This is a genomic window from Psychrobacter sp. 5A.1 (genome assembly GCF_030407455.1).
GTDB lineage: Bacteria > Pseudomonadota > Gammaproteobacteria > Pseudomonadales > Moraxellaceae > Psychrobacter.
Genome location: NZ_JASDDJ010000022.1, coordinates 1 through 50,913, shown reverse-complemented (window position 1 = coordinate 50,913; position 50,913 = coordinate 1). Strand labels below are relative to the sequence as shown.

Sequence of the window (50,913 nt, the reverse complement as noted above, 5' to 3'; positions counted from 1 at the left end):
TAATTATATTAAGATAGATTATAAGAAAAAAAGTAAAACTAAAGTCAACAATAACTGTCATTTTCTAGATTACAGTAATTAATTTATTTTTATTTAGAAAAATAAGTATGAATTTGATTACAATAGCAACAAGATAGCAAAATTCAACTATGGTGGTACACTCATGAAAATATTAATCACAGGCGGTGCAGGCTTTATCGGTTCAGCCGTTATTCGTCATATTATAGCTAACACCACAGACTCTGTCTTAAATATAGATAAGCTTACTTATGCGGGTAATCTTGAATCATTAGCTAGCGTATCAGACAGCACACGTTACCAGTTTTCCCAAACTGATATTTGCGATCAGCAAGCTATGGAAGTACACTTCGCCAATTTTCAGCCAGATATCGTGATGCACCTAGCAGCAGAATCGCACGTTGACCGCTCTATTACTGGTTCAGCTGCCTTTATGCAAACTAATATTATTGGTACATATACCTTATTGGAAGTGGCTAGACATTACTACGAAACGCTAAGCGACGATACAAGAAGTAACTTCCGTTTTCATCATATCTCAACTGATGAAGTCTACGGAGATTTAGAAGGCACAGATGATTTATTTCTTGAAACAACTCCTTATGCACCAAGCTCTCCCTACTCAGCCAGCAAGGCTAGTTCAGACCATCTCGTACGTGCTTGGAATCGGACTTATGGTCTTCCAGTTGTAATTACTAACTGCTCTAACAACTACGGTCCTTATCATTTCCCAGAAAAGCTAATACCGTTAGTCATTCTAAACGCATTGGCGGGTAAACCTTTACCTGTATACGGCAATGGGCAACAGATTAGAGATTGGTTATATGTTGAAGATCATGCCCGTGCCTTATACTTAGTCGCTACCGAAGGTAAGACAGGTGAAACTTATAATATTGGTGGACACAACGAGCATACCAATATTGAAGTCGTGCAAACGATCTGTGCGTTATTAGAAGAACTGGCACCTAATAAACCTCACGGTGTTACAAGTTATGATGAACTTATTACCTATGTGAAAGATCGTCCTGGACATGACTTGCGTTATGCTATTGACGCCAGTAAAATTCAGAAATCATTGGGATGGGCACCACAAGAAACCTTCAGTTCAGGTTTACGCCAAACCGTTCTATGGTATCTAAACAATTCAGAATGGATTGAACATGTGCAAAGTGGTGAGTATCAACACTGGGTAACTCAACAGTATCAATAATAGATAAAACCAATAAAAATACTGATAAGACGATTATGAAAATTGTATTACTGGGTAAGAACGGTCAAGTTGGCTGGGAGTTGCAGCGTGCTTTGCAGCCATTAGGACACATTATTTCACTAGATCGTCAAATGAATGATAATGGGTTGTGTGGTGATATAACCAACTTTGCCGCTATAGAGCAGCTCTATGCTACCATAGAGCCTGATATAGTTATAAATGCAGCCGCTTATACTGCTGTAGATAACGCTGAAAGTGATTATGAGCAGGCCGATTTAATCAACCATCTAGCTGTTCAGAACTTAGCTATTCTGTCTAAACAGTTTAATAGCTTGCTGGTTAATTACTCTAGCGATTATGTATTTGAAGGCATCCGAGATATGCCTTGGCTAGAAACAGACAGTAGGATGCCTATAAATAACTATGGCCAGACTAAGTATGATGGCGAAATTGCTTTAGAGCAAAGTGGTGCAAGATTTATTAACTTTCGCACCAGTTGGGTATATGGCACCCATGGCAGCAACTTTATCAAAACCATGTTAAAACTTGCTCAAACTAAAGAAGAGCTTAACATCATTGCTGATCAAATTGGCGCGCCAACTGGAGCCGCTTTGATTGCTGATATTACTGCACAAGCACTACGTTACTATTTATTAAAAAAACAATCCAGTAGTCTGCTTGGACATTATAACTTAGCAGCACAAGGTGAATGTTCTTGGTTTGATTATGCTGAGTTTATCTTTGCGACCGCACAAAAAGAAATGAATACAAAGTTACTTGTAAAACGCATAAACCCTATTCCAACATCAGAATACCCTACCCCTGCAAAACGTCCGCTCAACTCGCGTTTAAATACTGAAAAACTACAAATTCACTTCAAACTGCACTTGCCAAATTGGCAGCAAGGTGTTGCTCAAGTACTAGGAGAGCTATTATCATGATTCAAACCAACCGTAAAGGGATTATTCTTGCTGGGGGTTCCGGCTCACGCTTGCATCCTATCACCCTAGGCACATCGAAACAGCTTCTTCCAATATACGATAAGCCTATGATTTACTATCCTTTATCGGTACTGATGCTTGCAGGTATCCGTGAAATTCTAATCATATCCACTCCAGAAGACTTACCAAATTTTGAAAAGCTACTTGGTAATGGCGATGATCTAGGAATAAAACTATCTTATAAAGTTCAGCCTTCACCCGATGGCCTAGCTCAAGCATTCATCTTAGGTGAAGAGTTTATTGGTGGCGATAATGTTTGCTTAGTATTAGGAGATAACATCTTCTACGGCCAAAGCTTTGGCCAACAATTACGCCGAGCGACTGAGCAAGAATCAGGAGCAACAGTATTTGGTTACTATGTGAGTGATCCTGAGCGTTTTGGTGTAGTAGAATTTGATCAAGATGGTAAAGCACTCAGTATTGAAGAGAAACCCACTCAGCCTAAATCTAATTACGCAGTGACCGGTTTATATTTTTATGATAATCAAGTAATAGAAATCGCTAAAAATGTGCAACCATCACATCGGGGTGAGTTAGAGATTACTGACATTAACAATGCTTATTTAGAACAAAAGCAACTTAATGTCGAACTACTAGGACGTGGTTTTGCTTGGCTAGATACTGGTACTCACGATTCATTACTAGAGGCTGGTCAGTTCGTACAAACTATTGAGCATCGTCAGGGTCTTAAAGTAGCCTGCCTTGAAGAAATCTCTTATCACAACGGTTGGATTGATGATTCTCAATTGCTAGAACGTGCCAATTTTTTCAAAAAGACAGGTTATGGGCAATATTTATTAAAATTACATCAAGAGCATCAACACTAACTTCATGACTATAATAGTATATCCATTATGAATATCACTGAAACTAAGATACCAGGGCTATTAATCCTTGAGCCGCGCGTTTTTGAAGATGACCGTGGCTGGTTTAAGGAAAGCTTTAACCAAAAAAGTTTCGCCACTTTGTTAAACGAACGTGGGTTTGAAGCACCGAACTTCGTCCAAGATAATCATTCCAGCTCCCAAAAAGGAGCACTGCGTGGCTTACATTATCAACTAAATCCTTTTGCTCAAGCCAAGCTAGTACGAGTAGTACAAGGGCGGGCTTGGGATGTAGCAGTAGATATTCGTCAGCACTCACCTACTTTTGGACAATGGGTAGGTCTAGAACTGACTGGAGCCAATCATCGTCAATTCTGGATACCTGCAGGTTTTGCACATGGTTTTATCGCACTCGAAGACAATACTCAGTTTTTGTACAAAACCACTAGCTATTATCACAAGAAAAGTGAGCGAACTATGCTATGGAATGATAATAGTTTAGATATTAACTGGCCAGTTGAAGATCTAGAACTCAAATTGACTGAGAAAGACTGTGATGGTGCAAGCTTTGAGCAAGCCATAATAAGCGGTGATATTTTTTAATCTTAATAAATATCAAATTAAGCTATATAAATAAACTTGCCCTAACTAGCTTACTAGGGCGCGTCCTCAATTCAATCGATAGTCATCTAAATGGGTTAAAAATGGCTAAAATGAGGACACGCCCTAATAACACTAAATTTTGGAAAATAGTAGCTATTAAAGTATTGCCTACTTACATTAGCAAACTTCGCCCGATGTTAAAAAACTACGTGGCGATCAGCTGTTAGTATTCTGCAAACAAACCAAGCAATATAAAGATAATTTTCATATTATAATTGAGTAAAACATACTTCTTTCTGTTTCCTAGATTAACACACCAAGTGCAACGCTAAATAATATTATAGAACACCTGGTTTGGCGTTCTAAACCCTAACCGCTTTCTTGGTCGGTTGTTTATTCTATCTTCAATAGCCTGTATTTCATCATCAGATACCTGTCTAAAGTCACACCCTTTAGGCAGGTACTCTCTAATCAAGCCATTGGTATTTTCGTTTGTTCCTCGTTGCCATGAGGCATAAGCATCCGCAAAGTAGAATCTACTGTAAAGGCGTCTTTTTACCTCTTTATGCTCAGCAAACTCCTTGCCATTGTCGGACGTAATCGTCTTAACTTGTAGTCTAACTGGGGTTAGTAGATTTATCATCGCACCCGCTACCAGATGCGCACTCTTTTTAGTGACCCGTTTCATCTTAAGCAGCCCAGTATTTCGCTCTACTACTGTTACGATGGCCTGTTTGTGATGTTGACCGATAACGGTATCTGCTTCCCAGTCACCAACGCGTGATCGGTCTTCTACTATTTGAGGGCGCTCATGAATTGAAACGCTGTCACTGATACGCCCACGAGTCTCAACGGTAAGCCTTTGACGATAAGGTTTGGCTTTGCGTCTTAAATATTGCCATAGCCTGCCGCCTTGTCTCTTATCGACCCATAGGTAACGATAGATACTCATGTGGCTGATGCCACTATGAACGCCTGCTATTTGTTCAGGACTCCACTGTAACTTAAGCTTATCAACAACCCAGTTCCAGACGTTTAAAACAATAGTGAAGGCGTTGTTTGCATGCCTCGCTTTAGCCTTGTCGTCTGCATACTTTGGTCGGTAGCCTCATAGGCTTTTATTGCGTCTAAGCTCTCTTGATATGGCGCTTGGACTTCTGCCTAACGCTTCTGCTATATATTTAATACTATGTTGTGCCCCTTTAAGGGCATAAATCTGATATCGTTCACCTAGGCTTAGATGTGTATAGCTCATGGTTGCAGTCTCACTTTGGCGGTGGATAATGACTTTGATGCTAGCGCATTTAGGTCTTTTTTTCACCTGCTCTTTGGTATTGCACTTCATGTGTTAATCTACGTTTTGATAAAACATAAAAAAGCTAAGACTTATATAGGTCTTAGCTTTTAAAAAATATTTAATCATATTTGTATGATCAATCAATAAAGCTTAACCAGTCCATATATTTTTCATTACGACCGTGGACCACATCAAAGTACAAGGTCTGTAATTTTTCAGTCAACTCACCGCGGCCGCCATTACCAATAGTGCGGTCATCATATTCACGAATAGGTGTGACTTCAGCAGCTGTCCCTGTCATAAATATCTCATCTGCCAAGTAAAACTCATCACGAGTGATACGGCGTTCGATAACATTAATACCCAAGTCAGCAGCGAACTGTAGCATTGTACGACGAGTGATACCGTCTAATGCGCCACCTGATAGGTCTGGCGTATGTAGCTCGCCATTTTTTACCAAGAATAAGTTCTCGCCAGCACCTTGACAGACAAAGCCTTGTGGATCCATTAAAATAGCTTCGTCGTAGCCATTACGAGTGACTTCTTGGTTGGCCATGATAGAGACAGGATAGTTGCTAGAGGCTTTAGCCTTGCACATGGTCACGTTCGGCATGTGATGCGTATAAGACGAAGTTTTTACACGGATACCATTTTTGATGCCTTCTTCACCAAGATAAGCACCCCAATGCCACGCAGCAACCATCGCATTGATGCTGTTGTCGCGTGAAGATAAGCCAAGTTTTTCTGCACCAACCCAAATAAGCGGACGAATATAAGCTTCTGCCAAGTTGTTTTGCTTGACGACATCCTTGTGTGCTTGCTCTAGAGTGGCCGCATCAAAAGGCACATCCATTTGAAAGATTTTTGCAGAGCCTAACAAACGCTCGGTATGCTCTTTTAGACGAAAAATAGCCGTACGATTGTCAGCAGTTTGATAAGCGCGCACGCCTTCAAACACTGCCATACCATAATGCAGGCTATGTGTGAGCACATGCACTTTGGCATCTGGCTGTTCAATCATCGTGCCATTCATCCAAAGCTTACCATCTTGTGTTGCCATATTCATTTTATAGTCCTTATGTTAGCGCTCATGTCTAACTTTTTTAGGTAGGTTTTATTTAACAGTATTGATCAATATCTTACGATAACACCGCAGCGTCAATTTTTATTGCTTAAAGTATCGCTTCATTATGACGAACCACTGACAGCATTATGATGATGTGTGACCGATTGTATCACTGGCCGTATTGGCAAATGAACTCTTTTGATTTGTGCTTACATCGTTTTTACGTATCGTAAAGCATTACAGTTTAAGCGTCTCTTTGACTATCGGCAAGACCTTAATCATACAAGTTTCGATATTATTCATCGTCTGGCTCGACACCCATTAGATGCTGCCATTGTGACTGCACCAAGGTACGCGTTTCTTGCCAAAGCGATTCATCAACGAGTAATGATTGCTCAGACAGCGCCAATTGATGAGTCGCGGCACGTATTCTCAGATAGGCATCCGTTAGATCTTGGCAGACCTGCTCCTCCCAAATACCAAGTAATGCCACCTCTTCAAAAATACGCACGTTGTCGCTCCATTTGGTCAGGCTCAAATGCTCATGTGAGTAGGCCAATACCGCAAACTGTGCCAAAAACTCAATATCGACAATACCGCCTGCATCTTGCTTAAGCTGGAACTTGCCCGCTTGTTGTTGCCATTGGCTCGTCCCTAGGTGCTTTTGCATTTTGATACGCATACTGGTGACTTCATTACGTACTTGATCCAGTGTCCGTGGCAGCGACAACACATCGCGGCGGATATCACAAAAGAGAGCGGTGACTCGTCTGTCTCCACAAATAGCACGTGCGCGTACCAGTGCTTGATGCTCCCATGACCACGCTTTGTCCATCTGATAGGTTTCAAACGCATGGCAAGACACGACCATCATGCCAGCATTTCCTGAAGGTCGCAGGCGCATGTCAATCTCATAAGCGCGGCCATCGCGTGTTTGGGTATTGAGATAATTCATCAGCTTTTGTACAAGACGGGCGGCAAACTTCATACCACTCACTGATTTCTCACCAGTGGTCATGCCTCGCTCTTTTATCTTGTGTAAGAATACCAAGTCCAAATCTGAAGAATAGGACAGCTCTAACCCGCCAAGCTTGCCATAACCGATAATCGCAAAGCCACAGTCGGCTTCAGTGACTGGGTCGCCATCTTGGCCAATAGGATAACCATAACGGTTAACAATCTCTGCAAAAGCACGCTCTAATGCTGCCTCTAGCACCACTTCAGCAATATAAGTCAATGAATCCGACACTTTCATTATCGGACGCTCAGCCAATACATCGCTAGCAGCGACAGCCAATACTTGGTTTTTCTTAAATAGTCGCAAGACGCTTAGCAGCTCTTCTTCATCGTCTGGCTCGACGCGTAGTAGCTGTTGGCGTAGTATATCGCGCAGCTCACGTTTATCTGGTAGATGGCGATAGCGCTGCTGCAAAAAAGTATCCAACAACACAGGATATTGCGCCAGCTCTTTTGCGATCCACGGACTGGCGGATAACATCGGAATCAACTCAATCGTTGCATTGGGATTTTCAGCAATCATGACCAAATAAATAGAACGACGACAAATTGCTTCGAGTAACGAGATAAGACGTGGCAAGGCCGTATTGGCAAGTTGCTGCTGTTCTTGATGTGCCAGTAGTGCATGGACAATCACAGGGTACGCATCGTCCAAACGCTCTCTGGCCTCATCACTCAAGTTGGCCACCATTTTTGATTGCCAAAAATTCTGTAGCAATGCGCGGCTGTCTTCTGCTAATACTTCATTTAAACGGGCAATTTGTTCATCAAGATGCTCTGGATCAAGATCGGTGTCTTCTTGATCTGGCACTTGGCGCTCAGTGACCATACGCTCAAAAGGAACATTGACACGGTCTCGATGTTGATTGAGATGAGTTAGGAGTGCTGCCCAATTGTCAAACCCAAGTGTAATGGCCAAATTATGCTGCCACTGTACATCGTGTGGTAAGCGCTGGGTCTGCTGATCATGAATCGCTTGGATAGCGTGCTCAAGTCGGCGCAAAAACCGATACGCTGCCTGTAACTGCTCGTAGGTTGACGGCTCTAGATATCCAAGCTCGCACAACACTTGCATCGCTTGCAAACAAGGTTTGACTTGCAGCTGTGGATGCCGACCGCCATAGATAAGCTGAAAGGCCTGTACGATAAACTCAATATCTCTGATACCACCCGCACCTAGCTTGATGTTGTCTAAGTCTTCACGCTGCGCAACTTGGTTTTGAATCAGAGACTTCATCTCTCTGAGTGCTGAAAAAGCACTATAGTCCACATAATAGCGAAAGACAAACGGCTTAATCAGTGCCTGTATCTCATCATAAAACGGCTGATCTATCTGTCCAACTACGCGTGCCTTTAGCCAAGCAAAACGCTCCCATGCACGCCCATGCATCGTAAAATACTTTTGCAATGCGGACAGATGAATGGCCAAATCACTCCCATCACCCCATGGACGTAAGCGCATATCCACCCGAAAAACAAAACCGTCAGCGGTTTTATTATCCAGCAGCTTTATGATGCCTTGGCCCAATCTGGTCATAAAACGTTTGTTGTCTATGCTACGTGTGCTATTTATTTTATCGCCATTGGTCTCGCCGCGCGCTTGATGCACAAAGATTAAGTCAATATCACTCGATAGATTCAATTCTTGCGCGCCAAGCTTACCCATGGCCATGATGGCCATGTCATCGATTTGCATATTGCCTTGGGCATTGATAAAGGTCGGCTCACCATACTTGGCAACCAAGTGCTGATAGGTATAATCTTTAGCAAAAGAGATACAGCCATCTGCAAATTCAGACAGCTCATCGGTCAATTGTTCGAGACTGATCATCTGCAAGGCGTCTTGCCAAATCCAGCGCATCATCAACAGCGTACGCAAATGGCGCAAACCGCTCATGACCTTAGTTTCATCAGCGAGCTGGTAATTTTCATCTAACGTATAATCTTGGATCAGATCATCGATCTGCTGACGGGTCAATGTACTGTTCAGTGGATAGCTGCGCAAAAACGTTTGGCATGAAACCGTTCGGCTTTCCCAAATCTGATAAGCAAATTCACTCGCTATTTGCAGTACTTGTCGCTGTTCTGCTGTAGGCTGATACTCTGTACCACTGTTCATACGTGAGGGCATAGTTGGTAACATAGCAGGTAACATAGTAAAAAAAACTCCTTACATAGAATGGTAAGACTACGTGAACCCAGCTCATAAGTTTATTGTTTTTTCTTACGAGGCAGTCACAGCATCAAATAATAATACTCAATTGCCAATGCCAGAGATAAAACCACGTTCAGTAACAGTGGCTCTATTTGATTTTAAGCGCTTTATGTTAGCATAAACATCTTGGATAGCGATGACAGACCTCTTTTTATGGCGACAAGTTATTGCAACGACTAAAACAGCCTCTTGGCATGACAATATTGTGGCATAGCAATATGGTGAAATAACTGTATGAGCCGCTGTATTTTGTATAATTAGGGCATGTTTTCATACAAAAATAAGTGCAAGCGCTATAATAAAAAGATCGAGGCGCATGCTTTATCAAAAGCATTGATAGCAGCTCAATCATACTCTCTAAACTCTTATTTATAACCTGTGATACCGCAACCTATGACGATGACGACCACTACCCCATTACTATTGATTACCGCTGACCCCAGTCACCCATTGGCGAATTTGGCACTACGCTACGCGCGCGCTTATCTGAAGAGCGTAGCGAGTAGCCATGAAATCAATAACAATACAGGCGCCAGTAGTACTGACGTCAAGGATACAAACGCTAGCGACAACCCTATCACTGAAAAACCATTGCTCAATGTATTTTTTTATGGCGACTCAGCACATATCGCAAACGGTTTACGCTGGCAGTCAGCCGATCAAATAGACTTGACCAAAGAATGGCAAAATCTGGCTGAACAGTATCAGCTATCACTGCCCGTTTGTGTCAGTACGGCACTGAGCCGCGGTGTGAGTGATACGGATAACAGCGCGCGCCATCAGCTTGACGGTGCCAATCTTGCGACAGGATTTACTTTAGTGGGACTCAGTGAGCTGGCTATGGTGATGCAAGAGGACTGCCGTTTGATACAGTTTTGATAATGTGTCGTTTGATAGTTTGTCTACTGAGATCACTGGTCGCGATACATATATTTAGGAATACATGATGAAATTATTAATTCAGCTACACACGCCCACTGAGGCAGCCAGTTATGAAGGCTGTGCGCTTGCATTAACCCTAGCGACATTCGGTCATGAAGTACAGCTATATTTGGACGCACCTGTTTTCGGCTTATTGATGCAATCTGATTCGCGATTGCACGGTATGATTCAGTCACTTGAGCTTTACGACATGCCCGCAGCTTGGCTACCCGACGATGTCTTTAGTGGCTGGGTCACTGGTATGTTGCCAACAGATTTGGCCTCACAGCTCACACTAGTACCAGAGGTCATCAACTCACCAGACTTTGAGCAGATATTGACTTTTTAAGTCGTTATATAACGCTTTATATAAAATAATAAAGCACGCAATCGGACACCTTTATGGCAACTTTATATCAATTGCACAGCACGATGGATACCCTTAGACGCAGTACTGAGGAGATGTCTCGCACTTGGCGCAGCGGCGACAGCATCCTTCTGCTCGGCGCCACCCCTGCTTTTATCGACTGGCTCAATGCTTATTTGAATGATAGCGATATAGACGGCATTGCTGGTATCTATGCATTAGCAGATGACGTAGCACAGCTCACAGCAAATACGACTGGCAAGCTAAATTTAGAGACTAAATTGACTGGTATTTTAACGGACGAGGCCTGGGTCAAGCTGACTCAAGACAGTTCGTTTGATAAAGTGGTGACCATTGCCTTATGAATAATGATATGACGACTCACAACGCTACAGTAACAGCGGCTAATATTGAATTAGATCAAGACGGTCATCTGTGTGATCATACGATTTGGACGCCTGCTATCGCACAGCAACTGGCAGACACACTAGAGGTCAATCTGAGCGATGAGCATTTAGAAGTTTTGCAACAAGTGCGCGCGTTTTTTGACAAATTTAATCACGCGCCAGCAACCCGTCCATTGATCAAATGGCTACAAAAGACTTTACCAGAACAAGATATTAGCAATCAAAAGCTACAGCAATTGTTTAATACAGGTTTGGTTGCGCGTCATGTCAACCGCTTGGCAGGCTTACCCAAACCACCAAACTGTCTATAAGAGCTACCTATCAGAGATGTCTATCAGATACGCTCGATATCTTATTAAAGACTCAGCATAGATGAATGAGCAGTATCTCACTGCTCATTTGGTACGCAACCTTTTTTAGATACGTAACGGTCTTTTAAACCTGTCGCTATTTTGGGTCGTAGACTGTCAAAGTTTCGTAACCGACACTACGACCTTCATCGCCTACAAACTCTTGCTGTCGCCATATCTCGTATAAGCATATAGCGACGCTATTTGACAAATTCAAACTGCGTGAATCAGCCAGCATTGGCAATCTCAGCCAGTTATCCGCACCGATGTCTTCACGTATATCATCTGCCAGACCGGCTGTCTCAGAACCAAAAACCAGCCCAATATTGGGTATAACAGGATTGTTAGATGTGTCAAAGGTCGACGGCCCACTAAAGTTATAATCGTAAAATGGTTTGCTCAGTTTGGTTGTCAATGCAGTGACCACATGGCAGTCAGCGGCTTTTAGCGCTTGCCTTGCTGCTGCCCAATCATCATGCACTTGCAAATGCGCGTATTCATGATAGTCGAGGCCTGCTCGGCGTAGCTTTTTATCATCTAGCTCAAATCCTAACGGCCTGACCAAATGCAACTGCGCACCACTATTGGCACACAATCGAATGATATTGCCCGTGTTGCTTGGCATTTTTGGGGCTACTAGCACGATATGGATGGTCATTCTTACTCCACAAATATTCTGCGCTCTCTTATTTACATTTATGAGCGGTAGGTAATTGAAAGTTACAGTTTACTGCCAATACTTACATTTTGATACTGTGCAGCGTTTTTAACTTTCACTATGATGTCTGTAATGGATAACAAGATAATAAGTGCACATTATCTTCTTATCCAGCACTCCCTCAGTGACGCTGACTTAGCGTCACTGTAACGACTTATAACAATCGATTTATCTTGAGGATACTATTATGAAAAAAGTAATCATCGCATCATTAACTGCTATGTTTGTTCTAACTGGTTGCAATACTTTTAAAGGTTTGGGCCAAGACGTATCAAGTGCTGGCGAAGCTGTTTCTGGCGGCGCTCAAGACGTACAAAACAAAATCTAAGGTTTGATTTTTGGATTTTATAAAAGGCTTATCATTCATTTGATAAGCCTTTTTTGTGTTCAAATTGCACCATCGTTAGACAGTTATCCAAACACAATGCTATAAAAATGCGCGTAATATCTGATTGAGATAACGCTGTCCCAATACTGTTGGCTGTAAATGTTCAGTACTGTCTATCAACAGCCCTTGTTGAACCAGCTTATCCACTTGCACGGTAATCTCGTCAAGCGGTAGCCCTGTTCTTTTTTCAAACAATGACCAAGCCACCCCGCCGTGTAAGCGTAGCGCATTTAGCATAAACTCGCTCACCAATTCATCTTTATCAATCGCTTGCCAGCCCACCATTTTTGGTGCATGTTGGATTGTGGTAGGTGGCTCATTGGCATCTAAATGCCCTATATAATCTTTTGGCAAACGCGATTTACTAAAACGGTAGATACCTGATTCTGTTAATAAGTCGTTTTCCATTTTATTCGTTTCTGCTGTTTCGCTAGCTTTGTGATGCATCGTCGCTTTATGACTAATTGTCACTTTGCCATGCGCCCCAGCCCCTATCGCTAGATAATCGCCAAACTGCCAATAGTTGATATTATGACGGCATGGTTTGTCTGACGCACCTGCCCATGCGGACACTTCATAATTGCTATAGCCTAATTGCTGCAATAGCGCTTGACCTGCTTGTTCAATATCAGCCAAATTGTCTTCGTCTGGTAAAATAGGCTGACTACGGTAAAACACGGTATTTGGCTCAATGGTCAGTTGATACCAAGAGATATGCGTTGCGCCAGCATCATGCGCCATTTGAATGTCATCCAGCGCTTCATTCATGGTTTGCTGCGGTAGACCATGCATGAGATCGACATTGACCCGCTGAAATCCAGCAGCTTTGGCAGCACGAATCGCTGACAATGCTTGTGCAGGATCATGGATGCGCCCAAGCGTTTTGAGCTTATCAGCAGCAAAGCTCTGCACACCAATTGACAGACGATTGATACCGACCTCTAGATACTGAGCAAAGGGGGCATGCTCTAGCGTGCCCGGATTGGCTTCCATGGTCACTTCTATATCATCAGCGAATGTAAAGGTATTACGCAAGCTAGTGAATAGTCGTCGATACTGTGCAATAGGTAACAGCGATGGCGTGCCCCCACCGATAAATATCGAACCAATTTTGCGGCCTTGAGTCAACGACCGTTGCATGCTTGCATCTAGCAGTAGCGCATCGACATATTCCTCATACATAGATAGCTCACTGTCTATCGGTAGCTCATGCGAATTAAAATCACAGTAGGGGCATTTTTTGACACACCACGGGATATGAATATAGAGCGACAAGGGAATATCCATCACCTCTACAACGCTAGCATTTGTCGCTTGTTCGATGAGGTTCAACTTAATAGCATCGTTTGGCAGGCTGTCCGCCTTCATTTTTGGCATATATAAACTTATTGTGTAGTGAGCAATAATGATCGTTATCAAAAGTATCGCTAGGATAACGGCTAGAGGATTGAAAGAAAAGCTTATCTATCGTAAAAATATTAACAAAACCACCTATAAACGCCCTATTCACAATGGCAACTGTTAGGCAATATATAAGGGCTCTATACAAAACACATGATAACTTTAAGCATTGGTTAAAGGATAAAATAGATGGCTTACTGGTTGATGAAATCAAACCCCAAGTTTTTTGGTATTGACGATTTACAGCGTTTGGGCACCGACAGTTGGGATGGCGTCCGCAACTACCGCGCACGTAATTTTATGCGCGATGACATGAAAACTGGTGACAAGGTGTTTTTTTATCACTCTAGCGCCAAACCATCAGGCGTGGCTGGTATCATGACGGTTACTACAGCTGGATATCCTGATCCCACCCAGTTTCACCCTGAACATCGTCATTACGACCCTATCGCAACCGAAGACGAGCCGCGCTGGTATATGGTCGACCTTACTTTTGAGCAAGCTTTTACGGCGGTATTGCCATTGTCAGAGCTGAAGTTCTTACCTGCTCTTGAAGATTCATTGTTGCTTAAAAAAGGCTGTCAGCAACTGACCGTGATTCCGTTAGAACCCAAACACTGGAGAGCGATTATGGATATGGCAGAGACACTTGAATTGTTATAAGGCTCGAGTGTGTTAACTCAAGCCCTTATCTATTGGTTATATAAGGCACAAAAATCATAAAATTAATGTTGATGCAGCGTCTCTAAAGCGTTGACATCATAGTCTGGCTTCTTTAACATCTTATATGTACATGACCTGTCAATCCATCGCTTGGATCGACGGGTTATTTTTATTTTAGGGCGTGTCCTCATTTTAAAAATGGTGATAAACATGAGATAAATCGCAGTCAAACAAGGAAAATAGCGCAGATAATATCGAGATATTAGTCAGCTATTTGACGCTGTTTGGCAAGATTTAGCCATTTTTAACCCATTTAGATGACTATCGATTGAATTGAGGACACGCCCTAGTGCCTTTATTTTTATTTTCATACTCTGTCTATCTACTTATGCAACATTATAGGCTTGCTCATATTATTTATCGGAGTATTATCGTCGGTTCTAACCTCTCCTTACTGCTTCAGTCTTAATTGATTGATAGCCGTGTTTGCTTATTAATAGGTGTTCAACACGCCCTAATAACAACTATATTAATAACAATTACCGCAAAGAATAAAAAGTTGCTTACCATGGTTTTTCCATTGTCTTTCAAAGATTTCAAAAGCTATAGCTTACGTTTAGGCGTACTCGCACTCCCTATCTTAATCACCCAGTTTTGCCAAGCAGCGCTTGGTGTGGTCGATGCCATCATGGCAGGTCAAGTCTCGGCACTTGACTTGGCTGCCGTAGCGGTTGGCTCTGGCATTTGGCTACCTTTATTTTTATTGGCCACTGGTATTTTGATTGCTACGACGCCGCTGATTGGTGAAGCCATCGGGCAAAACAATCATAGCCAAGTCCCTCACATCACGCAGCAGTCTTTATGGACTGCAGGCGTCATTGGTATTATTGGCTTTATTGTTGTTAATTTGGCGCCCAATATACTTGGCATGATGGGTGTTCCTGAAAATATTCAACCGATCGCAACGCAGTACTTACACGGCGTTTCATTTGGCTTTCCTGCGTTGGCTGTCTATGCCGTACTGCGTAGCTATTGCGAAGCGCTTGGTCGACCTGAGCCAGTGACCGTCATTAGTATCATTGGCCTACTCGCAGATATTCCTCTGAACTATATTTTTATTCATGGTTTATTCGGCATGCCTGAGATGGGCGGTGCTGGCTGCGGTGTGGCAACGGCATTGGTATTATGGATAAACGTCCTACTATTGGCCGCTTATACCAGCTTCACCAAACGGCAGCAATTTGCCAGTACGCGCTTTTTTTATGGCTTTGCCAGTCCCAATCGCGCACAGATCAAAAAACTTCTCAAGCTTGGCATTCCCATTGGCATCTCTATCTTTTTTGAAGCCAGCTTATTTAGCTTAGGCGCACTCGTCATTAGCCCGTTAGGGGAGCTAGCGACGGCATCGCATCAAGTGGCTCTGTCCGTGACCTCTCAGCTATTTATGATACCGATATCCATTGCCATGGCACTCACCATCATGGTCTCAAATCGATTTGGCCAAAAAAACCTCATGGCGCTCCGTCAGGTCCAAGCCACTGGACTGATTTGGACAGTGTTGATCGCCTTGACCTGTATGCTCGGAATATGGCTGTTTAGACCACAACTGGCAGCAGCATTCACTGACAACCCCGTGGTAAGGGCTCAATCCATGCACTTACTCATCTTTGCGCTTGCTTATCAGTTATTTGATGGCTGGCAGGTCAACGTCGCTGGTATATTGCGCGGTATGCAAGACACCACCATGCCAATGTGGGTGACGCTATTTTGCTATTGGTTAGTTGCATTGCCACTGGGTGTTTATTTGGTACGCTTTACGGATGTTGGTGCGCAAGGGTTTTGGATGGCATTAATTACCGGTCTGTTCTTATCCTCTATTCTGCTCACTTTGCGTCTGCGCTACCAACAAAGGCGCTTGACCACCCTATGGGCGTAAGCGGCTTTGTGTACGTGATAATTTATACCAAATGCCTGTCTCCATTTTTAAAATACAGACAGGCTCTAGCGCTACAGAGTCATATAGACTATGATAAATCGTAGAGATTTTATTGCTAAAAAGATGGCTTACGTCAAAATATGTAAAAATTCTCAGTTAACAACTGTACATTGATTGCTCATTGCCCCGAATCTAGGTATCATTAGCAACTAATTAGACAATATTTAGTTACACTATTTCTCGAATTTAGTACAAGGCCAGATAAAAACTATGGATATTGAAAAAATACGCACCCTCATCGCCCTTATGGAAGAAAGTGAACTGGTGAATTTAGAAATCAGTTCAGACGACGAGCATATTAGCCTCACCCGTCACTATGACACGCCTGTGCCAACTATGATGGCGGCTCCTACTGCGAGCGCAGCGCCTGCTGCTGCGGTTGACGGAAAACCTGCAGAAAAAGCGGGTAGCATTGAGTCGTCACCCATGGTCGGTGTTTTCTATTCAGCGCCAACGCCTAATGACCCACCATTTGTAAAGGTCGGTCAAAAGGTTCAAGCGGGTGACACATTAGGCATTATTGAGGCCATGAAAATCATGAACCCTCTTGAAGCGACTCAAAGTGGTATTGTTGACGAAATCTTGGTAGATAACTCTGAAGTCGTGCAGTTCGGCCAACCTGTCATACGCTACAAAGCGTAACGATATTTGCCATACTTTATTTCATTATGGCTGACTTTTGGTATATATACCGCGTCAAAGTCAAAGAATATGATGCTATATATCGAAACTCAGTCAATGACTGACGCTTCGACAAGGATGAACCCATGATAAAAAAATTGCTCATTGCCAATAGAGGTGAGATTGCCCTGCGCATCGTTCGCGCCTGTAAAGCGCTAGGCATCGAAACAGTAGGTGTCTACTCTACTGCTGATGCCAACCTGATGCACCTGCGCTTTGTTGATGAGGCAATTTGTATTGGCAAACCTAATGCTAACCAAAGCTATCTGGATATCAATACTATCTTAACCGCTGCTGAAATTACTGGCGCGGATGCTATCCATCCAGGTTATGGATTTTTGTCTGAGAATGCCGAATTTGCTGAACAAGTAGAACAAGCAGGATTGACTTTCGTTGGCCCCAATGCAGATCATATTCGCCTCATGGGCAATAAAGTCTCTGCCATTAACGCCATGAAAAAAGCGGGCGTACCAACCGTACCTGGTTCAGTTGGTGCTGTGACGCTACACAATGCCGAAGAACAAGCACGCAATATCGGCTTTCCCTTATTAATTAAAGCAGCTTCTGGTGGCGGTGGTCGCGGTATGCGCGTCGTTGAGCGCTTCGAAGAAGTGATTGGACAAGTACAAGCGGCCAAACAAGAAGCTGAGCTGTGGTTTGGTGATGATACGATCTATATGGAGCGCTATCTACAAAACCCACGCCATGTAGAAGTACAGGTACTTGGTGACGGTAACGGTAATGCCATCCATCTATATGACCGTGATTGCTCATTACAACGTCGCCATCAAAAAGTGCTAGAAGAGGCTCCTGCACCGGATATCCCTGACGACGTACGCGAGCCTATTTTGAGAGCCTGTGTAAAGGCTTGCGAGCTTGTTAAATACCGCGGCGCAGGTACGTTTGAGTTCTTATTTGAAAATAATGAATTTTTCTTTATCGAAATGAACACTCGCGTACAAGTTGAGCATCCCGTGACCGAGATGATTACTGGTATCGATGTGGTCGTCGAACAGCTCAAAATTGCCGCAGGTTATGGCCTATCTTATCGTCAAAGTGAGATTGAGATTCAAGGTCATGCGATTGAATGCCGTATCAATGCTGAAGATCCAGCGACCTTTATGCCTTGCCCTGGTACAGTGAGCCAGTTGTTTGCGCCAAGTGGCGCGGGCGTTCGTTTTGACTCGCATCTGTACCCTGGGTACGAGATACCGACTTACTATGACTCATTAATCGGTAAGCTTATCTGTCATGGTCAAACACGTCAGCAAGCGATATCTAAAACGTTGCATGCACTTGATGAATTAGTGATCGAAGGTATCAAAACCAATATACCGCTACATCGTGATGTGATTTTGGCAGATAATAACTTTGTTCATGAAGCGCAAAATATTCATTATCTCGAAAGAGAGCTTTTGACCGCGAATAAAGAAAAAGCCAAGCCATAAGTTATTCAACTGGCTCAGAACCTAAAAAACCGCTATCCAAGTAGATAGCGGTTTTTTTATGGTCAACAAATTTCAAATCATACGCAAAGTACAACGAACCGTTTTGATTATGGCAATACTCTATTAAAATTCATAAAGCATTCATTGCCATCAGGGTCAGCACACCATTGCATCTGATTGCCGTCATGATTGATAAATGCAATCAACGCTTCATCAGTTTGGTCTACCTGATTGCCTGAGCAATCTACTTCATTATTATCATAAACGGTCTTAATCGCGATAACCGGCAGCCCTTCTTCACGGTGAGTCACTAAATAGCGACCGTATGTCCACTCTTTTCCACTGACAGCCCACATCTCATTGTCCGCACCAAAGTTATATAGCTCACGGCACTGGTTAGATTTTTTCACTGACGCGGTTATGTTTTTGTTCGTGATAGGTTGAATACTCAAAACACGCGCTTCACTTTGAGTCAGTACGCCACCCTCCATGCCAGCCATTACTTTCGGCTCTACACTGCTTGATTGTTGCATACGATTCAATGCCGCTTGCTTAGCCTCCGCCTCTTTGGTCGACGTGGCATGGCTAGAATGAGCGCTGCTGTCCAAGTCTATCTCCCATTGTCCCGCAATAGCTGGACTGATGTGAGTGGTGATGGTCGGCTTGGTAATGGCCTCACCGTTCGCGGGCAACGAAGCCAATATAGATGTCAGTGTCAATGAAGCAAATGAGATAGGTTCCATGGTTAACCTTTTATTTATAATATTTTATATATATACATTAGCGTAAGTCTTAGACACCAAAAACACAAGTAATATTATGCTATTGGTCATAAAGCCATAGCCAAAAATATAGCATGCCATGACATTAGGGTCTGTTGAACAATACCCTATAACCCAGCCTTTTTCTATCCCTACAAAAATAACGCCATCGCTTTGCTTGCTAAACACAAGGAGCGATGGCGTTACGAGGATACAAGATTCTGCAAGGTATCAGTTTGCTGTCGCTTATACTAAGCAGCTGATGTATTTAATGCTTGAGCAAAGGCTGATAATGCGCCTTTGAGCATCGCGGATACGGTACTGCTACAAGTGCCAATGCCAGAGTACACTTCGCCATCTACATTTAGCTGAATGTAAGCCGCCGCATTAGCATTGGTTTTGTTGTCATTATTGGTATCATCGTCGATGCCATCACCGCTATTGTGCTGCGGGTTAATCGCATGCTCAGCATAGTTAATCACATGTATTGATTTACCAGTGTGCTGGGCAAGTCCATCAATAAATGATGACAATGGGCCATTGCCAGTGCCATCAATGTCGATAGTGTCACTGTTCATTTGCACTTGACCACTAAAGTAAACCGCACCGCCTTTATTATTGACGCTATAATCTAGCAGCTCAAACTTGCCTTGCTGTAGATACGTTTGTTCAAAGGTCTGTAATATTTCATCATTCTGCAACTCGCGTGCAGCCGATTCCGCTTGGTTTTGCACCACGCGGCTAAAGTCAATCTGCATCCAACGAGGCAGATTAAAGCCATAGTTACGCTGCAAAATATATGCGACTCCGCCTTTACCAGATTGGCTGTTGATACGTACCACATCCTGATAACTACGACCAATGTGCGCAGGGTCAATGGGCAGATAAGCCACGTCCCAAATATTGTCTGTCTCGCTCTGATGGCTTTCATTGTAGTCGAGAGATTTTTTGATGGCATCTTGATGTGAGCCACTAAAGGCAGTAAAGACCAACTCACCCACATAAGGATGACGCGGGTGCAACGGCAAATTATTACATTCACTCACGACCTGAACGATTTCACTCATATTGCTAAAATCAAGATCAGGATCGATGCCTTGGCTAAACAAGTTCATGGCCATAACCATGATGTCCATGTTACCTGTACGCTCGCCATTACCAAGCAATGTACCTTCAATACGATCCGCGCCCGCAAGCACGCCCAATTCGGCAGCAGCTACCGCACAGCCACGGTCATTATGCGTATGTAAGCTAACAATCACATGCTCGCGCTGAGCCAGATTGCGGCAGAAATACTCTACTTGATCAGCAAAGACATTGGGCATAGACGCTTCGACAGTCGCTGGCAAGTTAAAAATAACTTCTTGGCCATGTTGTGGCTGCCACACGTCACAAACTGCATCACAAACCTCTACGGCATAGTCAGTCTCGGTCTGGCTAAAGCTCTCAGGCGAGTACTGAAACACCCATTCTGTTTCAGGATATTTGGCGGCATATTCTTGCAACAGCTTGGCACCTGCGATAGCAATTTCTTTAATCTCAGCTTTATCTTTGCCATAGACTTTTTCGCGTTGTACACGGCTGGTTGAGTTATAGACATGGACGACCGCACGTTTTGCGCCTTTTAATGATTCAAAAGTACGGGCAATCAAATGCTCGCGCGCTTGTACCAATACTTGTAACGTCACATCCTCAGGTACGTGATTTTCTTCGATAAGCTTACGCGCAAAGTCAAATTCAACCTGCGCCGCTGACGGAAAACCAATCTCGATCTCTTTGAAACCAACCTCTACCAATGTCTTAAAAAAACGCATTTTTTGTTCAATGGTCATCGGATCAATCAGTGCTTGGTTGCCATCACGCAGATCCACGCTTGCCCATATTGGTGATTTCTCAATCGTTTTGCTTGGCCAAGTACGATCTGGCAACGAGGGCGCAAATGCAAACGGACGGTATTTACGGAAGTCAAAATCCGTATTTTTTGGTGTGATCTTTGTAGTCGTAGCAGCGACAGTGCGTTTGGCTTGGTCAGACATAATCAATCCTTAGATAATATGGGCATTTATGTTTTTAGCTGGACGGCTGGTGATTAGGCCAATCTTTATCATACGAGATAACTGGTGGTTATGCCATAATAATATCAAAGTTTAGCAGATAGAAATCTGCTTTCTTTCACTCTATTTGTCATTATTTTAGTGAAAAACTCCAAATTAAGCATTATAATCGAGTTAATTCACTATTAAGTCCATAAACATGCCAAACAATCCTATTGAAAGTACCGCGCCAGCCGACATCGATGAAATCGATAGACAGCTATTACGCTTGTTACAGACGCAGGCACGGATGAGTATTACTGAACTTTCTGAGCGCGTCAATCTCTCCGCCACGCCTTGTGCGCGCCGTATCAAACGCTTAGAAGATGCCAATATTATCACTGGTTACCATACCAAAACGGATGCACAAAAACTTGGCTATCCGCTAGCCGTGTTTATTGCTATTAGTATGGATCGTCATACAGCAGAACGTTTCGAGCAGTTTGAGCGCAAAATTCAGAGCTTTGAGGAAGTCATTAGCTGTAGTATTGTCACAGGACGTTCAGAAGACTATCTTATCAAAGTAAGAGTACGTGATATGGCGCATTACGAGGAATTTTTATTGCACCGCCTCAATCGTATCAAAGGCGTGGCTCAAGTGCATACCAGTTTTGAATTACGAGAAGTATTTAGCCGTAGCGTGGTCTAAAAACGCTAAGCAGTCATTGGTGACTGCCAGCGGAACAATACCAGCAATATCAACCCCACCATCAATCCGATAGCAGCGACAAGCAACCCTGCATTGAAATTGCCATCCTGCCCTGCCAGCGCTACCGTAACCAAAGGCCCCAAAAACTGCCCTAACGCATAAGCCAACGTTGCCAAAGCAATTAGCAAATTAGAATAGGCAGGATTGATATTTTTAAACAACGTCAGCGTCATCGATACCATACCGACGAAGGTCAACCCTAAAATCGCAGCATTGCCATATAATCCCATTGCGCCATCAAACCATATAGGCAAACACATACCAAATGCTTGCAATACTGTCAGACCCATTAAGGTTTTTATCTCACCGATACGTTTGGCAAGCGCGCCCCATAATGGGTTTGACAACATCGCAAAAATACCAACGACTAACCAAATCATCAATCCAGCATAGGTCTGTGTTGTTAGATGCTGCGCTGCCATGACAGGCAAAAAAGTTGCTGAACTGATATAGCCAAACCCTGCCAGTACGTAGCTGACAGAAAGTAGAGCAAGTGCTTTATGATGACCAGCAACTGCCTCATACAAAGAGCGCTTAAAGTTCAAATAGGTTTGTTGCACTGACACGTGCTGTTTCGCATCCGTCTGCTGCGAGTCAGAATCTTGTGGTGGTCTTGGTTTTATGGCGTAGAGTAGCCATACGAGCGGTAAACTGGTAAAGCCTGCTACTAGCCAAATTACATCAAAATGATAGCCTAACTTTAGCAACCACCACGTCACGATGGCAGAGGCACTAATGCCGACACCAATACCTGCATAGTGTACGGCCGACAGTACAGAACGACGCGCTGGGCTAAGGTTTTGAATCACAAATGATGAGCTCAATATCATCGCTACCCCACTTGCAATGCCTGCGATCAATCGAATGACATACCATAGCATGAGCGACATATCAGGTACGACAAGTAGCATCGTTGTCACGATACTTATAATTGCCCACAGCGTCATCGCTTGCCACGTCGAGCGCTGAGGCACAAACATAGCGATAAGAGCGCCGATAAAATAACCGATATAATTGATTGATGCCAGCCAGCCTGCAATCGTCGTCGATAGCGACAATTGCACCATAATATCAGGCAAGGTGGCGGTAAAGAGAAAGCGTCCGTAGCCCATGACGACTGCCATGCAGTACATACCGATACAAGCAATGGCCGCTTCGCTGGCAATCATAGGAACCATACGGCGTTTAAAAGCAGTCATCATGACAGAGCCATTTTGCGGCAAGTAGCACACAATCCTTTGTGTTAGAGTATTCTAAAAAGCATTCAAAAATAGCGACGAGCTAGGGCGTGTTAACAAGGAAACATACCATCAAAAACTACGACACATTTAACGGTGCGGACTCAGCCACCTCTTGTCCCAGCATTTGCACGCGCTGATCGCTAAACATATCCATATCAGGGGCTAGCGTGCGCATAAAGCGGTCAAAATACAGCATTTGCTTGGTCAATAAGGCAAAATCACGGGGAAAGTGAATGCCATGACGCTTACCGACTTCGACAATTTCAAGCATCATTTGATTGAGCTCATCGGCTTGCTCTTTACTGTTAAAGGGCACACCGCTGGTAAAGGCTTTGTCTTCGGCCATGATAGTTTTCATCATACGCTGCAAATCACGACCCAAAGCCGCCACATCGACTTGATTACCGCCATGCGTCATTTCCATATCAATCATATGGCGCGCCATCGCTTGATAATCACTGTCTTGCATGGCTTGCATCATGCCCATGCACGCACGCCAGCTCTCGGCTTTTAATTTACCGACAATACCAAAATCCAAGAATCCAATACGACCATCGGTCAATAGCATCAAATTGCCCGCATGCAAATCCGCATGGAAACTATTACATAGCATAAGACTGGCAAACCATGTATTTAAGGTATCTGCCATGACTTGAGCAGGATCGGCACAGTATTGACGCATGAGCGACTCATCGACCATAGAAACGCCATATAAGCGGCTCATCGTCAGCACACGCTTGGTAGTCAGCTTTTCATAGACAGTTGGTGCAACGACACGAGTATTACCTGATACCGCTAAGAACTGTTGAAAATCGCGAATGTTCTGTGCTTCGGCGATAAAGTCCGTCTCGGCAAGCATACGCAGGCGAATCTCATCAATAATCGGCGCAATACTGGCAAACTTCATCGACGGCATCAGGATTTCAAGCAACTTCGTCACGCCATGCAATACGCCCAAATCCGTCTGCATAATGGTCTCAACGTTAGGCTTTTGAACCTTTAACACCACTTCATCGCCATTATGCAAGCGTGCAGCATGCACTTGGGCAATAGACGCTGAAGCCAATGGCTCTGAGTCGATATGCGCAAACTTGTCATCCAGCGTCATGCCATCAGCCGCCAACTCTTCTTTTAGCACCTGCTCGATATAAGCATAAGACAATGGTGTGGTTTGATCTAAGCAGCTCTGAAAAGCCTTCACATAATCGCGTGGAAACAGCGACGGTGTACTGGCAATAAACTGACCTATTTTGATATAAGTCGTACCTAACTGCTCAAAGGTTTCTTTGAGTAGCATCGCGTCAGGTTTCTCACCTTTTGCCACTCTTAGCGCAGACAGGCCTGCCACACTCGCTGTTTGGCGAACACGATTGACGACATTAAAGGTATGCTTTAATAAATGCGGACGATGAATTTTCATAAAAAACAACTATGGTCATAAGAAGGATGTTTGAAAATAGAAAATGACACTTAGACTAAAAATGATACTTCGACTATAAGCTAAAGATACGCCAAATGCACACGGTTCAAGTAGGATTGCTACAAACAGGACATTGCGGGTCTTTTCGATACCCCATCAGCCGTTGCTGCATCTGACTACCATCCCATATGAGCAGTTTATTTGTCAGTGGATTTTTGGTTAATCCCAAATATTGCAAAGCAGCATTGGCTTGCAAGTTACCCATGACAGCAGTGGTACTCGCCAGCACACCCGAATTGGCACACGTACGTTCGTCAGCGGCTTCATCGAGCACCACCGAGCCAAACACGCAGTGATAGCAGCCAGTGTCCAGATGTGGTTCAAACAATGCCAGCTGACCTTGCATCGCAATCGCCGAGGCAGATAACAGCGGAATCTGGTAGCGCACACTGATACGATTGATACTATCACGAGTGGCAAAATTATCAGTACAGTCTAGGAGTAAATCAGGCTTGCCTGTCGCCATGTCGAGCAATTCGTAAGCATTGTTTTCATCTAACCGTGCCTCTGTGCCGCGAGCATCTATCAAGGGATTGATGCGCTCTAACATGGCTGCTGCAGTCAGTGCTTTGGGCTGACCAATATCGTCTGGTAAAAACAGCGTTTGCCGTTGTAAGTTACTGGCCTCAATTTCATCATCATCAATCAGATGAACATAGCCAACCCCAGCACGTACCAATGTTTCAGCAGCAGGACAACCCAGACCGCCTGCCCCTATCATGACCACACGAGACGACTTCAAGCGTATCTGAGCATCAATATCCCAGCCGTCTAATAATACTTGCCGTGCATAACGGAGCAGCTCATCATCCGATAGCTGTACCATCTCTTTTACCATATTCATTCACAACCTATGATTAAAAATCTAATTACTATAGAACTTATGACAACTGAAATCTTATACCACTAAATGCGACCTAGCGTCACACGATCATTACCACCATAATCTTTTACGGTATGCACTAACTCAAAGCCATTATCCAAAAATAACTTGCGCACAGCATCACCTTGATCATAGCCATGTTCGATTGCCAATAGCCCACCTGTGCATAGGTATGTCGTTGCCTGCTGGACGATATGCTCGATATCAGCCAAACCCTGATTGGGTGCACTGAGCGCACTAATCGGTTCAGCTTTTAGATGGGCTAAATGCTCGTCTTCCTCGTCGATATATGGTGGGTTGGACACGATTACATCAAACTGCTGCTCATCGCCAGTGGGTAGCGCTTGATACCAACTGCTTTGGATAAACTCAATATTGGCAACGTTATTGCTCACGGCATTGTGCTGAGCAACTTTAAGCGCCTCTGACGATAAATCAACCGCCACGACTTGCCAATTAGCTTGCTTAAGTTCATGGGCAAGACTGATAGCGATACAACCTGACCCTGTCCCCAAGTCTAGCAAGCGCTTATTACTAAGTTGCGCTGGCTGAGCGTTTATCCAGTTTAACACCTGCTCGACCAATACTTCGGTATCAGGTCTAGGAATCAAGGTATGCTCATTGACAGTAAAGGGCAGCGACCAAAACTCTTGCTGACCAGTCAAATACGCAAGCGGTATTCCTGCCTGCATCTTGGTCACACCTGTATTGAATTGCTCAAGCTCGCTATCTGTTAGCTGATAACCTTCATCCGTCATCAACGCTATCGCAGGCTTATCAATGACATGCAACAACCAGTCAGTTAGCCAAAACGAGGGGGTTTGATGACTTGACTCACCATTCGTCAGTTGCCCAATTTGTTGCTTGATTTGACGAATGGTCGATACAGTCATAGATAACTCTCAAAAAACGGTAAATGAATAAAGATATAAATGCTGCTTAGCCTACTCTGATGCGCGCGGTGGTTCTTTGGTGTCGGTCAGGTTAGAATTGGTCTTGCTTAGCTTGTCACCTATACCATTACCGCCGTTTCCATCATTATTGTCATCGCCATAAATGTCATCGTTGTCACCAATGACGATATACTTATCGACAAAGTAAATCAGTGCCAAAATTGGAATACCAATGGCAAAGGTAAAGATAAAGAAAAATGGATAACCCATATTGTCAACGATAGCACCAGAATAACCACCCATCACTTTGGGTATCAGCGTCATCAGTGAGGAAAAAATCGCATACTGTACGGCGGTAAAGCGAATGGAAGTCAGTGCTGATAAAAAGGCAATAAATACAGCGCTTGCCAGTCCAGCAGCCAAGTTATCAAATATCACTGCCATATACATAATCGGCAGGCTGCCTGGGTTGTACGTCAATACCACAAACAATAGGTTGGTCGCACACGCTAAAATCGCGCCAATCATCATGGCATGCATAATACGGAAGCGCTGAGCCAAAATCCCGCCCAAGAAGCCGCCCGCAATTGCCATAATCACACCGACAAGCTTCACGGCATTGGCGATATCTGTTTTGCTAAAGCCCATGTCTTGATAAAAAACGTTTGATATCACGCCTGCGACGATATCTGAGATACGGTACAGACCAATTAATGCCAATAGTAGCAGTGCTTTTTTGCCATAACGTCGGAAAAAGTCTAAAACAGGTTCAATCCATGTTGCTACGGCCACTTCTTTTTTGACCAGTCCTACTTGTACCAGTGCATAACCTGCTGCCATCGCTGCGCCTAAACTCACTAGCAAGTGCAAAGTTTCTACAAAGAAGCTAGAAAACGCGCCTTCAAATTCTGGCAGGACTTGTCCCATTAATATATAAGCTGCGATAAAGGCAATCACTGAAAACACAAACAATGCTACCAGTCTGACATAATCTTCGCGAGTTTCAGCGACCAACGGGGCTTTGTTAATAATTTTTGGTTGATTGATAATGAAGTACAGCAGTAACAACGGTGCGCACGCGACCAATGCTAAAAAGTAAAATTTAATAGCCGACATCGCTATTAATGGTATCAAGGCCAATGTGCTATCAAATACTGTGTTAATCAAAGCATTGATCAGGTAGATAACACCAAAAAGAAGACCTGGTATGAGCAGTAAAGCAGAATAAATAAGGAATATTTTTAAATTACCCTTTTGCTTTTTACTTTGTAAAGTTTCAGCGGTTGGCTCGTAACTGGCAAACGTCGTTAATACCCCTAATGTCATGACCCCTGCCATGATGTAGTAAGTATTACGCCATGCCTCATAACTATAAAACGTCTCATTTGAGCCGAAATAATCAGCCAAATATAACGCGCCTGCCCCCGCGACAATCATACCGATACGATAGCCTGACACATAGATAGAGGACAAAATAGACTGCATAGATGGCGGTGCCAGCTCAATACGATAAGCATCAATCACGATATCTTGCGTCGCAGAAGAGAACCCAAGCAGCACGGCCGCGCCTGCCATATAGACCAAGACATCTTCGCTAACAGGGTTTACTTTTGCCATCAAAAAGATAGCCAATATGATAAGCAGCTGCGATACCACCATCCAACTGCGGCGACGTCCCAACCACTTGGTCAAAAACGGCACAGGGAGTGCATCAATCAATGGCGCCCAAATAAACTTGAACGAATACCCCAATGCTGCCCAGCTGAACATGGTGACGACGCCGCGATCAATGCCTGCTTCTCTGAGCCATAGCGATAGGCTTGAGAAAATAAGCAGGATAGGAATACCCGCTGAAAAGCCCAAAAACAACATAATAATGACACGAGGATCGAGATAGGCTTTTGTAGCTTCGCCCCATGACTTTTTGGCAATTGGTTGATTGGGCGGCACAGATTTGACAGCAGACATAATAACTCACCAACAATTCAGACAAATAACACAACCGCGCACAATTTTTATCAATCTTTAAAATCAATTATCCATCATAAGAATCGATAAAAATTGCTCTACGTTGCACCAATATGATCATTACAACAAAATCCAGTTATGGTACTTGAGAACCTCTACCTTGACTAGATATTTTTGCATTAACTTATTGACTGCCACCTTTACACGATAGCTTATATTTCACGGCAGTAACGCAGATTATAACAGTCTTTCACGAAGGTTAAATTACCCCTTAGTTTCCTTACTCGGGCGTGTCTTCACTTCACTCGATAGTCATCTAAATGAATAGAAACAACCATTCTATATTCATAATTTTCATAAATTGATGCCTATTTATTATATACAAGAATAACAGCTTTGTTTTACACTACAGACTTGCTGCATGTTGCGGGCTTTGATTTTTTTACACAGCGGCTGTGTTTATATTTAATAGGATTAAGTTATGGCAATCGACGTAGTGGTTAACCAACGGCATTTGCAGATTCAGCTCAAACAGCTAGAAACAGTATGGCATACGGTAATTAATGGCTATAACCTAAGTCAAGCAGCGACCGTGCTACACACCAGTCAATCAAGCCTGTCCAAGCATATTGCTGCGCTAGAAAATCAGCTAAAGACGGAAGTGTTTATTCGTCAGGGCAAACGTCTGACAGGTCTCACGACTATGGGCACCGCACTCATGCCTCACATTGAGTCTATCTTCGCTGAAATTCGTACCATTGAAAACCTCAGTTTAGACTTTAATAATCCAAATATCGGTACGCTAACAATTGCCACCACCCACACTCAAGCGCGCTATGTATTGCCGCAAGTGGTTAAAGAGTTCAAAGAACGGTTTCCTAAAGTGAACCTCATCTTACAACAAGCAGATCCAGAGACCATCGCTCAGATGGTCATCCGTGGACAAGCCGACATTGGTATCGCCACTGAGTCTTTACTACATAATAATTATCTTAGATGCTACCGTTATTATGATTGGATGCATCGCGTCATCGTACCGAGCGATCATGAACTTGCTAGCCAAGAGTCTATTGATTTGCCGACGCTTGCCAGTTATCCGATTGTCACCTATCACGGCGGTTTTACAGGACGCGGCGCAATTGACAAAACGTTTGAAGAAGCAGGGTTAGAGCCAGATATCGTGCTAGCAGCGCTCGATGCTGATGTGATTAGCACCTATGTCGGTCTAGGCCTAGGTATCGGTATTATCGCAGAAATGGCATTTGAGCCAAGCCATTATCAAAACCTGACTGCCATTCCAGTCGATCATTTTGGTCGCTTTACCAGTTGGATGGCGGTACGTGATGATGCAGAAATCCGTCAATACGGTCGCGCTTTCATGGAGCTGTGTCAAAAGCAATTTGCAAATTAATGAGCGTTTGTTAAATAAAGTATCTCAGACTTGCTCACCCTTACTAGACTAGGTTGTGGATGATAAAATAGATTCTAGAACGTTATTCAGCGTTTTATTTATTTATTTATTATTCATACTTGTATTGATGGCTATCAATACAAGTCAACTTGCTCTTCTGTAAACAGGTGATACCGCTCATGGTAAAATTCGTAGCGATCATTATGGCAATTTTTGCCGCCCCTCTACTTGTCGGCGGCGCTTATCTGTTGTCCTTAGGCGGTAGTCCTTACTACCTCATTGCTGGCGTTATCATACTAACGACAGCATTTTTATTGTTCAAAAAACACTGGAGTGCTTACGGGTTATACGCGCTATTTATCGTAGCAACCATAGCTTGGGCACTTTGGGAGTCTGGCTTTTATTGGTGGGCACTAGCCCCTCGAGTTGGCTTCCCACTCATCTTTGGCTTGCTCATGCTATTGCCGTGGGTATCTAATAAGATGCGTGCGCCTAAAACTCAAGTAGCCGCAAACGCTGCTAATAGCACATCAACCACAAACACTGCTAAGAAAAGCCCTCTGTACTATTGGGGGCTACTCGTAAGCGTGGGCGTAGGTGCACTGCTCTCTTTTGGTAGTCTAGCCAATAATGCCACTGACAAACTCGGTGAGCTTGATTTGACTGCTGCAAATGATGACGAGCAAAATGTCCGCTCGGATGCAACTTCGGCCAACCTTGGTGACCCACTATCAAACGGTCAGCAAACGCCAGATGGTGAGTGGAGCGCGTATGGCCGCACTGATTATGGGCAGCGCTACTCGCCTTTGACCCAAATCAATACTGATAATGTCAAAGATTTAGAATTGGCTTGGCAGATCCAAACAGGTGATCTTAAAGGTCCTGACGATGTCGGCGAGACCACTTATCAAGCAACGCCGTTAAAAATCGGCAACGGCCTATACCTATGTACCCCTCATAACTGGGTAATGGCACTAGATGCTGACTCTGGTGAGACACTGTGGAAGTTTGATCCTAAAGTAGAAAAAAACTTACAACGTCAACATCAAACGTGCCGAGGTGTGTCTTATTATACTGGTCAAGCAACCAATCCTGACACTATTTCTACCACTGCTAATAATCTAGAAGAGAATAGCAATAGTACGGCTAGTCCTGTGCAAGTACAAAAAATTGCGGGCAATACCTTTGAAAACGCATCTAAGCAATGTGATGCCAAGATATTTATTCCGACTTCTGATGCAAAACTGTATGCACTTGATCCAAATACTGGGCAACGCTGTCAAGATTTTGGTGATGATGGTGCATTAGATTTGATGCATAACATGCCATTTAATCAAGCAGGATACTACTATTCGACGTCGCCACCAGTAGTCGCGGGTGATACTATCATCGTAGCGGGTGCTGTTAATGATAACTATGATGTCAACTCACCTTCTGGTGTAATCCGTGCTTATGATGTCAATAGCGGTGAGCTTCTTTGGAACTGGGACTCAGGCGATCCTGAAAATACAGCGCCTTTCGATGTCAATGATCCAACCCAAACTTATAAGACCAGCTCGCCAAATTCATGGTCAGTCGCCACTGCCGATGAAGCGCTTGGATTGGCATACTTCCCAATGGGCAATCGCACGCCTGATCAGCTAGGCAGTTATCGAAATGCCGCTGAAGAAAAATATGCAACATCTGTGGTTGCGTTAGATATCAAGACGGGTGAAGCACGCTGGGTTCAGCAGTTTGTCCATCATGATCTTTGGGATATGGACACGCCTGCTCAGCCAACATTACTTGACTTAGATACCGCTGATGGTGTCCAGCCTGCGTTGGTTGTACCGACCAAACAAGGCGATGTATATGTCTTGAATCGCGCAACGGGTGAGCCGATTGTGCCGATTAAAGAACGTGAAGCGCCGCAAGGATACCTGGTAGCAGGAGAGCATGCGGCACCGACTCAGCCTTACTCTGGCTTGAGCTTTGAGCCTGAACCACTGACTGAAAAAGACATGTGGGGTGCCAGTCTCGTTGATCAAATGATGTGCCGTATTGAGTTCAACCAGCTCAATTATGATGGTCGCTATACCCCACCATCAACCAATGGTAGTTTGATCTATCCTGGTAATTTTGGAACCTTTAACTGGGGTGGCATCGCGGTCGATCCTGAGAATGGCGTGATGTTTGGTATGCCAACCTATTTGGCATTTACGTCAAAACTCATTCCTAGAGAGGCATTGGGCGATGCAGAAACCAATAAAGGAGAGCAAGGGGTCAATGGGAACGAAGGCGCAGATTATGCAGTCGAGCTTGGGCCTTTCTTATCACCGCTAGGTGTTCCTTGTCAGCAGCCACCATGGGGCACGATTGCTGGTGCTGATCTAGCCACTGGTGATATCGCTTATCAGCGTAGAAATGGTACGGTACAAGATCTGTCTCCTATTCCGATAAAATTGAAATTGGGCGTCCCTGGTATCGGTGGTCCTATCATCACTAAAGGTGGCGTCGCGTTTTTATCAGCGGCGACGGAAAACAACTTCCGAGCTTATGATCTGAAAAATGGCGACGTGCTATGGAATGTTCGTATTCCAGCAGGTGGTCAAGCCACGCCAATGACTTATTTGAACTCTAAAGGTGAGCAAATGGTGCTATTGGTTGCTGGTGGACATGGTTCAGTTGGGACAACCATTGGTGATTATGTCTTAGCTTACAAGCTTGGTGATCAATCTAAATAGCATTAAATTAGTTTGATTAGTTTTCACTTTAGCAATAACCAATCAAAAAAGCAGGTAACTTAGGTTGCCTGCTTTTTTTAATACCCTAAGATGATGCTAAGACGCGCTCTTATAACCTTACTTATGACTTATTTTGACAAATGAAAAGCTTTATAAACACACCTTAATAATTGTTAAGTGTGCTTAAAAACAGAGTTAGCTGACTTTGTTATGATTCATTAACACTAACTAGAGAGGTACTTGAAACTGTCACTGGCTATAAGCATATCAGTAGCAAATAATTTACACACTACTGGAACATTTATGAGTAACAAAATCCCTTTATCTTTTTTAGACCTTGCCCCCGTCCCTCAAGGCAAAACCATCGCTGAAGGCATCGCCCAGACCGTTGACACTGCACAGCAAGCAGAAAAATTCGGTCTAAACCGTTACTGGATGGCCGAGCATCACAACATGCCCGGTATTGCCAGCGCGGCAACCTCAGTACTACTGTCGCATATCGGCAGCCAAACTAAGCGTATCCGTATCGGTGCTGGCGGCGTCATGCTACCGAACCATGCGCCACTCGTCATCGCTGAGCAATTTGGCACTTTGCAAGCATTGTATGGCGATCGTGTAGACTTAGGTCTGGGCCGTGCACCCGGTACTGATGGTGCGACTTTTCAGGCATTACGCCGACAAATGAAAGATGCGGAGCGCTTCCCGCAAGACGTACAAGAACTGATGTACTTCTTAGGCAATGATACAGACGGCAGTGCTGTGCAAGCGTTCCCTGGCGCAAAATCAAATATTCCTATTTGGATATTAGGATCGTCTCTCTTTGGAGCAACTCTGGCTGCACACTTTGGGCTGCCTTATGTATTTGCTTCTCACTTTGCCCCGCAAATGCTTGGGCAAGCAATTGAGGCTTACCGTGAACAGTTCAAACCGTCTGTCTATCTAGATAAGCCTTATGTCATGCTAGCCGCGAACTTGTTACTGGCTGATGACGATGCGACCGCACAATATCACTTTACCTCAGCGCAGCAGAGTTTTGTACGCTTGCGCCGTGGGGAAACAGGCCAAATGCCAAAGCCTACTCACGATATGGATAGTATTTGGAGCCAAGCAGAAAAAATGATGGTAGACAATGCATTGTCAGTATCATTCATTGGTTCTGTCGACACCGTCAAACCAAAACTGGCTGCATTTTTGACCACCTATCAGCCAGATGAGCTGATTGTGACTGCCAATATCTACGAGCAAGCAGCACGCCTGCGCTCACTAGAACTTACACCTGAGCTAAATTTGTTTACTTTATATTGATATAGGGCAGTTGCATAATTATTGATAAATCTTAACTGGATTTTTGACATGGAAGCAACGCCCATTATCGGTGCATCACTCATGATTGGCTCGTCAATATTTATGTATATTGTCGCCTTTCTTGCAGTCATGGCTATCGGTGGTTATTTGACCTATCGTACCAGTCCAAAGCGTAAGCAGCGCCGTGCAGACAAGCGAAATAACGAACGCTAAATCCATACCAAAAGCCCCCTTTTCAAATAAGAAAAGAGGGCTTTTTAATGCTGTACAGATCAGATAAAGCAAACATATTTACCTATTTGAAAACAATAACCAACCTGAATAAATCTGTATTACATCATACCCAATCCGCGTAAAGTTGCCGCACCAATTGCCATGCCAAACATACCGACGACGGTGGTAAACGCTAGAATATTGGCCGCGAGTATGTCATTGCCCCCCATCGCTTTTGCCATCACGTAACTGGCCGCGGCGGTTGGGGATGCCACCATCAAAAACAGCACGCCCATGTGTACGCTAGATAGACCAAATGCCAAGCCAATGGCGATAGCAACGATTGGCGCAATAACGATACGTCCTATACTGGCTTGCATAGACAACCCTGACGGATGCAACATGGACTTCATATCGATGCTCGCACCTGCGCAAATCAGTGCTAATGGCAAGGCTACTGCTGCCAATAAGTCGCCGGTCGTATGAATGACACCAGTGATAGGCGGCAATGGCAGCGCTTTATAAACAAAAGCACTGACCAATGCTAGAATCAGTGGATTGGTCAATAGTTTTTTGAAAATTATAATGCTGCGACTGGACCACGTATCATCCACACTTTTAGACACACGGCTGAGGGTAATCACGGCTAAGATGTTAAATAATATCGTGACGACTCCCATGTAGACGGCCCCAATACTCAAACCTCGCTCTCCATAGGCGTTGGCAACCGTGGCCAACCCTATAATCGCCATATTACTACGGAACACACCTTGCACAAATACGCCTTGATCCTCAGGACGTTCAACAAAGCGTTTGGCGTAGATCTCTGCCCCAATAAACAATATAAACGTCACTAAGATACCAACAAGGATCAGCGTGATTTGCTTGGCATAATCGACATCACTATCGACCACACTAAAAAATAACAAGCATGGTAGGCAATAGTTAAAGACAAAACTTGATGACTGATCGATAAATGTCTGGCTTGCTTCACCACGCCGTTGCATAAAAAAACCCAACCACATTAAGGCAAGGTTGGGTAGGACAATAGTAATCGCAAAGACAATAGCATCAATCATAAATAGGCTCAATTCGATGACTTGCCCATCATGCGATGAGCATCAACGAGATAAGTTAATAGATAGTAGTGGGGTTTTTTGACCTAGTATAGAGACAAAGTAGACAATAAGACAAGGTCACCTGCTCCTTTCTTTCAATGAAGACTGTATTTTTGACAAACAAAAGCCCGTAATGATATCTCGTTACGGGCTTTTTATACTATAAGTACTTTGTTATAAAGACTTTACTGTATTGCTATTACGAGTTCAAAGCAGCTTTTACTTTTTTGTGCTTTTTAATCGTCATCGCTAATAGCTGTATCGCAGCAGGTGTGACACCGCTCACACGACCCGCTTGCGCTAGCGTGGCAGGACGAATATGTGTGAGTTTCTGTACTATCTCATTTGAGAGACCAGAGACGATACTATAATCAAAATCTAGCGGTAGTGCGGTATTCTCGAGACGTTTCATCTGATCGATGTCTTCTTGCTGGCGATCGATATAGCCTGCATATTTGACAGAAATCTCTATCTGCTCGCCTACTTGTGTATCGACCTGCGAATCAGTAATAGCAGCAATATCAGCAAAATGTATCTGCGGACGTTTGAGCAAATCAAAGGCTGTCGCTTCTTTGCTAAGCACCTCTCCTGTTTGCTCTGTGACTTTTTTGCCTAGCGCATTAGCAGGGGTTGCCCACATGTCTTTTAGGCGTGAAGTCTCTGTCGTAATCGCTTCCATTTTTTCTTGATAAGCCTGCCAGCGCACATCATCAACCAAGCCAAGCTTACGACCTGTTTCAGTCAAGCGTTGATCCGCATTGTCTTCACGTAAGAGCAAGCGATATTCTGCGCGGCTCGTAAACATACGATACGGCTCAGTCGTACCATGGGTAATCAAATCATCAACCAACACGCCAAGATACGCTTCATCACGGCGCGGTGTCCACACGTCAAACTCGCTGTTATTAGTAGTGACCAATGCGGCGTTTGTACCTGCCAATAAACCCTGTACGCCCGCTTCTTCATAGCCCGTCGTACCATTGATCTGACCTGCGAAGTACAAGCGATCGATAGACTTGGTTTCTAGCGTTGGCTTTAGGTTTTGTGGATCAAAGTAATCATACTCAATCGCATAACCTGGACGGGTAATATGGGCGTTTTCTAACCCTTTCATACTATGAATAAAATCTAACTGCACATCAAATGGCAAACTGGTTGAGATACCGTTTGGATATAGCTCATGCGTGGTCAGACCTTCTGGCTCGATAAATATCTGATGGCTATCTTTATCCGCAAAGCGGTGAATCTTGTCTTCGATAGATGGGCAATAACGTGGACCCACGCCTTCGATTTTGCCAGAGAACATCGGCGAACGATCTAAATTCTCACGGATGATGTCATGGGTACGCGCATTGGTATGCGTGATATAGCAATTGACCTGCTCTGGATGCATAGAGACGTCACCCATATAGCTCATGACTGGCAACGGTGTGTCACCCGGCTGTACGGTCATCACACTAAAGTCAACGCTACGAGCATCGATACGCGCTGGTGTACCTGTCTTTAGACGACCGACTGGCAGCTTAAGCTCACGCAAACGATCTGCCAACTTGATAGACGGCTGATCCCCTGCACGTCCACCTTTGGAATTCTCTAGGCCGATATGAATCACACCACCCAAGAAAGTCCCTGAAGTCAGTACCACTGTTTCCGTCTTGAAGATAATACCAGTAGAGGTGACCACTGCCGTTGCGCGGCCATTTTCGACCAAGATATCATCAGCGGCTTGCTGAAATAGATCAAGGTTTGGCTGGTTTTCTAGCGTATGGCGGATAGAGGCTTTATAAAGAATACGATCCGCTTGCGCACGTGTGGCACGAACGGCAGCACCTTTACGGCTGTTCAATACGCGGAACTGAATACCAGCTTTGTCTGTCGCCAGTGCCATTGCCCCGCCAAGCGCATCAATCTCACGTACCAAATGCGATTTACCGATACCGCCAATCGCTGGGTTACAGCTCATCTGCCCGAGTGTCTCAATGTTATGCGTCAACAGCAAGGTCTGCGCGCCCATACGTGCGGCCGCCAGAGCAGCTTCTGTGCCAGCATGACCGCCACCGATTACTATCACGTCGTAATGTTTTGGGTATTGCATATATGCCTCACTTGACTCATAACGCTGCCGATAGCCCTATTCTATTATCAAACCGTGTGATGATAAAACAGCATGGCAATCAGCAAATAAACGTCAGTCGAATTTATAAAAAAGACAACGACTCAGATAAGTCGTTGGTAATTGGTTAGATAACCCATCATTATAACAATTTTTTGATGCTTAAAAAACGTCACAGCAAAAACTATTCATATTAGGGTCTACTATAAAAATTATTTCCCAGGGCTTAGCGGTACGATCTGATCGAATTGACCACTAGACAGCATATGATGACTACCATAGCCTTCTGGATTGATCTGTAGATACGCATTCATCTGACCAATCGCATCGCCGTCATCACTGGCTAAGATCTGCTCTTTAATCAATTCAACAGGTGGTAACAGTAAGTTTTTAAGCAATGCCAAGCGCTGTTGGTTATCACCTTTATTGGCCACCAACTCAATCAGCTGGCGCGCGTCAATTGGTAGATCTGGTGTGTTTTGAGCCAGTAACGCCAAATGATAAGCACCTGCCGTATCTTGATCGGCGACAATGCGCTGTTCGATAGCAACATACGTCGCTTCTGTCGCGCCGCCTGCCACACTAAGCTGATGGATACATTTCAGTGCTGAGTTGGACTCACTACTGGCAATTTCGATGATACGTGTCGATTCATTTTTTAAATGCTCGCGGCGTTTCTCTATTGCTGCTTGCTCAGCAGACACCGGTTCGGCCAATTGTTGTTCTGTTGGTTGATTGCTCATAATACTCTCTCACTATTTATGTTTTTATAATATTTGCTGTTGAGCCATATATGGGGTCAAGACTGACAAAAACAATAAAAGCCCGAGCGACCAATTAAGGACTGACTCGAGCTTTTATTGTTAAAACTTACCAGCTTGATATAGTCGATTCAATTTAAAAGTAGTACAAGGCAACCAAGTGTAGATGTATATATGATACTTCAAGCGAGGTTAACGCTGTCATACTTTTATAGTGGAATGGCTATAATAAAAAAGCTTAGATAAGTGTTTGTAGCATTAAGCAGCTGGGCTGTTTGCTTCAACCAATGGCTTTAGCTCACCTGATTGATACATCTGCAAGATGATGTCTGATCCACCCATCAACTCACCGTCGATCCATAACTGTGGGAACGTCGGCCAGTTCGCCACTTTTGGTAAAGTTGCACGAATTTCTGGGTTTTCTAAAATATTTACAAAGGCAAATGGGCGACCGATCTGAGTAAGAACTTCAATCGATTTAGCAGAAAAGCCACATTGTGGAAACTGCGGTGTGCCTTTCATATAAATAATAACTTTATTGTCACGGATTTGATCACGGATCAATTGTTCAACGTCGTTTGCAGCAGTGTTTGGGGTTTGCTCAGTCATAAAAGCTCCTATTGATAAAGCGGTTCATTGAAAACAGTAATTAATATTACAAAATAATTGAGTAAAGAGACGGCTGATACATGGGGCAATCAACACGATATTACAAGTATGATTATATATCGGTTAAACATCAACTCTATGAGGCACTAATAATACCACGGCATTGGCCATGATGCCCTCTTGACGACCTGTAAAGCCTAATTTTTCAGTCGTGGTGGCTTTCACACTGATATTACTAATATCCGTTTGCAAATCACTGGCGATATTATCGCGCATTGCCTGACTGTGCGGCGCCAGCTTTGGACGTTCGCACATCACAGTAATATCAGCATTGCCTAACCGATATCCTGCCTCTTGTACTTTGCCATAGACGTAGCGTAACAAGACTCGCGAATCTAAACCTGCATGTGCCGCATCGGTATCAGGAAAATGCTGACCGATATCACCAAGCGCCAGTGCGCCAAGCAGTGCATCAGCAAGCGCATGTAGTACCACATCACCGTCAGAGTGTGCAAGCAAACTGTGAGTATGCTCAATGGGCACGCCTGCTAATATGACATATTGCTGCTGCTGACCATTATTATGGAAAGCATGAACATCGATACCTTGTCCAATTTTTATCATTAGTATTCCAAATAAAATAAAGGCGATTAAAATAATTTAAAACTACTATCTGAATTTTCAAAGCAGTTTTGCGAGCAGTAAGATGCCATAGGTCGCCACCAGTTTCAATTAACTGGTATAATATGACGCTTATTTTATCATAATACCAAATCTGAAAGATGAGATGACAGTGTCAATGTGGTCAACTTACTAAATCTATTAACTTTAGTAAGCAGCACCAGCTTATATGGTCATGTTAAATTTTGAATTAAGGTATAAATAGTTGAGCCGTCTTATGTCAGCCATCCCAAATACATCAAGCATATCCGTTTCTGATTCTTTCAGCGCCCAGCGTACTTTGACGCTTGCCGATATTGATAATCCTAGCACCAAGCATGTGATTGTCGGTATGTCAGGTGGTGTTGATTCTTCTGTGTCTGCCGTCCTACTCCAACAAGCAGGGTTTAAGGTAGAAGGCCTGTTTATGAAGAACTGGGAAGAAGATGACGGTACGGAATACTGTACGGCGATGGATGATTTGGCAGACGCGCAAGCCGTGTGTGACAAAATCGGCATGAAGCTGCACACGGCCAATTTTGCGATGGAATACTGGGATCGTGTTTTTGAGCACTTTTTAGCGGAATATAAAGCAGGACGCACCCCAAACCCTGATATTTTATGCAACAAAGAAATCAAGTTCAAAGCATTCTTAGACTATGCCTTGACCCTTGGTGCTGACTACATCGCTACTGGTCACTATACGCGGCGCAGTGTGAATTATACCAATGCCGATGGGGATGAAGTTGCTCAGCTTTTACGTGGTCTGGATAATAATAAAGATCAGAGCTATTTCTTACATGCCGTTGGTGGCGATAAAATTGCCAAGACATTATTCCCAGTCGGTGAGCTTGAAAAACCCGTGGTACGCCAGATTGCAGAAGAGCATGATTTAGCAACCGCTAAAAAGAAAGATTCTACTGGTATCTGCTTCATTGGTGAGCGCCGTTTCAAGGACTTTTTACAACAATACCTGCCTGCCCAAAAAGGCGATATCGTGACCGACGATGGGCATACTATCGGCACTCATGATGGCTTGATGTATTACACCTTAGGTCAACGTGGCGGTATTGGTATTGGCGGTGTCAAAGATCGTCCTGAAGAGCCTTGGTTTGTATTGGCAAAAGACCTAGACAAAAACCGCTTAATCGTCGGTCAAGGTCACGAACATCCAATGATGCTCAGTAATGAGCTGACGGCTTATAAAATGGATTGGGTCGACGGCCTGCCACCTGCGGAAGTGTTTACCACAGAGGGCCTACTCTGTATGGCAAAAGCACGCTATCGCCAGCCAGATCAAGCGTGTCGTGTATTTGCAACAAGTGCTGACGGAAACGATGTTCGCGTGGTGTTTGATGAGCCGCAGCGCGCCGTCACTCCGGGTCAATCAGCCGTTTTTTATATCAATGAAGTGTGTTTAGGCGGCGGCGTGATTGCCACGATTGATGCACCTTGTGGCTTCTAAATATAATACAATTTAGTTTTGGGCGGTCGCTGTTACCGCCCCGCTATTGCTTGTACTTAAATTACTATTTTCGACGTTATATATCTGATACGTCAATTGTGCGATTGGCTGTAGCTCTGAGGTAAATTGATAAAAGCGAATGTCATAGCTGCCTTTAAGCCAACCTTCATCAGGCTTAAAGCTGACCCAATTTTGATTGCTATTGGCAACGATGTCTTTTTTCTCAAACAATAACACCTGCCCCGTCTGATTATTGACCCACTTTACAAATACAAAAGGGCTTGCTGGTACTTTGCCTGCGGTATCAAGATGAGCAAACAACGTGGCATTTTGGTCTATTGTGGAAGTATCCATTGATAGTGATGGCATCATAGGCGTGAGTGACAATTTAACCTCACCAACGAGTGGCTGATTGTCATTCTCTTTGTATAATTCCTCAATGGCACGCTGCGCAAATTGGCGCTTATCAGCAAGCGCCTCACCTGCGCCTTGAGTCATAAACCTGTCAATATACTGCTCTAACATATAACTCGGCATCTTATTGACAATATCCATCGCTTGCTCTTGTGAGTAATCATGCATAGAGCTTATGGGCTTCGCTCCTGCCACTGGCATGTTGTTACCATTCTGATGTTCAAGCGCTTGCAACTCTGCGGGTAAACTAGTGTCTTTTTGATCCAGACTAGGCGCAGTATTATTCTGTAGCGACGGACTGACCTGCTGTCTGCCTTGCATAACTTGATCCATTTGCTGCTTGGTCATAAGCAAATAAGTGCCTAGACTACCAAGAACGAAAGCAATAAGGACGGATGGTAGGTATAGGGCTTTATCTTTCATATAGGATTGTTTACTAAGTATCTGATACATAAAAAGTACTGACCAATAATATAACCAGTACTTTTTCAACTTTTAATCAATGTCAATTAGCTTATAACTGTACTACTAAGGACACTGTAGTACATAGCCATTGATAGTTGACCCTGATGTGTACTTACTAGTAGTAGTATTGAGCCTGCCGAACTTACCATCTAGTATCATTTTACTACCAGTACATGTAATCACCATATCCGCCTCAGCACTTGCATTTTCAAACAAACAACTATCGTTAGAAATACCAGTCACTGTTTTTCCTGTAATATTACAAGCTTTGGTAGGTGTTGGCTTTACTGTACCTGTATATGAGCCACCACTGCTATCACTGTCACCACCGCAAGCACTAAGCGCCAATGCTGAGCCTAACACTAAAACGCTAACGAATTTATTCATACTTTAATTTCCATTTAGTAAACTATTGACTGTTAAAACCAGCTTATTAAACCACCATTACATTTAAAAAACAATATCGTTACAAACATAATCATTGGTTATTATGATATATATAGCGCTTCATTATTATTCCTTTAGCAACATCAACAGTGCCTTATTTTTCCTTCAATCCGATCTTTTTCATTCCCAACAATATGCGCGAAATACGGTAAACACTAACTTTTTTATGTCAACTTTTGCTATAATTGCGCGACCAAAATTTTCCAGCTGTAGTATTCATTCACTTCCTGTTAACTCAAAGGCGATACCATGACCCCACTTACCGCTCTCTCTCCAATCGATGGCCGCTATGCAAGCAAAGCGGACAGTTTACGTCCTTATTTGTCTGAATTCGGTCTGATCAAAGCTCGCGTCACCGTTGAGATTCGCTGGTTACAGTCATTGGCTGATAATAGCGCTATCGGCGAATTGGCAGCATTTGATGAAGCAACGAATGCTTTCTTAAATGCTATCGTTGATGATTTTAGTGAAGCCGATGCGCAAGCTATCAAAGATATCGAAGCCACGACCAATCACGATGTAAAAGCAGTTGAATACTTCATCAAAAACAAATTCCGTGGTCAGGACGCACTCATTGATTCGCTAGAGTTCATTCACTTTGCTTGTACCAGTGAAGATATCAACAACTTGTCATATGCCTTGATGCTCAAAGACAGCCGCGAGATTGTGGTTGCTAAAATGCAGCAAGTGACTGATAGCATCGTTGATTTGGCCATTACTCACGCCGAGCAGCCTATGTTGTCACGTACACATGGCCAGACCGCTAGCCCAACGACCCTTGGTAAAGAAATGGCAAACGTGGCCTATCGTCTCGCCCGCCAAATCAAACAAATCGGTCAGGTTGAGCTATTGGGTAAAATCAATGGTGCGGTTGGTAACTATAACGCGCATTTTTCAGCCTATCCTGATGTAGACTGGCAATCACATGCCGAAACCTTCATCGGTGAGCGTCTTGAGCTAACGTTTAACCCTTACACCACTCAGATTGAGCCACATGATTATATCGCTGAGCTATTTGATGCCGTCAAACGTTTCAACACTATCTTGATCGATTTTAACCGTGATATTTGGCAATATATCAGCTTAGGCTATTTTAAACAGCGTCTAAAAGACGGCGAAGTTGGTTCTTCTACCATGCCGCATAAAGTCAACCCAATTGACTTTGAAAACTCGGAAGGCAACTTGGGCGTTGCAAACGCAATGCTGGCACATTTGGGCGAAAAACTGCCTATCTCACGTATGCAGCGTGACTTATCAGACTCTACCGTATTACGTAACATCGGTGTTGGTCTGGCACAAAGCATGATTGCTTTTGACGCTTGCTTAAAAGGCGTTGGCAAACTTGAATTGAATGCGCAGCGTTTAAATGACGACTTAAACAATGCACAAGAAGTATTGGCTGAGCCGATTCAAACCGTGATGCGTCGCTACCGTGTGGAAAACCCATATGAAAAGCTTAAAGCATTGACCCGTGGTAACGCCATGACTCGCGAAGCCATGCTAACGTTTGTCGAAAGTGATGAGTTGTCTGCCGTGAGCGACGCTGATAAAGCACGCCTACGTGACATGACACCGGCCACTTATATTGGTAATGCCACTGAGCAAGCCCTTACCATTAAAGATTGGATTGCCAAGCTTTAATTGGCTGCTATTAACAGCGAGCAAAAAATAAGCGAGCAAAATGCAGCGAAATTTTAAATCTGTGGTTGTCAGTACCATTGCGGTATTCCTCATAATGGTGCTGGCAAGTATTGAGCCTCTAGAATGGTCAAGCTACCTACTACATCAGTTGGGTACCTTGATTTTTTTAGGGTTGATGCTACTAGCCTACCGCTATTGGCATATTAGCTCACGCTCCTATGTCCTCGCTTCACTATTTCTATTCATTCATATTATCGGTGCACGTTATCTATACTCATATGTGCCCTATGATGATTGGACACAGCTCATATTTGGTGTCAGCTTAAACGATTTGTTTGGTTGGCAGCGAAATATGTATGACAGGCTCGTACATTTTAGCTATGGGCTTTTGCTGTTCAGTGCGATGGTTGAGAGCTCAAAATTTATCTTTAAGATATCATCCATCAAACTTTTGATAGCGCTTGCGCTCATGATTAATATGTCGTCAAGTTTGCTCTATGAGCTATTAGAATGGGGAATCGCAACCACCTTATCGCCAGAAGCAGCAGAAGCTTATAATGGTCAGCAAGGTGATGTGTGGGATGCCCACAAAGACATGGCATTGGCGTTACTCGGCGGGCTAATTGCGGCAGGTATCGTACGATTACAAACGCGTCAATCTAAACAACAGCCGTCAACTTAAACCATAGCTGTCAGATAACCACTTATTACACTTTTATTCGTCTTTTTTATCGTCATCACTGTCACCCGGTATGATGGCTTTACCCACCGCAACCGTCCCTTTAACAATACCCTTAGTGGTTTTATAAGCGATTTTGGCGGGTACGGTGACGATTTTATGAACACAGGCTTGTAGCAAAAACACGCTAGCGATGATGACAACAAAATGCAGCTTTTTCATAATATTCCTACGATTGAGTGGGTGTTCTGACGATAGCTATTATTTTGGTAACATCACTGTATAAACGTCACCATATAAACAATGCTCATCAGATAGGTGACAATCTTAAACTATTAAAATCTTCCTATAAAGCCTCCTTTATTATCAATCTTGTACGCAGTTAAAATATGGATTTATCAATGACTTCTATCCCTCTTTGTTTACCCGACTCTATCACGCCTGAGCAGTTCTTAGCTGAATACTGGCAAAAGAAGCCCCTCCTTATCAAACAAGGGTTGCCGCAGCTGATTGATATGTTTGAGCCAGATGACATGATTGGCCTTGCCCTTGAAGAAGATGCTAGCGCAAGACTGCTGACTCAAGCAGCCAGTAAAAAAGAAGGTCAGGCACAGTGGCAACTCAAAAAAAGCCCATTGACTGAAACGGATTTTGAAAACCTGCCAAAACAATGGACTGTATTGGTACAAAACCTCGAACAATGGTCGCCAGAGCTGGGTCAGTTGTGGCAAGCATTTGGTTTTATTCCACAATGGCAGCGCGATGACATTATGGTCTCGTATGCACCCGCAGGTGGTTCGGTTGGTAAACATTATGACGATTACGATGTGTTCTTAGCACAAGGCTACGGCTCTAGACGTTGGCAGTTGGGCAAATTCTGTGATGAGCAGACGGAGTTTGTCGCTGATGAACCCATTAGACTGTTTGATGATATGGGTGAAATTATTTTTGATGAGATATTAGAAGCTGGCGATGTGCTGTACGTCCCACCTAAATTATCGCATTTCGGTGTCGCACAGGATGATTGTCTAACCTTCTCTTTTGGTTGTCGTCGTCCAAATCTGATGCAAGTCATCGATAGTATTGCTGATATCGCAACCAATGACAGCACGTTATTTATTCCGATGCTACTGCCACAAGCGCTACAAGCATCAGGTGAGCTACAAACTGACAGTATCGCGGCTATTAAAGCGCAACTATTGCAAATGCTACAATCTGATCGTGGTGATGACATGATTCGCCAAGCAGTGTCTGAAGTGGTTAGCAAGCGTCAGTATGATGCGCTGATGCCAGAGGAGACGTTAGATACTGATGAGCTAATGCAAGCATTGTCAGAAGGTGCCACATTGCAAGCGGACTATAGCAACCGCCTACTCTACAGCCAGACCAATAATGGCATCGTACTATATGCCAATGGTCAACGCATCGATGGGCTTGATGAAGCCGCTATAGCAATATTGGTACGCTTGGCTAATGGTGAAGCATTGCAGCATAGCGATGTCACCAATGTCGATGCAGACGATTTAAGCGAATGGCTAGAGAACGGCTGGGTATGGGTTGATATTGCTGAATAACATTCTCTAATCAATCTTCAGCTAAATAACGCAAACAAAAAAACCGCTAACTGATAATGACTCAGATAGCGGTTTTTTCTTATACATCTTATGCAATCACTAGTTTGGCATTTATAGCGCTACCAAACACAGCTTAGCCTTTATGAAAGTTGGTATAAAAGCTAAGCGGATTCGTAATTGATGCAATTCTTCTACTCTGTACCAAGCTCAAGCAAGCTCGCGTTACCACCGATTGCTGTGGTATTAATAGTCTTGACTCGCTCAGTGACAAAACGATGCAGATAATCAGGCGTTAGCATTTCTGACAAGCCTTCCATATCAGTGACACTGATAACCTGTGTCAAAATACCGTCTGTATTGGCAAGCTCTTGACTGATGGCTTGTACTTCGCTACGGCTACCAGAGACAGCAACCTGCGCAAGACGATCGATATATAAAAGCGTGACGGTTTGCGAATCGTTAGCCACACTTAATACATCTTCGCTGATGCCTGTATCGTACAATACTTTGGCAGCTTCATTGCACATCTCATCTTGGCTTGGGCAATGTAATATGACTTCGTTGCCTGTCAATAATGCGGCGATAAGCTGGCCCAGTACTGCCATTGCTCTAGCAGATTCACCGCCAACCACCATCGTCTTACCACGACCCGTCACATACAAATCGTTAGACTCGCCCGTTGCACCCGTCATACGATGCACCTCATCCAAGCTAGGCGCAGCGCTCAACAGATGGTTGAATAAACGCTTTGCTTTATTGGCATCACCAGTGAGCAGTGCCAACTTTGGAATGGCTGCTTGTAGATACGTTGCGCGGTTGACTGCGCCAAGTAATCGCCAAGATTCACAAACCTGGGCATGATTTTTTTTGAATTCAGTCGCCATGTTGCTACTCCTTATGCGAGTTCTGTTTGAGTGGTGGTTTGGGTTTCGGTCGTTGTCATATGAGCAGCTGGCTGTTCAGCATGGGCTGACCCTGAGCTAAGCTGCATTAAACGAGCTACATAGTGCGGGCCACCAGCTTTAGGGCCAGTACCAGATAGACCACAACCACCGAATGGTTGGACGTTTACGACCGCGCCAATTTGGTTACGGTTGATGTAAGTATTACCCACAAATGCACGGCGCTCAATGTTCTCAACGGTATTTTCGATACGGCTATGAATACCTAGGGTCAAACCAAAGCCTGTGTTGTTGATGGCATCAATCAGCTTATTCAAATCACGTGCTTGGTAGCGCAGTACGTGTAAAATTGGACCAAAGTGCTCACCACCGATTACATCGATGCTCTTCACTTCGATTGCTGTTGGCAATACAAAGGTAGACTTCTCTTGACTGACGACTGAGCTGGCACTCATTGGCGTCTGTGCCAAAATGGTAGCAGTCGGCTCAGCACTCATACGTTCGATGTGCGCCTCTAAACCTTGCTTGGCATCAGCATCAATGACTGGGCCTACATCTGTCGCAGCATATAGAGGGTTGCCTACAGACAGCTCTGCCATATTGCCTTGTAATAGCTCGATTAAATCATCGGCCATCTCTTCTTGCACGCATAGTATACGGCACGCTGAGCAACGCTGACCTGCTGAACCAAATGCTGATAGTACCGCATCTCTCACCACTTGCTCTGGCAATGCTGTTGAGTCAACGATCATTGCGTTTTGACCACCGGTTTCAGCGATAAAGACAGGCAGCTCACCGCTGGCTTGTGCATGATCATTCAAGCTTTGGTTAATACGTTGGGCGGTTTGAGTAGAGCCTGTAAATATCACCCCTGCGATATTGTCAGCAGCCGTCAAAGCACCACCTACATCGCCAGCACCAGTTACCAACTGCAAGGCTTCTACTGGTATACCCGCTTGATACATCAACTGTGCACCAAAATGAGCAATCAAACTGGTTTGTTCGGCAGGTTTGGCTACTACGGTATTACCTGCCGCGAGCGCCGCCACGATTTGTCCAGTATAGATAGCCAATGGAAAGTTCCATGGACTGATACAAACAAAAGTACCGCGTGCTTTATAAACTTGACGAGACTGCTTACCAGCCAAATCTGTAAACTCATGCACGACATCATCTAGACGCTCTGCTTCGTCAGCATAGAAACGACAGAAGTCAACGGCTTCTTTGATTTCATCAATACCGTCTTGCATGGTCTTGCCCGCTTCAACTTGGCATAGTGCCATTAGCTCAGCGTAGTTCGCTTCATATAACTCAGCAATCTTGCGCAATATTTCAGCACGCTTAGCAGCTGGCACATTTTGCCATACACTTTGACCTGCCACGGCAACATCGATTGCTTGGCGAGCCACTTCAGCGTTGGCATAGGTTACTTCACCAGCGCTGACTTCATGGTTCCAAGGCGCAAGTACAGTCTGCGTATCAAGCTGATTCGTTTGACCGTCTACTTCATAGGTATCAACAGCTTTACCATTAATGATAGAAGTGGCTGACCATGTTTTGTGTAGATGGCTATCAATAGCTGATTTGAAAGGCAACCATTGTGACTCTACAAAGATATTTGGGCCAAAACTTGCACGACGCGAACCGTAAATCTCTAACGGCAACGGAATCTCTGGATTGTGCAACGTGGCATTACTCAGCAACTTGTCATATGGATGCACAGTCAACTTTTCAATCGGATAAGATTTGTCTAGCAGCTGATGAACAAATGAGCTGTTGGCGCCATTTTCGAGCAAGCGACGTACCAAATACGGCAGCAAATCTTTGTGCGCGCCGACTGGTGCATAGATACGTACAGGAATCTGATACGCTTGCAAAATATGATCATAAAGCGCATCACCCATACCGTGCAGACGCTGGAACTCAAAGTCTCTATGCGCGCTCATGGTAATGATTGACGCAAGTGTGTGCGCATTATGCGTGGCAAACTGTGGCCAAATTAGCCCGCGCAAATGGTCTGACAATAAGAAACGTGCGCAAGCAAGGTATGCCGTATCTGTGCCTTCTTTACGGGTCCAAACAGGATAGCCTGATAAACCTTTTTGCTGAGCCAATTTGATCTCAGTATCCCAGTAAGCACCTTTTACCAGACGTACTGGAATGCGGTCGCCCACCTCAGTAGACAAACGAGCAAGCCACGCTAATACAGCGATAGCGCGTTTAGAGTACCCTTGTACAACGATACCTAAACCATCCCAGTCTGCCGTCAAATTATCACGGTACAAAGACTCAAACAGTTTTAGAGAAATCTCAAGGCGATCCGCTTCTTCGGCATCGATACTGATATCAACATTGACTTCGCGTGCCGCTTCAATCAGCAACAAGCAACGTTGACGCAATAAGCCCATGACTTGCGCTTCTTGCGTGGCTTCATAGCGAGGATGCAGTGCCGATAATTTGATAGATACTGACGGTTTTGGCATGCCTTCTTTGACTTTGATGCTAGCCGTGGCTCTGATGGCATGCAGATAGTCGTTGAAGTATTTTTCCGCGTCTTTATGCGTGATAGCCGCTTCACCCAACATATCAAATGAGTAGGTATAGCCTCTATTACGATATGGCTGGCTGTTTTTATTGGCGGCTTCGATGGTCTCGCCCAATACAAACTGATGGCCCATGATACGCATGGCTTTTTGCATCGCACTACGAATGACAGGCTCGCCCATCTTTTTGGTCATGCGGTCCAAGAAACCTGATGCGGTAGTACTGCTGTCAATACTGACCACACGGCCCGTCATCATCATGCCCCATGTTGAGGCATTGACCATAAAGCCGTTGTCATTTTTGATGTGCTTTTTCCAGTCAGCCACACTCATTTTGTCATGAATCAACGCATCAGCAGTATAATTATCTGGCACTCGAATCAAGGCTTCTGCCAAGCTCATGAGCAAGATACCTTCTTGGGTATCAAGGCTATACTCAAGCAATAATGAGTCAACCATCTTGACGGCTTTGCCATCATTACGCACGTGCTCAACCAGCTGGCGTGTTTGCTCAGCAGCAGCATCACGTTCTTCTGCGCTAGGTTTAGAGAGTGGCAACAAGTCAGACAACCAACGTTCTTCATCCACACTGTACAACGGCGAAATACGCTTGTGCAGCGCTTCTGTTGACTGGGCGAGATATTCTGGCGACAGCATATCAACAGGGTTGAACAAAATCGGTTCTTGCGGGGTAAACTGGTCTACTGGGTTCATAACAACTCCATAACTATCGTTTAAAAACCATAATAAATGGTGCTTTAGGAAGTCTGATTGGTCTGTATAACTGCTCATAACCGCTATCAGATAAAATAGTGGTTATTAACGGATATTCACAGCAATAATCAAAAGACCAAACGGCGCCATCACAAAACGAGAAAATCCAGCGTAAGCTGGAGACGGTTAAGTAGGTCGTTCGACTGTTAAACGGGCTACGTTAACAATACAAAGGCAACAACGAACAGCTAAGCGGCATTAGTGCCTTCTTCTTGTTAGTAGTGAAAGGAGTACGATGGCCAAATATCGCTTTATTGAACCGAAATAATCGCTTTAATAATCGCAAATCTGTCATCTTTGGTGATGCTAATTCACTGTAAGAAAAACCTCTACGGCGTTGATTGAGGTGATGCGCTTAACTCGGCTATAATATCACGAAAAAAAATTTCAAACTAACGAAATTTATTATTTTCACAAATTAATATATATTTAAATAACAATGACTTACAAGCGCTTTATTGGCTATGACGCTTTGGT

General features: G+C 44.0%; 45 protein-coding genes and 1 pseudogene. 23 read left to right on the top strand and 23 right to left on the bottom strand.

Annotated features, from left to right (window positions below):
• The first annotated feature begins 163 nt into the window (after positions 1–163).
• The 4 genes from rfbB to rfbC are packed head-to-tail and all read left to right on the top strand — an operon-like array spanning position 164 to position 3,656.
• Positions 164–1,228: a dTDP-glucose 4,6-dehydratase gene (gene rfbB, locus QL982_RS06875; RefSeq protein ID WP_290165438.1), complete on the top strand. Its 1,065-nt coding sequence runs from the start codon at positions 164–166 to the stop codon at positions 1,226–1,228.
• 35 nt (positions 1,229–1,263) lie between these two features.
• Entirely contained in the window at positions 1,264–2,169 is a 906-nt protein-coding gene (rfbD, locus tag QL982_RS06870; RefSeq protein ID WP_290165436.1) for a dTDP-4-dehydrorhamnose reductase, read from the top strand.
• The gene (gene rfbA, locus QL982_RS06865) at positions 2,166–3,056 is read left to right on the top strand and encodes a glucose-1-phosphate thymidylyltransferase RfbA (protein ID WP_290165434.1); all 891 of its coding nucleotides are present in this window, start codon (positions 2,166–2,168) and stop codon (positions 3,054–3,056) included. The genes rfbD and rfbA overlap by 4 nt, the downstream gene beginning before the upstream one ends.
• A 27-nt stretch (positions 3,057–3,083) precedes the next feature.
• Positions 3,084–3,656: a dTDP-4-dehydrorhamnose 3,5-epimerase gene (gene rfbC, locus QL982_RS06860; RefSeq protein WP_290165432.1), complete on the top strand. Its 573-nt coding sequence runs from the start codon at positions 3,084–3,086 to the stop codon at positions 3,654–3,656.
• A 328-nt stretch (positions 3,657–3,984) separates the two neighbouring features.
• Here the strand turns inward: rfbC and QL982_RS06855 are convergent.
• The 4 genes and pseudogenes from QL982_RS06855 to glnE form a co-directional block, all read right to left on the bottom strand.
• A pseudogene (locus QL982_RS06855) lies at positions 3,985–4,749 on the bottom strand (IS30 family transposase); the annotation flags it as partial.
• A 15-nt stretch (positions 4,750–4,764) separates the two neighbouring features.
• The gene (locus QL982_RS14540) at positions 4,765–4,911 is read right to left on the bottom strand and encodes a helix-turn-helix domain-containing protein (protein ID WP_356645171.1); all 147 of its coding nucleotides are present in this window, start codon (positions 4,909–4,911) and stop codon (positions 4,765–4,767) included.
• A gap of 178 nt (positions 4,912–5,089) precedes the next feature.
• Complete coding sequence (locus QL982_RS06850) at positions 5,090–6,019, bottom strand: branched-chain amino acid transaminase (protein ID WP_290162476.1); 930 nt, start codon at positions 6,017–6,019, stop codon at positions 5,090–5,092.
• Positions 6,020–6,314: 295 nt separating this feature from the next.
• Positions 6,315–9,179 (bottom strand): bifunctional [glutamate--ammonia ligase]-adenylyl-L-tyrosine phosphorylase/[glutamate--ammonia-ligase] adenylyltransferase, encoded by a 2,865-nt coding sequence (glnE, locus tag QL982_RS06845; protein ID WP_290162479.1) that lies wholly within the window; start codon positions 9,177–9,179, stop codon positions 6,315–6,317.
• Positions 9,180–9,644: 465 nt separating this feature from the next.
• On the opposite strand from glnE, the gene tusD reads away from it, so the two are divergent.
• The 4 genes from tusD (at position 9,645) to QL982_RS06825 (ending at position 11,257) form a co-directional block, all read left to right on the top strand.
• Complete coding sequence (tusD, locus tag QL982_RS06840; RefSeq protein ID WP_290190239.1) at positions 9,645–10,130, top strand: sulfurtransferase complex subunit TusD; 486 nt, start codon at positions 9,645–9,647, stop codon at positions 10,128–10,130.
• A gap of 67 nt (positions 10,131–10,197) precedes the next feature.
• Positions 10,198–10,521 carry a hypothetical protein gene (locus QL982_RS06835; protein ID WP_290162472.1) on the top strand — a complete coding sequence of 108 codons (324 nt, stop codon included), beginning with the start codon at positions 10,198–10,200 and terminating at the stop codon, positions 10,519–10,521.
• A 53-nt stretch (positions 10,522–10,574) separates the two neighbouring features.
• Positions 10,575–10,904, top strand: a complete 330-nt coding sequence (locus QL982_RS06830) for a hypothetical protein (protein ID WP_290162470.1) — start codon at positions 10,575–10,577, stop codon at positions 10,902–10,904.
• An 8-nt stretch (positions 10,905–10,912) separates the two neighbouring features.
• Entirely contained in the window at positions 10,913–11,257 is a 345-nt protein-coding gene (locus QL982_RS06825) for a TusE/DsrC/DsvC family sulfur relay protein (RefSeq protein WP_290162468.1), read from the top strand.
• Positions 11,258–11,393: 136 nt separating this feature from the next.
• On the opposite strand, the gene QL982_RS06820 is transcribed toward QL982_RS06825, so the two are convergent.
• Positions 11,394–11,954 (bottom strand): tRNA (cytidine(34)-2'-O)-methyltransferase, encoded by a 561-nt coding sequence (locus QL982_RS06820; protein WP_290162466.1) that lies wholly within the window; start codon positions 11,952–11,954, stop codon positions 11,394–11,396.
• Positions 11,955–12,201: 247 nt separating this feature from the next.
• On the opposite strand from QL982_RS06820, the gene QL982_RS06815 reads away from it, so the two are divergent.
• The gene (locus tag QL982_RS06815) at positions 12,202–12,342 is read left to right on the top strand and encodes an entericidin A/B family lipoprotein (protein WP_290162464.1); all 141 of its coding nucleotides are present in this window, start codon (positions 12,202–12,204) and stop codon (positions 12,340–12,342) included.
• Between the two features lie 99 nt (positions 12,343–12,441).
• Here the strand turns inward: QL982_RS06815 and hemW are convergent, their stop codons facing one another.
• Positions 12,442–13,689: a radical SAM family heme chaperone HemW gene (gene hemW / locus QL982_RS06810; RefSeq protein ID WP_290162478.1), complete on the bottom strand. Its 1,248-nt coding sequence runs from the start codon at positions 13,687–13,689 to the stop codon at positions 12,442–12,444.
• Positions 13,690–13,992: 303 nt separating this feature from the next.
• On the opposite strand from hemW, the gene QL982_RS06805 reads away from it, so the two are divergent.
• From QL982_RS06805 to accC, 4 genes are all read left to right on the top strand, one after another.
• Positions 13,993–14,466 (top strand): EVE domain-containing protein, encoded by a 474-nt coding sequence (locus QL982_RS06805; protein ID WP_290162462.1) that lies wholly within the window; start codon positions 13,993–13,995, stop codon positions 14,464–14,466.
• Between the two features lie 568 nt (positions 14,467–15,034).
• Positions 15,035–16,402: an MATE family efflux transporter gene (locus QL982_RS06800; RefSeq protein WP_290162460.1), complete on the top strand. Its 1,368-nt coding sequence runs from the start codon at positions 15,035–15,037 to the stop codon at positions 16,400–16,402.
• A 270-nt stretch (positions 16,403–16,672) separates the two neighbouring features.
• Positions 16,673–17,104: an acetyl-CoA carboxylase biotin carboxyl carrier protein gene (gene accB / locus QL982_RS06795; protein ID WP_290162458.1), complete on the top strand. Its 432-nt coding sequence runs from the start codon at positions 16,673–16,675 to the stop codon at positions 17,102–17,104.
• A 125-nt stretch (positions 17,105–17,229) separates the two neighbouring features.
• Positions 17,230–18,591: an acetyl-CoA carboxylase biotin carboxylase subunit gene (accC, locus tag QL982_RS06790; protein ID WP_290162456.1), complete on the top strand. Its 1,362-nt coding sequence runs from the start codon at positions 17,230–17,232 to the stop codon at positions 18,589–18,591.
• 107 nt (positions 18,592–18,698) lie between these two features.
• On the opposite strand, the gene QL982_RS06785 is transcribed toward accC, so the two are convergent.
• Both QL982_RS06785 and leuA read right to left on the bottom strand, forming a co-directional pair.
• Complete coding sequence (locus QL982_RS06785; protein WP_290162454.1) at positions 18,699–19,334, bottom strand: hypothetical protein; 636 nt, start codon at positions 19,332–19,334, stop codon at positions 18,699–18,701.
• Between the two features lie 269 nt (positions 19,335–19,603).
• Positions 19,604–21,388, bottom strand: coding sequence for a 2-isopropylmalate synthase (gene leuA, locus QL982_RS06780; protein ID WP_290162453.1), 1,785 nt, complete (start codon positions 21,386–21,388; stop codon positions 19,604–19,606).
• A 217-nt stretch (positions 21,389–21,605) separates the two neighbouring features.
• Here leuA and QL982_RS06775 point away from each other — a divergent pair, with 217 nt between their 5' ends.
• Complete coding sequence (locus tag QL982_RS06775; protein ID WP_290162450.1) at positions 21,606–22,094, top strand: Lrp/AsnC family transcriptional regulator; 489 nt, start codon at positions 21,606–21,608, stop codon at positions 22,092–22,094.
• Between the two features lie 5 nt (positions 22,095–22,099).
• Here QL982_RS06775 and QL982_RS06770 read toward each other — a convergent pair whose 3' ends face one another.
• The 5 genes from QL982_RS06770 to QL982_RS06750 form a co-directional block, all read right to left on the bottom strand.
• The gene (locus QL982_RS06770) at positions 22,100–23,356 is read right to left on the bottom strand and encodes a YbfB/YjiJ family MFS transporter (RefSeq protein WP_290162439.1); all 1,257 of its coding nucleotides are present in this window, start codon (positions 23,354–23,356) and stop codon (positions 22,100–22,102) included.
• A 115-nt stretch (positions 23,357–23,471) separates the two neighbouring features.
• Positions 23,472–24,815 (bottom strand): AarF/ABC1/UbiB kinase family protein, encoded by a 1,344-nt coding sequence (locus QL982_RS06765; protein ID WP_290162437.1) that lies wholly within the window; start codon positions 24,813–24,815, stop codon positions 23,472–23,474.
• 106 nt (positions 24,816–24,921) lie between these two features.
• Positions 24,922–25,719: a HesA/MoeB/ThiF family protein gene (locus QL982_RS06760; RefSeq protein ID WP_290162435.1), complete on the bottom strand. Its 798-nt coding sequence runs from the start codon at positions 25,717–25,719 to the stop codon at positions 24,922–24,924.
• Positions 25,720–25,781: 62 nt separating this feature from the next.
• Positions 25,782–26,651 (bottom strand): peptide chain release factor N(5)-glutamine methyltransferase, encoded by an 870-nt coding sequence (gene prmC, locus QL982_RS06755; RefSeq protein ID WP_290162433.1) that lies wholly within the window; start codon positions 26,649–26,651, stop codon positions 25,782–25,784.
• A gap of 51 nt (positions 26,652–26,702) precedes the next feature.
• Positions 26,703–28,619 (bottom strand): MFS transporter, encoded by a 1,917-nt coding sequence (locus QL982_RS06750; RefSeq protein ID WP_290162431.1) that lies wholly within the window; start codon positions 28,617–28,619, stop codon positions 26,703–26,705.
• Positions 28,620–29,100: 481 nt separating this feature from the next.
• On the opposite strand from QL982_RS06750, the gene QL982_RS06745 reads away from it, so the two are divergent.
• From QL982_RS06745 to QL982_RS06730, 4 genes are all read left to right on the top strand, one after another.
• Positions 29,101–30,030 (top strand): LysR substrate-binding domain-containing protein, encoded by a 930-nt coding sequence (locus QL982_RS06745; RefSeq protein WP_290162429.1) that lies wholly within the window; start codon positions 29,101–29,103, stop codon positions 30,028–30,030.
• 179 nt (positions 30,031–30,209) lie between these two features.
• Positions 30,210–32,753 (top strand): membrane-bound PQQ-dependent dehydrogenase, glucose/quinate/shikimate family, encoded by a 2,544-nt coding sequence (locus QL982_RS06740; protein ID WP_290162428.1) that lies wholly within the window; start codon positions 30,210–30,212, stop codon positions 32,751–32,753.
• A gap of 303 nt (positions 32,754–33,056) precedes the next feature.
• Positions 33,057–34,058 carry an LLM class flavin-dependent oxidoreductase gene (locus tag QL982_RS06735; protein WP_290162427.1) on the top strand — a complete coding sequence of 334 codons (1,002 nt, stop codon included), beginning with the start codon at positions 33,057–33,059 and terminating at the stop codon, positions 34,056–34,058.
• A 48-nt stretch (positions 34,059–34,106) separates the two neighbouring features.
• Complete coding sequence (locus tag QL982_RS06730; protein ID WP_290162425.1) at positions 34,107–34,271, top strand: hypothetical protein; 165 nt, start codon at positions 34,107–34,109, stop codon at positions 34,269–34,271.
• A gap of 119 nt (positions 34,272–34,390) precedes the next feature.
• On the opposite strand, the gene QL982_RS06725 is transcribed toward QL982_RS06730, so the two are convergent.
• Both QL982_RS06725 and mnmG read right to left on the bottom strand, forming a co-directional pair.
• Positions 34,391–35,350 carry an AEC family transporter gene (locus tag QL982_RS06725; protein WP_290162423.1) on the bottom strand — a complete coding sequence of 320 codons (960 nt, stop codon included), beginning with the start codon at positions 35,348–35,350 and terminating at the stop codon, positions 34,391–34,393.
• Positions 35,351–35,588: 238 nt separating this feature from the next.
• Positions 35,589–37,484, bottom strand: coding sequence for a tRNA uridine-5-carboxymethylaminomethyl(34) synthesis enzyme MnmG (gene mnmG / locus QL982_RS06720; RefSeq protein WP_290162421.1), 1,896 nt, complete (start codon positions 37,482–37,484; stop codon positions 35,589–35,591).
• A 2-nt stretch (positions 37,485–37,486) separates the two neighbouring features.
• Here mnmG and QL982_RS06715 point away from each other — a divergent pair, with 2 nt between their 5' ends.
• Entirely contained in the window at positions 37,487–37,633 is a 147-nt protein-coding gene (locus QL982_RS06715) for a hypothetical protein (RefSeq protein ID WP_290162419.1), read from the top strand.
• An 81-nt stretch (positions 37,634–37,714) separates the two neighbouring features.
• Here QL982_RS06715 and QL982_RS06710 read toward each other — a convergent pair whose 3' ends face one another.
• The 3 genes from QL982_RS06710 to ispF form a co-directional block, all read right to left on the bottom strand.
• The gene (locus tag QL982_RS06710) at positions 37,715–38,245 is read right to left on the bottom strand and encodes a hypothetical protein (RefSeq protein ID WP_194363140.1); all 531 of its coding nucleotides are present in this window, start codon (positions 38,243–38,245) and stop codon (positions 37,715–37,717) included.
• Positions 38,246–38,521: 276 nt separating this feature from the next.
• Positions 38,522–38,872: a Grx4 family monothiol glutaredoxin gene (grxD, locus tag QL982_RS06705; protein ID WP_110922946.1), complete on the bottom strand. Its 351-nt coding sequence runs from the start codon at positions 38,870–38,872 to the stop codon at positions 38,522–38,524.
• Between the two features lie 123 nt (positions 38,873–38,995).
• Positions 38,996–39,496: a 2-C-methyl-D-erythritol 2,4-cyclodiphosphate synthase gene (gene ispF / locus QL982_RS06700; protein WP_110922947.1), complete on the bottom strand. Its 501-nt coding sequence runs from the start codon at positions 39,494–39,496 to the stop codon at positions 38,996–38,998.
• 274 nt (positions 39,497–39,770) lie between these two features.
• Here ispF and mnmA point away from each other — a divergent pair, with 274 nt between their 5' ends.
• Positions 39,771–40,997, top strand: a complete 1,227-nt coding sequence (mnmA, locus tag QL982_RS06695) for a tRNA 2-thiouridine(34) synthase MnmA (protein ID WP_290162410.1) — start codon at positions 39,771–39,773, stop codon at positions 40,995–40,997.
• Positions 40,998–41,009: 12 nt separating this feature from the next.
• Here the strand turns inward: mnmA and QL982_RS06690 are convergent, their stop codons facing one another.
• A complete protein-coding gene (locus QL982_RS06690) occupies positions 41,010–41,834 on the bottom strand; it encodes a hypothetical protein (protein ID WP_290162407.1) in 825 nt (274 codons plus the stop codon).
• Positions 41,835–41,939: 105 nt separating this feature from the next.
• Entirely contained in the window at positions 41,940–42,263 is a 324-nt protein-coding gene (locus tag QL982_RS06685) for a hypothetical protein (protein ID WP_290162405.1), read from the bottom strand.
• Positions 42,264–42,572: 309 nt separating this feature from the next.
• On the opposite strand from QL982_RS06685, the gene purB reads away from it, so the two are divergent.
• Together purB and QL982_RS06675 are read left to right on the top strand one after the other, a co-directional pair.
• A complete protein-coding gene (gene purB / locus QL982_RS06680) occupies positions 42,573–43,964 on the top strand; it encodes an adenylosuccinate lyase (RefSeq protein ID WP_290162403.1) in 1,392 nt (463 codons plus the stop codon).
• A gap of 40 nt (positions 43,965–44,004) precedes the next feature.
• Positions 44,005–44,646, top strand: coding sequence for a DUF2238 domain-containing protein (locus QL982_RS06675; protein ID WP_290162401.1), 642 nt, complete (start codon positions 44,005–44,007; stop codon positions 44,644–44,646).
• 33 nt (positions 44,647–44,679) lie between these two features.
• Here QL982_RS06675 and QL982_RS06670 read toward each other — a convergent pair whose 3' ends face one another.
• The gene (locus QL982_RS06670; protein ID WP_290162398.1) at positions 44,680–44,865 is read right to left on the bottom strand and encodes an NF038104 family lipoprotein; all 186 of its coding nucleotides are present in this window, start codon (positions 44,863–44,865) and stop codon (positions 44,680–44,682) included.
• A gap of 179 nt (positions 44,866–45,044) precedes the next feature.
• Between QL982_RS06670 and QL982_RS06665 the strand changes: the two genes are divergently transcribed.
• Positions 45,045–46,217, top strand: a complete 1,173-nt coding sequence (locus tag QL982_RS06665) for a cupin domain-containing protein (RefSeq protein WP_290162396.1) — start codon at positions 45,045–45,047, stop codon at positions 46,215–46,217.
• A 191-nt stretch (positions 46,218–46,408) separates the two neighbouring features.
• Here the strand turns inward: QL982_RS06665 and QL982_RS06660 are convergent, their stop codons facing one another.
• Both QL982_RS06660 and putA read right to left on the bottom strand, forming a co-directional pair.
• Positions 46,409–47,101 carry a 1-pyrroline-5-carboxylate dehydrogenase gene (locus tag QL982_RS06660; RefSeq protein ID WP_290162394.1) on the bottom strand — a complete coding sequence of 231 codons (693 nt, stop codon included), beginning with the start codon at positions 47,099–47,101 and terminating at the stop codon, positions 46,409–46,411.
• Between the two features lie 11 nt (positions 47,102–47,112).
• Positions 47,113–50,376, bottom strand: coding sequence for a bifunctional proline dehydrogenase/L-glutamate gamma-semialdehyde dehydrogenase PutA (gene putA / locus QL982_RS06655; RefSeq protein WP_290162392.1), 3,264 nt, complete (start codon positions 50,374–50,376; stop codon positions 47,113–47,115).
• Positions 50,377–50,913: the final 537 nt, after the last annotated feature.

Bases quoted from the DNA above. Each gene is read 5' to 3' on its own strand.
- rfbB (WP_290165438.1), top strand. From the start codon at position 164: ATGAAAATATTAATCACAGGCGGTGCAGGCTTTATCGGTTCAGCCGTT.
- rfbD (WP_290165436.1), top strand. From the start codon at position 1,264: ATGAAAATTGTATTACTGGGTAAGAACGGTCAAGTTGGCTGGGAGTTG.
- rfbA (WP_290165434.1), top strand. From the start codon at position 2,166: ATGATTCAAACCAACCGTAAAGGGATTATTCTTGCTGGGGGTTCCGGC.
- rfbC (WP_290165432.1), top strand. From the start codon at position 3,084: ATGAATATCACTGAAACTAAGATACCAGGGCTATTAATCCTTGAGCCG.
- QL982_RS14540 (WP_356645171.1), bottom strand. From the start codon at position 4,911: ATGAGCTATACACATCTAAGCCTAGGTGAACGATATCAGATTTATGCC.
- QL982_RS06850 (WP_290162476.1), bottom strand. From the start codon at position 6,019: ATGAATATGGCAACACAAGATGGTAAGCTTTGGATGAATGGCACGATG.
- glnE (WP_290162479.1), bottom strand. From the start codon at position 9,179: ATGTTACCAACTATGCCCTCACGTATGAACAGTGGTACAGAGTATCAG.
- tusD (WP_290190239.1), top strand. From the start codon at position 9,645: ATGACGATGACGACCACTACCCCATTACTATTGATTACCGCTGACCCC.
- QL982_RS06835 (WP_290162472.1), top strand. From the start codon at position 10,198: ATGAAATTATTAATTCAGCTACACACGCCCACTGAGGCAGCCAGTTAT.
- QL982_RS06830 (WP_290162470.1), top strand. From the start codon at position 10,575: ATGGCAACTTTATATCAATTGCACAGCACGATGGATACCCTTAGACGC.
- QL982_RS06825 (WP_290162468.1), top strand. From the start codon at position 10,913: ATGACGACTCACAACGCTACAGTAACAGCGGCTAATATTGAATTAGAT.
- QL982_RS06820 (WP_290162466.1), bottom strand. From the start codon at position 11,954: ATGACCATCCATATCGTGCTAGTAGCCCCAAAAATGCCAAGCAACACG.
- QL982_RS06815 (WP_290162464.1), top strand. From the start codon at position 12,202: ATGAAAAAAGTAATCATCGCATCATTAACTGCTATGTTTGTTCTAACT.
- hemW (WP_290162478.1), bottom strand. From the start codon at position 13,689: ATGGATATTCCCTTGTCGCTCTATATTCATATCCCGTGGTGTGTCAAA.
- QL982_RS06805 (WP_290162462.1), top strand. From the start codon at position 13,993: ATGGCTTACTGGTTGATGAAATCAAACCCCAAGTTTTTTGGTATTGAC.
- QL982_RS06800 (WP_290162460.1), top strand. From the start codon at position 15,035: ATGGTTTTTCCATTGTCTTTCAAAGATTTCAAAAGCTATAGCTTACGT.
- accB (WP_290162458.1), top strand. From the start codon at position 16,673: ATGGATATTGAAAAAATACGCACCCTCATCGCCCTTATGGAAGAAAGT.
- accC (WP_290162456.1), top strand. From the start codon at position 17,230: ATGATAAAAAAATTGCTCATTGCCAATAGAGGTGAGATTGCCCTGCGC.
- QL982_RS06785 (WP_290162454.1), bottom strand. From the start codon at position 19,334: ATGGAACCTATCTCATTTGCTTCATTGACACTGACATCTATATTGGCT.
- leuA (WP_290162453.1), bottom strand. From the start codon at position 21,388: ATGTCTGACCAAGCCAAACGCACTGTCGCTGCTACGACTACAAAGATC.
- QL982_RS06775 (WP_290162450.1), top strand. From the start codon at position 21,606: ATGCCAAACAATCCTATTGAAAGTACCGCGCCAGCCGACATCGATGAA.
- QL982_RS06770 (WP_290162439.1), bottom strand. From the start codon at position 23,356: ATGATGACTGCTTTTAAACGCCGTATGGTTCCTATGATTGCCAGCGAA.
- QL982_RS06765 (WP_290162437.1), bottom strand. From the start codon at position 24,815: ATGAAAATTCATCGTCCGCATTTATTAAAGCATACCTTTAATGTCGTC.
- QL982_RS06760 (WP_290162435.1), bottom strand. From the start codon at position 25,719: ATGAATATGGTAAAAGAGATGGTACAGCTATCGGATGATGAGCTGCTC.
- prmC (WP_290162433.1), bottom strand. From the start codon at position 26,651: ATGACTGTATCGACCATTCGTCAAATCAAGCAACAAATTGGGCAACTG.
- QL982_RS06750 (WP_290162431.1), bottom strand. From the start codon at position 28,619: ATGTCTGCTGTCAAATCTGTGCCGCCCAATCAACCAATTGCCAAAAAG.
- QL982_RS06745 (WP_290162429.1), top strand. From the start codon at position 29,101: ATGGCAATCGACGTAGTGGTTAACCAACGGCATTTGCAGATTCAGCTC.
- QL982_RS06740 (WP_290162428.1), top strand. From the start codon at position 30,210: ATGGTAAAATTCGTAGCGATCATTATGGCAATTTTTGCCGCCCCTCTA.
- QL982_RS06735 (WP_290162427.1), top strand. From the start codon at position 33,057: ATGAGTAACAAAATCCCTTTATCTTTTTTAGACCTTGCCCCCGTCCCT.
- QL982_RS06730 (WP_290162425.1), top strand. From the start codon at position 34,107: ATGGAAGCAACGCCCATTATCGGTGCATCACTCATGATTGGCTCGTCA.
- QL982_RS06725 (WP_290162423.1), bottom strand. From the start codon at position 35,350: ATGATTGATGCTATTGTCTTTGCGATTACTATTGTCCTACCCAACCTT.
- mnmG (WP_290162421.1), bottom strand. From the start codon at position 37,484: ATGCAATACCCAAAACATTACGACGTGATAGTAATCGGTGGCGGTCAT.
- QL982_RS06715 (WP_290162419.1), top strand. From the start codon at position 37,487: ATGCCTCACTTGACTCATAACGCTGCCGATAGCCCTATTCTATTATCA.
- QL982_RS06710 (WP_194363140.1), bottom strand. From the start codon at position 38,245: ATGAGCAATCAACCAACAGAACAACAATTGGCCGAACCGGTGTCTGCT.
- grxD (WP_110922946.1), bottom strand. From the start codon at position 38,872: ATGACTGAGCAAACCCCAAACACTGCTGCAAACGACGTTGAACAATTG.
- ispF (WP_110922947.1), bottom strand. From the start codon at position 39,496: ATGATAAAAATTGGACAAGGTATCGATGTTCATGCTTTCCATAATAAT.
- mnmA (WP_290162410.1), top strand. From the start codon at position 39,771: ATGTCAGCCATCCCAAATACATCAAGCATATCCGTTTCTGATTCTTTC.
- QL982_RS06690 (WP_290162407.1), bottom strand. From the start codon at position 41,834: ATGAAAGATAAAGCCCTATACCTACCATCCGTCCTTATTGCTTTCGTT.
- QL982_RS06685 (WP_290162405.1), bottom strand. From the start codon at position 42,263: ATGAATAAATTCGTTAGCGTTTTAGTGTTAGGCTCAGCATTGGCGCTT.
- purB (WP_290162403.1), top strand. From the start codon at position 42,573: ATGACCCCACTTACCGCTCTCTCTCCAATCGATGGCCGCTATGCAAGC.
- QL982_RS06675 (WP_290162401.1), top strand. From the start codon at position 44,005: ATGCAGCGAAATTTTAAATCTGTGGTTGTCAGTACCATTGCGGTATTC.
- QL982_RS06670 (WP_290162398.1), bottom strand. From the start codon at position 44,865: ATGAAAAAGCTGCATTTTGTTGTCATCATCGCTAGCGTGTTTTTGCTA.
- QL982_RS06665 (WP_290162396.1), top strand. From the start codon at position 45,045: ATGACTTCTATCCCTCTTTGTTTACCCGACTCTATCACGCCTGAGCAG.
- QL982_RS06660 (WP_290162394.1), bottom strand. From the start codon at position 47,101: ATGGCGACTGAATTCAAAAAAAATCATGCCCAGGTTTGTGAATCTTGG.
- putA (WP_290162392.1), bottom strand. From the start codon at position 50,376: ATGAACCCAGTAGACCAGTTTACCCCGCAAGAACCGATTTTGTTCAAC.